The following is a 54,662-nucleotide window of genomic DNA, read 5'->3' on the forward strand; positions in this document are numbered from 1 at the left end:
TCGCGACCCAACCGACTTGTCGTTTTCGGAGTTCCGAAGCCGCCGCCCGGTCACGAGCCCGGCCCCGGTTCTGCGTCCGTGGAGAAACATCGGGATGCCGGTGGACAGGCGCCGCCGGCCGATTCGGCCGTAGACGAATGGTGCCGGACAACGAGCCGCCCGCCGACGAGGCATCGCGCTCCGATAAATGACCTCAGCCGGCCCGAGCGGCGTCCTCGTTCCAACGCCGCGCGTTTTGCCATGGTTACGACGGCGTCGCATGAAGTGGATGGCGGCATTCCTTCCCGCGAAAGTGCATCGTCCACGTGCGGGCGCCAAACTGATCGTTGACGCGGATATCGGACATCAGTATCTTTATTTTCGCCAAGACCGGATAAGGGTGCACTGGGCATACCTCATCCGGCTGCGGGCTTCAGGAGGCTTCATGAAAATCAGGAGCATGGCCGCGGCCGTCGCCGCGACCGGTGCGATCGCCAGCGTCGGCGTGGCCGTCGCGCCCGCCGCGATGGCGGACTCGATCTGCGGATCGGGCTACACCCAGTACTGGTCGAAGAACATCACTGCCGGGGACGGCACACCCGCAGGCACCGTAAAGCTTTTCGACTCGCCGAACAATTCCAAGTGCGTATACTTCACGGTGAGTAGCGGCACAAAAGGCTCCGACGGATGGGGCCACAGCATCAATATCTCGGCTCATAACAGCACGGCCGCACACCACGACAGCGGCAATTACAACAGTTACGCGGGACCGCTGTGGGACTCCGCCCCGACCTGCGTGGACGTCTGGGGAAGCGTATACGGCCCGGCGCCCGACAAAACCTTCGAATACGATAACCTCTGCCATTGATCCTGGCGAGATCTAGCCTAGAGCGTTTGTAAGGTCGGTCGGGTCGCACGGCGACCCGACCGACCTGCGGTTTCCACCACCACCCATCCGCGCCCATGGGGCTTCATGAGGATCAGGAGCTCGGCTGCTGGTCGGCGAGGAATCGGCGCGCAAGGCCCGGATATTTGGCGATCAGGATCTTCAACTGCTGGGTCTCGGCCACCTGAGAGACGCCGGTGAACCGCAGTGCGTCGAGAGTGGCATAAAAGTCCGCCAGCGAACGCTGCAGGCGTTCTTCGGAGGAGCTCATTTGCCGCCCTCCGCTCTTAGATTCGCGCCCATACCCACTTGCCTCCCTGGTCGGGGGTCGGTATGCAGCCCCACGCGATCGCGGCGCTGCGCACCAGGAGGAGACCGCGGCCGCCGTTGTGGTCGAAGTCGTCGTCGTCCAGGTCTGCGAGTGGATCGGGACTGACCTCCGGAAGCTCTGGGGCTGGGTCCCAGACGGAGAGGACGCTCTCTTCGCCGTCTCGCGCGATCATTACTTTGATCAATTTCCCGGGCGCGGCCTTGACGGCATTGGTCGCGAGTTCCGAAATGATCAGCTCGGCGTTGGAACACCGGTCGCGCCGGCCGAACTCACCGACGACGATCGAGACCCATCGGCGAATGGCGGGGACCGTGCTCTCCGCAGCTGTAAAGGACAGCGCTTGGAACATCGGAAGGTGATCCATGGCGACGCCTGTCGTCTCGCGACCAGGCTCTCGCCGGCCGCATGCTCCGTTGACTCTCCAATCGTCGTACCGCATTGTTACTCTCTGCATCAGCTTCAATTCCACACGTAAGCGGCCACCGCTTTGTGGACACCGAATGGATGCGAACAATGCCAAAACCCCCCAAAGTCCTGATGCCGAATCAGAGCCTCACCGCCTACTTCGGCTTCGAGGTGCGCAAGCACCGCGAGGGAGCGAAGCTCTCCCAGACCGAGCTGGCCGACCGCCTGCACTGGGCCAAGTCCACCGTCGGCAACCTGGAGACGGCGTTCCGCTCCCCCACCGTCGACCACGCCACGGACCTCGACCGCTTCTTCACCACCGACCGCTTCGGCTGGCTCCACGGCCTGATCGTCCGCGAGGAGCTCCCCGACTTCTTCCGCCCCTTCGCCCGCAGAGAGCCCAACGCGACGAACATCCGGATGTTCGAGCCTCTGGTCATCCCCGGCCTGCTCCAAATCGAGGAGTACGCCCGCGCAGTGATGGCAGAGGGACGGGCACCGGAGGAGCTTGAGCAAGCCGTGGCGGCCCGCATGGACCGGCAAAAGATCCTTGACAGACGAGAGCCTCCCCCACCGCGCCTCTGGGTCGTTCTAGATCGCGGAGTGATCAGGCGGCAAGTCGGCGGTCCCGAAACGATGCGCAAGCAACTCACGCACCTGATCGAGGCCGCAGAGCGCTACAACGTAACAATCCAGGTCGTACCGGAATCCGTCGGAGGGTACGTTGGCCTTGAGGGCGGTTTCTCGATCCTGAGCTTCGACGAAGGCGCTGACATCGCCTACGCCGGGGCCTCAGGCGGAGGACACATGATCGAACAGCAGAAGGACGTAGCTCGAACTGGCACACGCTTCGAGTTGATCCGAGCGCGAGCCCTCAGCGCGGATGCGAGTGTCCAACTGATCCGGGAGGCACTGTGATCACCCCCCAAACCCGTTCTGCCTGGCAAAGAAGCAGCTACAGCGGGCACTCCGGCGACAATTGCGTTGAAATCGCCATTGTCCGATCCGCAAGCGAAGCCCCGAGATGACTAGCGACTGGCGTAGGAGCAGCCGTAGCGGCAGCTCAGGTGGCAACTGCGTCGAGTTGGTGTTCATGGTCCGCGGTGACATGGAGTCCCACGCCTGGGAGTGACGGCTCGCGGGAGAGGCCCGGGCATCGGCTACGGGTCTTTCTCGTCAGGGAGTGGTGGTTTGGCGCCTGGCTGAGGCGGCTTGGACCTGCTGTGCGCTGAAGCACTCCGGGTGACTCGTGACCAGGGTGTCGTGCTCCTGCTGACGCTGGAGCTCGGTGGCCCCCAATGCTGCGCGCGTGCCGACGTCCATGCCGTCCGCCAGCGAACTGGGGCTCGGGTACACGGAGATCGCCAGGAGCCTCTCGTCCTCCCGGTATGACTGGCAGGCCCGGTCCTGACTCGATGGCCCGTTGTGGAAGAGGCCACTGGCCAGAAGCGCGGCCAGGTAGAGCCCCCAGGCGACACCCCCGACGATGAGCGCTTCCCTGCCGCTGATCCGCCTACGCCGCCACGTCACCGGAGCCGCCCCTTCTTCGATCCCGCCATTCGACGAGACGAAGACCATCGCGGTTCCTCACTTTGCCGCCGTGGTGGACACCTTGCCGCCGGTAGTGACGCCACAACGACCGAATCGCCGAGATCGTCCCGTCAACACCGGCGGCAAAGACCGAGCACGTGGACCGCTGACGCCCGCCACGCTGGCGGGCGCGGGGGCGCTACCGGTCAGGTCGCCCGAGAGGCGTACCGAAGGCTCGGTGGCCACGCCTCGCTGGATGGGATTCGGCGCGGTATGGCCGGATCTGTCACACGGGCCAGGTGACCTTGGCCGAGTGTTTCGCACGTCGCGATACCGATGGTGGCGCCAGGGAGCGGCCCACCGCGACAGCGTAGCCACCGCCCGGTCCGCGACGATCTTGCGCGGCCCGGTCTCCTCGGCCGGATGCCCCGCTCAGTGCGGCGAATGGGCGTCGTGGCGTTCTCGGGCGGCGGCGATGTCCGGGTCGTGCAGGACCGCCCAGTCCGCGAGGGTGGACAGCGGGCCGAGGAACGTACGGCCGAGGGAGGTCAGGTCGTACTCGACCGTCGGCGGGACGCTCGGATGGACGGTCCGGCTCACCAGGCCGTCGCGTTCGAGGCCGCGCAGGGTGCGGGTCAGCATCCGCTGGCTGATCCCCTCGATCGACCGGTGCAGTTCGTTGAACCGGTACGAGCGCTTGCCCAGCAGGATCATGATCAGCACGCTCCACCGGTCGCCGGCGCGGCGCAGGACGTCCGTGACCGGGCAGGCCCGATGCTCCTCCAGCGGTACCGGGATCGGAAGCGGCGCGGTGAGCACCGAGGGCACATCGGTGTGCGTATCAGACATCGAACTGCCTTCTTTCGGCCGTACGAGCGGTTGCTGATGATTGTCGCCGGACGACCGGCGATCGAGGAGCGAGAGCATGTCCAGTGATACGGCGAAGACAGTGGTGATCAGTGGTGGGACCGACGGCATGGGCCGCGCGACGGCGCTGGCGCGCGTCAGCAGGGGCGACACCGTGATCGTCATCGGCAGCAGTGAGGCGAAGGGCCGGGCGCTGGCCAAAGAGGCGGCTCGTACGGGCGCCGGCGGGCGGTTCCGGTTCCTGCGTGCGGACCTCAGCGCCGTCGGTGAGATCCGCAGGGTCGCCCGGGAGATCGCGGATCGGCACCCGGTGGTGGACGCGCTCGTCCTGTGCGCGAACCGGCAGAGCCCGAAGCGGCGGGAGACCGCCGACGGGCTGGAGTCGACCTTCGCGCTGTACTACCTGAGCCGGTACCTGCTCGGCGACCTGCTGCGCCCGGTGATGGACGCCGCACCCGCACCGGTGATCGTGAACGTCGCCGGGGTCGGCAACACGGCCGGTTCAATGCACTGGGACGACCTGCAACTGCGGCACAAGTACAGCGGGATTCGGGCGCAACTCCAGGCGGGCCGGGCCAACGACCTGCTCGGCGTCTCCTTCGCCGAACACGCGGCGGGCAAGGCCCGGTACGTCCTCTACCACCCCGGCTTCACGCGCAGCGGAGACCTGTCACCGCTGAATCCGCTGGTACGCGGCGCGATCAGGCTGCTGGCACGGTTCAAAGCCCGGCCGGTGGAGGCTTCGATCCGCCCCATCGTCGGATGGATCGACGAACCACCGTCCGCCCCGCTCACCGCGGTCGACCGCGGCACCCCGGTCGACCCGTCCCTGCCCACCCTCGGCAAGAACGGCGCCGAACGCCTCGCCGTACTCACCGAGGACCTGCTGCGTTCGCTCCCCCATCGGTAGGCCGTACGAAACACTCGGTGAAGCGAGTCATGGGCAGGGACATTCCACGATGATTCGCCGTCACCGACCACCTTCACCAAGCATTGTGTACGCCGCGCCGACCGACGGCCGTCGGTACGGACCGACCGCGCCAAAGTCACTTCTCCCCAGACAGTTCTCTCTATAAGACGTCCCACAGCTCGTACGGGACCCAAATAAGGAGAAGATCACATGGGCTTCAAGGAGCGCCTCGCGCAGCTGAGCGACGCCATGAAACTGAACTCGGCGATCCGCGCGGCCGAACAGCAGCAGTGCATGGATGGTGGGGCGCACAAGGCGACGGAGGCGAAGGAGAAGCTGACCCGCAGAGGGAAGAAGTCCCGGCGGTCCGGCGGCTGATCCTGCAAGGAACCCCGGCCCGAACTGCGGTGATCACGGACGCCTGACGGCGTCCGGCTACAGCCGTCGAGGGCGGGGCAAAAGCAAACGGTGGCCGGGCATGTCGCCCGGCCACCGCCTTTCGCGGCCAACCCGTAACTCACTCGCAGCGATCGGACAGTTGCGGTACTCGATCGACTGCCATCACGCTCGTGCTGTTACTGGCTAGTTGCGGTTGCCTATCGAGCTGCGGGGGTAGCCCAGGCTCATGCCGCCGGTGAGCTCCTGGAAATCCTGGAAATCCTGGTCGACGCTGTCCTGGTTGCCGCCCTGCTGGCCCTGGTTGCTCTGCTGGCCGTCGTCGCCGTTGGCCGGCGTCGTGTTGGTGTTGTCGGGCATGGAAAGCCCCTCTCCGATTGTTGACGGCCTCCGCTAAGTAGCGGAGCAGCGACCCTCTCTAGGGGCGCTACGAAGAACTGTCCACAGAACGGAAGATGGTCAAGTTCGAACCGCCAACTATCGAAGGCGAAAAAGGGGCCCTGGGCCCTCCCCGTTTCAATCAGGGGAATTGGTCCCGCTCACCCTGCCCGAAGTATGGCGCCTACTCGTCGGCGGCGCGGGTGGTGGTCGGGAAGGCGGGCTCGCGCCAGTGGGGTCCGCGCCGGGGCAATGGTCGGCATGACGACCGAGGCGGTAGGCGCGTCAGCGGTAGACGCCGCGGCGGTGGCAGTCCACCAGGTGGTCGTCGACCAGCCCGCAGGCCTGCATGAGGGCGTAGACGGTGGTCGGGCCGACGTGCCGGAACCCGTGCTTCTTGAGCTTCTTGGCCAGCGCCGTGGAGCCGGGGGTGGTGGCGGGCACGTCGGTGAGCGTCTTGGGGGCCGGGGCGTCCGGATCGGCGTGCGCCCAGGCCAGCGTGGCGAGGCCGTCGGGCAGGTCGAGCGCCGCCCGGGCGTTCGCGATCGTCGCGTCGATCTTCCGGCGGTTGCGGACGATCGAGGCGTCGGCCAGCAGCCGCTCGACGTCGGCCGGGCCGTACGCCGCGACCTTCTCCGGGTCGAAGTCGTCGAACGCCCGCCGGAACCCCTCGCGCTTGCGCAGGATCGTCAGCCATGACAGGCCGGACTGGAAGGCCTCCAGGCACAGCCGTTCGTACAGCCCCCGGTCGTCACGCACCGGGCGGCCCCACTCGTCGTCGTGGTAGGCGATGTAGTCGGGCGTGGAGACGCCCCACGGGCATCGCGCCAACCCGTCCGAGCCGATCACAGTCATTCGAACATCTTAGCGAGACGGCGTAGTGACGTCCGCAGCATCAGATGGGCCAGCGGGCCGACCGCGAACCAGCCCGCCCGGCCGACCGGGCCGAACGGCAGGTCGATCAGCTCCGCCCAGGTCACCCGGCACCGGTCCTCGGGGAGGTCGAGCAGGTCGAACCGGCCCTCGCCCCGCACCAGGGACCCGGTGTGACGCACGCGCACGCGGTGCGGCGGCCGCCACTCGCTGATCACCATGGTGTCGAGGAAACCGACGGGACCGACGCCGGTCCACGCCTCCAGGCTCGCGCCGTCGCCCGCGCCGCCCTCCGCGCGGGTCAGCGGCACCCATTCCGAATGCCGGGGCCAGTCGACGAGAACCTCCCACACGCGCTGTGCCGGAGCCCCGACGTCGGCCGACGCGTGGACCGCGACCCTGCTCATCGCTCGTCCCGCTCCCGTCGCGGAGCGGGCTCGTCCGGTCCGTGGGGCTCGCCCACGTCCTCGTGGCCGGGCGCCGGTTCGTCCTCGGCATCGCGCTCGGCGACGGTCCGCGGGTCGAAGACGACCTTGTCGACGATGGTCTGCGGCGGTTCGATGGCCCGCTCCCGGGGCGGCTCGTCGACGCGGTGGGGCAGGGGCGGCAGGTCGCCCGCGTGCGACGGGGCCGAATCCGGCGGGTCGAAGATGTCCAGCGCATCGGGCGCCGGGGACGCGGACGGGACGGACGGCTGCCAGGACGTCCCGTCCGGCGGCCCGTACATGCGGTGCCGCGCCTCCGCGAGCTCCTGCTCGAGCACGGCGATGCGCGTGTCGCGCTCGGTCAGCTCGTGCGCGAAGCGCTCCAGCGCCTCGTCGGTGATCTGCTTGTGATAGCCCCAGAGCCCCATCGGCAGGCGCAGCAGCGCGGCGTCGGTGCCGCCGGCCGAGCGCCGTCCCGGCAACGCCAGCGGTGGATGGTCGGGGTGCTCGGCGGACAGTTCCCCGCCGCCACCGATGGCCACGACGACGATCCCGGCCAGCACGGCCAGCGCGGCGAGGGCCACGGTCAAAGTGACGAGCATATCCCGATGGTGCCACAACCCTGCCGTACGGTGCGTCAACCTGCTCGGCCGGACGCCGCCCGCGTCGCATATGCCACGATCGGGGCTATGGAGCTGCGCCTCGGGACCCGGATCATCTCCCCCGGGCATTTCGCGATCATGACGGAGGGCCCGGCGGACGGTACCGACATCGCCGTGGTCGCCGCCGACCCGGAGGTGGTCCGCGCGGTGCGGGCGGACCGGTGGGTGATCGCGGTGGCGCCCTCCTCCGAGGAGCAGGCCGCCGCCTGCGTACGGGCGGGGGCCGATCTGCTGGCCGGGGACGCCTTCGCCGGCGTCGCGGCGGCGACCGGCGCCGCGCTGCTCTGCTCCGCGCCGGAGCGCGCGGCGGGGGTGCGACCGGACGGGGTGCTGGTCCACGTCACGGACCCGTACGAGGCCGAGCGCCTCGCGGGGGCCGGGCACGCCGTGCTGGTGGACGAGGCCGAGCCCGCCGTGGTGTCGGTGTTCGCCTGGGCCGGCGCCCGGGTGTTCCGCACGGCCGACGTCGACGCGACCCGGCAGGTGCTCGACATGGTCGCGTCGATCATCGGAACCCGCCCGCCAGCCGTCTCACGCCGCGGCCTCGCCTGACGGCCCGATGATGATCACCGAGAGTGCCGTCACCGCTCGGTGCCGGAGCTCTGGATGATCATGGGCCATCACGGCTCGGATTCGATGTAGTCCTCAGCCGTCGGCTGCATGCGCACCGGCGAGCGCTCCAGGTGGTCGAACGCCTCCGCGACGGTCGTGGTCCAGCCGACGGCGTCGAAGATGCGGGGCCGGGCGAACCCCTCGTCCAGCAGGTGGTTCATCAGGTCGCGCAGCGGCTCGTACAGGCCGTGCGGGTCGAGGATCGCGATCGGCTTCTCGTGCAGGCCCAGGACCCGTGCGGTCCAGATCTCGAAGAGCTCCTCCAGGGTGCCGAGCCCGCCGGGGAGCACGAGGAACGCGTCGGAACGACGGTCCATCTCGCCCTTCCGGGACCGCATGTCCTCGGTCACGACCAGCTCGGCGGAGTCGCCGTCGGCGATCTCGACGTCGACGAGCGCCTTCGGGATGACGCCGACGGTGCGCGCGCCGCCCTCGCGCGCGGCACGGGCGACGGCGCCCATGCAGGACACGGTGGCGCCGCCGCTGACGAGCGCGTGTCCCCGCCGGGCCAGCTCGGCGCCGGCCTCGGCGGCCAGATCGACGTAACGGCCGTCGATGCGGCCGCTGGACGAGCAGAAGACGCAGATCCGCATCAGCTTCCGTTCCCTCCGAGGCGCTCGTCGGCGTCGCGGGCCGCGCGCTCCTCCATCTCGCGTTCCTGCGTCTCGTGGCCGCGCTTGATGCAGTTGACGACCTCGGCCGGGTCGTCGGTGAGGTGGATCAGATCCACGTCCTCGGGGGAGATCTTCCCGGTGGGCAGCATCTGATCCTTGATCCAATGGAGCAGGCCGCCCCAGAACTCCGTGCCGACGAGCACGATCGGGAACCGCGTGATCTTCTTGGTCTGCACGAGGGTGATCGCCTCGAACAGCTCGTCCAGCGTCCCGAACCCGCCGGGGAGGACGACGAATGCCTGGGAATACTTGACGAACATCGTCTTGCGGACGAAGAAGTAGCGGAACTCCAGGCCGATGTCGATGTAGTCGTTCAGCTTCTGCTCGAACGGCAGCTCGATGCCGAGGCCCACTGAGACCCCGCCGGCCTCGTCCGCTCCCTTGTTGCCGGCCTCCATGATGCCCGGCCCGCCGCCGGTGATCACGGCGTAGCCGGCCTCGACGAGCAGCGCGCCGATCCGCTCCGCCAGTTCGTACTCCTCCGAACCCGGTTTCGTACGGGCGGAGCCGAAGATGCTCACCGCGCGCGGCAGCTCCGCCAGCAGGCCGAACCCCTCCACGAACTCCGCCTGGATGCGCAGCACCCGCCAGGGGTCGGCGTGCACCCAGTCGGAGCGGCCGCGGGAGTCGAGCAGTCGCTGGTCGGTGGTCGTGGCGGGGATCGCCTTGCCGCGGAGGGTCACGGGGCCCTGTCGCCTCCTGCGCGGCGTCTCGTCAGGTCGCATGGCCCTTACGTTAACCAGCGCCGCAAGCGGTTTGAGCAATCCGACACCGCATCGATTAGAGGACAACGAACTCATTTGTGGCGTTCGTCGTTTTGTTGGGTTCTAGACTTCCGCCGTGAACCAAGCGACTGAGGAGCTGGAGCCGGACCCCGTTTTCGTCGACCCGACGGGCCGCCGGGCAAAGATCATGCGCCGTGCGGGGATCGCGCTCGGGTGCCTCGTCGCCGCTTATCTCGCGCTCATCACGGTCGGGCTGGCCACCGGGGCGCGGGTGCCGCTCACCCCGTGGCCCCAGACGAAGCACTCGAAGTCCGGCCCCGCCGAGGACGGGCTCATGCCGCGCAGCGGGGCGCGCAACCCGCTCCCGGGCCGGAGCTCCGCCGCCGGCGTGCCGCCGAGCGGCCCCGCGCCGACGACCGCCACGTCCCACGCGCCCACGGGCGGCACCCGCTCGGCCGCGCCGGGCACCACGGCGCCCGCCACTCCGGGCTCCCCCACACCGCCGGTGGTGCCGACGACCGCCACCACCGCCCCCGGCAAGGGGCACGGTTACGGCCGGACCAAGAAGCCCCACCCGGGGACGACCTGATGGCGCGCCGGGACCGCCGCCGTGATCCGCGCGGCCACTGGATCCTGCTCCTCCTCGGCGCCGTCACCCTCGCCTCAGGGCTGCTGCTGAGCGGGTACGCGCACGGCGTGGTCGGGGAGTCGACGCAGCACGAGTACAGCAAGAGCGGCTCGGCGCCGGCCGCGGTGGCGAACGGCGGTCCCGCCGTGAACCTGTCGGGCGGCAGGCCGGAGAGCATCCGGACGCCCCGCCGCACCATCGCGCTCACCTTCGACGACGGGCCCGACCCCCGTTGGACCCCGCAGGTCCTCGACGTGCTGCGACACCACGGCGCCCACGCGACGTTCTTCGTCATCGGGGCGCGCGTCGCCGACAACCCCGGCCTCGTCGACCGGGCGATCCACGAGGGCAACGAGATCGGCTCGCACACCTACACCCACATCGACATGGCGAGTGCCTCGCCCTGGCGCATCCGCTTCGAGCTCGCCCTGACACAGCGGGCGCTCGCGGGCGCGGCCGGCATCCACACCCGGCTCCTCCGGATGCCGTACTCCTCCGTGCCGGAAGGCCTTTCCGCGCCCGAGTACCGGGCGGCCCAGGAGGCCGGGCGGGAGGGCTACGTCGTCGCGCTCACCGACCAGGACACCGAGGACTGGCGGCGTCCGGGCGTGCAGAAGATCATCGAGGCCGCGACGCCCAAGAAGGGCGCCGGCGCCGTCGTGATGATGCACGACTCCGGAGGCGACCGGGCCCAGACCGTCCAGGCCCTCGACGCGCTGCTGACCCGGCTGTCGGCCAAGGGGTACCGGTTCACGACGCTGAGCCAGGCGATGCGGCTGCCGTCCGCCGACGTGCCCGCCTCGACCTTCGACAAGGTGACCGGAACGGCCCTGACCGCCGGGCAGCGCTGGTCCGACCGGCTGACCGGCTGGTTCACGATCCTCTTCGGGATCGCGGGCGCGCTGACCACACTGCGGCTGCTGGCCCTCCCGCTGTTCGCGCACGTCCACGTCCGGCGGGTCCGTCGCCGACCTCGCAGCGGGCCCTCGCCCTGGCTCACCGTCGGGGGCGCCCCGCCACCCGTGTCGGTGATCGTCCCGGCGTACAACGAGGAGGTCGGCCTGGCGGCGACGGCGCGCTCCCTCGTGAACACCGACTACCCGTCGCAGATCGAAATTCTGATCGTCGACGACGGGTCCACCGACGACACCCCCGTCATCGGCGAACGGCTGCAGCGGGAGTTCCGGAACGTCCGGCTCATCTGCCGGCCCAACGGCGGCAAGCCGGCCGCCCTGAACACGGGCATCGCGCAGGCGAGCCACGACGTGCTCGTCCTCGTCGACGGCGACACCGTCTTCCAGCGCGACACGATCAACAACCTCGTACGGCCGCTGGTCGACCCGCGCGTCGGAGCGGTCAGCGGCAACACCAAGGTGGCCAACCGCAAGGGCCTCATCGGCCGCTGGCAGCACCTGGAGTACGTCATCGGGTTCAACCTCGACCGGCGGATGTTCGACGTGCTGGAGTGCATGCCCACCGTGCCCGGCGCGATCGGCGCCTTCCGGCGGACGGCCCTCGCGTCGGTCGGCGGGCTCAGCACCGAGACCCTCGCCGAGGACACCGACCTGACCATGGCGATCTGCCGGGCGGGCTGGCGGGTCGTGTACGAGGAGACCGCCCTCGCGTGGACGGAGGCGCCGTCGTCGCTGCGGCAGCTGTGGCGGCAGCGGTACCGGTGGTGCTACGGCACCCTGCAGTCGATGTGGAAGCACAAGCGGGCGCTGGTCGAGCGCGGCCGGTCCGGCCGGTTCGGCCGCCGTTGCCTGCCGTACCTGGCGATCTTTCAGGTCGCGCTGCCGTGCCTCGCCCCCGTGGTCGACGTCTTCGCCGTGTACGGCGTGTTCGTCCTCAACCCGGTGACCGTCGCGGTGTCCTGGGTGGCGTTCACGGTGGCGCAGGCGGCGGCCGCGATGTACGCGCTGCGGCTCGACGGCGAGCGCCTCACCACCCTGTGGGTGATGCCGCTCCAGCAGATCGTCTATCGGCAGCTGATGTATCTGGTGGTCATCCAGTCGCTGGTCACCGCGGTGCTGGGCGCCCGGCTGCGCTGGCACGTCATCCGCCGGACCGGCACGTTCTCGGAGGGAGACCCCCTGCCGTCCCGGGTCGGCGTCTGAGGCCCGTGCGAGGCCGTCCGGCACCCGTACAGGGGCGCCGGACGTCTCTCGACGGCATACGCGGTCACCGCCCGAAGCGGGTGCGCTCGATCTCCTCGTAAACGTTGATCTTGTGGTCGATGATCTCGAGGTCCTCCTGCAGCTCGTCGATGCGCGCCGCGACCTGGGCACGGTGCGCGACGAGCAGCGCCTTGCGGTCGGCGGCCGTTCCGTTGCCCTCGCGGGCCAGCTCGGCGTAGCGCAGGACGGTCGCGATGGGCATCCCGGTCGCGCGCAGCCGGGTGAGCAGGGTGATCCAGGACAGGTCGCGCTCGGTGTAGCGGCGGTGCCCGCTGGAGTCGCGCTCCGGAGGCTCGCGGAACGCGCCGATGCGCTCGTAGTAGCGCAGGGTGTGCGCGGAGACGCCGGTGCGCTCGGCCGCCTCCGCGATCGTCAGTCCGTCAGCAAGAACCTGGGCCATGAGGCCACCCTCCCGCGTCGATGCCGCTCCGAGTCACAGGGCCGGGCGCCGCTCACGTCGTGAGCCAGGCCCGCATTCGCTCCTCGCTCGCGAAGATACGCGGTATCTCCACGTACTCGCCACGCGTATGCGACAGGCTCGGCTCGCCGGGACCGTAGTTGACGGCCGGGATGCCCAGCTCGGAGAACCTCGCCACGTCGGTCCAGCCGAGCTTGGCGCGCGCCTCGCCGCCGGTGGCCTCGGCGAACGCCGCCGCGACCGGATGCGTCAGGCCCGGACGCGCGCCGGGAGCGCCGTCGACCACGGTGACCTCGTACCCGTCGAACAGCTCGCGCAGGTGCTTCTCCGCGTCGGTCAGGGACTTGTCGGGCGCGAAGCGGTAGTTGATCGTGACGACGCACTCGTCGGGGATGACGTTGCCCGCGACGCCGCCCCGGATGAACACCGCGTTGAGCCCCTCGTGGAACTCCAGGCCGTCCACGACGGGACGCCTCGGCTCGTACGCGCGCAGGACGTCGAGCACCGCGCCGGCGTGGTGGATGGCGTTCGACCCCATCCACGACCGCGCGCTGTGGGCCCGCTCACCGGGGACCTTCACCTCGACCCGGATGGTGCCCTGGCAGCCGCCCTCGACGATGCCGCCGGACGGCTCCATCAGGACCGCGAAGTCGGCCCGCAGCAGCTCGGGGCGGGTCCCGCCGATGCGCTTGAGGCCGTTCCGGGCCTCCTCGACCTCTTCGCACTCGTAGAAGAAGTACGTGACGTCCCGCGTGGTCTCCGGGATGGTGGCCAGCTTGAGCTGCACGGCCACGCCGGCCTTCATGTCGCCGGTGCCGCAGCCGTACAGGCGGTCCCCCTCCACACGCGAGGGGAGGTTGTGGTTGATCGGGACGGTGTCGAGGTGCCCGGCGATCACCACCCGCTCGCTCCGGCCCTGCGAGGTGCGGGCGATGACCGTGTCGCCGTCCCTCTCGACGGCGAGGTGGGGCAGGGCGCGCAGCGCCTCCTCGACCGCGTCGGCGAGCGCCTTCTCGTTGCCGCTCACCGATTCGATGTCGACGATCGCCGCGGTGAGGGAGGCGACGTCCTGGGTGAGATCAAGCCGCATGGCGGATGAGCCTACGCCAGCGGCCGCCGGATCCGGCCCGCCGCCCTGTCCCCGGTGCCTCGGCCGTACCCACGTGAGCTGCGCGGATGTGGCGACCTGCCAACGAAGCCGCCGATATTAGGGGAATTTTCCACCTATTCGACACCGAGCCCGTTGGATATTTACGTATCAGGGAGCGGATCACCCTTCACCCCCCGCCGGAAGGAGCTCCCCGCCATGCACGACACCCCCGCCCGCCCCAGCAGACAGAAGGACACCCCGCCCGAGAGTCCCCTTCACCTCACCCCCCGGACGCCGGCCTCCCCGGCCCTCGGCCGCCGCGACCTGATCACGCGGGCGGCCGCCATCGCGGGCGGCGCCGCCCTCATCGGCGCCGCCGACCTCGCCCGCCCCCGCCCCGCGCGCGCCGTCACCGCGCCCCGCGTCTACACGCGTGCCGAGTGGGACGCCCGGCCCCCGACGTCACCGGCCACGATCATCAAGGCGCCCGACCACCTGATCGTGCACCACATGGCCTTCCCCAACTCCACCGACTACTCCCTCGCCCACGCATTCCAGCTGTCCCGTGACTGCCAGGACCTGCATATGGACGACAACGGCTGGAGCGACACGGGACAGCAGCTGACCATCAGCCGCGGCGGCTTCGTCATGGAGGGCCGCAACCGCACGCTCGAGGCCATCGGGCAGCGCAAGAACGTCTTCGGCGCCCAGTGCGCCAACGAGAACGGCCACACCCTCGGCGTCGAGAACGAGGGCACCTACACCACCGAGCTTCCGCCCGCCGCCCTCTGGGACTCCCTCGTCCAGACCCTCGCCTGGCTCTGCGACCTGTACGGGCTCTCCGCGTCCACCGCGATCGTCGGCCACCGCGACTACAACAGCACGACCCAGTGCCCCGGCGACGCGCTCTACGCCCAGCTGCCCCGGCTCCGGTCCGAGGTCGCCGCCCAGCTCGGCGCGGCCGCGCCGGCCGCGCGCACCGCGGCCGTCAGGCGGTCCGGCCTGCCCGGCCCCAGAACCCTCGGCGACCACGGCCCCGCCGTCGGCGCCGCCGACCCACGGCCCTGACGGCCACCCCGCCGTCTCCCGGCCGACCCGCACGTGGCATGCCCCCGCCCCAGGGGCCGCCACCCGTCCACCCTCCCGTCCCGCCACACACCCCAGGAGGAACCCGTGGCCCCGTCCCCCCGCAACCGCGTCATCCGCAGGCTGAGCACGGCCTTCGCCGCGCTCACTCTCGCCGGAGGCGTCCTGGCCGCAGGCCCCGCGGCCGGCGCGTCGCCCAACCCGATCACCCACCCCGACAAGGACCACGCCGGCTACAGCCTGGCCGGACAGAGCACCGCGACCCCGCTCGTGTCCGGCACGCTCGGCCTCGACGTCTCCAGCCACCAGGGCAACGTCGGCTGGAGCACGGTGCAGAGCAACGGCGCGCAGTTCGCCTACGTCAAGGCCACCGAGGGCACGTCGTACCAGAACCCGTACTTCTCCCAGCAGTACGTCGGCTCGTACGACGTGGGCCTCATCCGCGGCGCCTACCACTTCGCGCTGCCGGACAACTCGAGCGGCGCCGCGCAGGCCGACTACTTCGCCGCCCACGGCGGCGGCTGGTCCGCCGACCACCACACGCTGCCCGGCGCGGTGGACATGGAGTACAACCCGTACGGGGCCACGTGCTACGGCCTCAGCCAGTCCGCGATGCGCAGCTGGATCCACGCGTTCATCAACGAGTACCACGCCAAGACCGGCCGCTGGGCGGTCATCTACACCAGCCTGAGCTGGTGGACCAGCTGCACCGGTAACACCGACACCACGTTCGCCACGAACAGCCCGCTGTGGATCGCGAAGTACTCCACTTCCGCGGGCACGCTGCCGGCGGGCTGGAGCGTCTACACCATCTGGCAGTACGCCGACAGCGGGACGTTCCCCGGCGACCAGGACGTCTTCAACGGAAGCTCGTCGCGCCTGCTCGCCCTCGCCGACAACACCTGATCACGCCTGATCACGCCTGACCGAGGCGCCGGGGCGGTGGGTCCCGGCGCCTCACGCGTTCGTGCGCCGGATCGTCAGGCGCTCAGACCGTGGTCGCGCAGGACGTCGTTGAGCTGCGACTTGTCATGCCGCACCCCCGGCTCGAGGCGCTTGATGACGAGGACGGCGGGCATCCCGAACGTGCCGCCGGAGAACTCCTTCAGCCGCGTGCCGCCGACGGCGACGCACCAGTCGGGAATGCGGCCGCGGCCGAGCTGCTCGCCCGTCTCCACGTCGATGACGGGCATCGAGGCGGACAGGTTCGTGCCGGAGCCGACGACCGCGCCCGTGCCCACACGCGCGCCCTCGACGATCATCGACCGGCTGCCGATCATGGCCTCGTCCCCGATGATGACGGGCTTGGCGTTCGGCGGCTCCAGCACGCCGCCGATGCCCACACCGCCCGACAGGTGGACGTTCTTGCCGATCTGCGCGCAGGAACCGACCGTCGCCCAGGTGTCGACCATGGTGCCCGAGTCGACGTAGGCGCCGATGTTCGTGAACGACGGCATCAGGACCACGCCCGGCGCGAGGTGGGACCCCCATCGGGCGATGGCACCGGGCACCACGCGCACGCCGTCCAGGCGGGTCTTCAGCGGGATCCGGTCGTGGTAGTGGAAGTCGCCCACCTGCGCGCGGACCATGCCCAGCACCTTGAAGCTCAGCAGGATGGCCCGCTTGGCACGCTCGTCCACGATGACCTCGTCGGTGGCCTCGTCGACGAACGCCACACGCGCCTGCCCGCCGTCGAGCAGATCGACGGCCGCCACGACGGCGGAACGGGCGTCGGTGTCCTCGGGGCTCAGGTCCGCCCGGCGCTCCCACAACTCATCGATGACGCTTGAGATCGGGCTGGTGAACGTGTCGGTCATGCCGGTGAGAATAGCGGCGGCGCCACCGGCGGATGTCCGGTAGGGGGTACGGAGCGGGTACCTTCGTGCCGTGATTCGGACGAGAGCGCGGCGGCTGCGGCTCGCCATCATCGCGTTGGTCACCACGCTGGTCATCGTCGGCGGCGCGGTCGCGCTGTACGTCCACTTCCGCCCCTACCTCCACGGCACCAACTGCGAGGCCCGTACGAGCACCGGGGTCATGCCGCTCGACCTCGACCAGGCCGGCAACGCCGCGACCATCGCCGCCGTCGCGCTGCGCAAGAAGCTCCCCGAAGAGGCCGTGATCATCGCGTACGCGACGGCGCTCCAGGAGTCGCACCTGCGCAACCTCGAAAGCGGCGACCGCGACTCCGTCGGCCTCTTCCAGCAGCGCCCGTCACAGGGCTGGGGGACGGTCACTCAGCTGAAGGACCCGGTGTACGCCGCGAACCGGTTCTTCAGCGCCCTCGTAAAGGTCAAGGACTACAGCGGCCTTCCCGTCCACGAGGCGGCCCAGAAGGTCCAGCGCAGCGCGGACGGCAAGGCGTACGCCCGGCACGAGGAGGACGCGCGGATCATGGCCGCGGCCTACACCGGGCGCGTTCCCGGCGCCGTACGCTGCTGGTACCCGCCGAACAGGCGCAAGGAGCAGGCGCAGGCGCAGCAGGCCCTCGACACGCTGCGCAAGACGCTGAAGCGGAAGGACACCGGCGACGGGATCAGTGCGGCGAACTCCCGCACCGGGTGGACCATGGCGACCTGGATGGTCGCGCACGCCCAGCCCTACGGCCTCCGCGAGGTGCGCTACGCGGGCCGCCACTGGCGGTCGGCGCAGGGCCACGACGGCTGGACCACGGACGCCCAGGCCCCCGCGGACCGCGTCGTCATCCGCTGAGCCCGAGGTCCAGAACCCCGTATCAACCGCGCCAGGACCCGACCACGTCCTCAGGGCCCCACAGCAGGTCGATGGACCGGTCGTCGACGTCCTCTCCGAGGCCGCTGAGGGAGGCGACGACCAGGCCGGTCCTCGCGGGGTCGTATCCGGGAACCTGCGCGACCGCGCGCCGCACGGAGACAAGATCATGACCGTCGAAGCCGCTCGCGAGCCACTTGATCGACCCCGCGAAGGAGATCGTGTCGGCGACCGGCGCGCGATCGGCTCCGATCAGGTCGATCTCCGGGTCGAACCGGCGGTTCCACCAGCCACCGACCGCCTCCACATCCGGCCAGGGCAGCGCCCCCGACAGCGCGGCGAGCTCGAGGGACTGCCGGACCAGCGGCGGGGCGGCGCGACCGCGCCATCCTGTCCAACGGCGTTCGACCAGGCGGACCCCTGCTTCCGGGCGTCCCCGACGGGCCTGCTCCTGCACGACTCGCAGAATGCCCAGATAGAGCCGCAGGTTGCTGTCGGCCACCCGATACAACGCCGGCTTGCCGGGCGTCGTCGACACCGGCTCATCGACGGCCAGAATCTGCTTCTCCACCGCGAGCCGGCGCAACAACGGAGAGAGTGTCCCCGACGGCAAAGCCCCCTCTCGGCTTCCCGCCGTAGCGGCGATATTGGCGTGAGTACGGTCTCCCGCCCCGACCGCCTCCAGCACCCGCCGCGAGGCGTCCGGGCTCGGGAACTCCGCCATCAGCGCCGCCTCCGGGACGCTGAACACCGCAGCCGCGGGGTCGGCGGCCTCCTGCCGCAGGAACTCCAATGCGGGCATGCCCTCCGGCCAGGACCGTACGATGCCCGGTAGGCCACCCGATACCAGGTGCGCGTCGATCGCATCAGCCGCTCGCAACCCCAGGGCCTGTCCCACGTCGGCGGGGTTCAGCGGCCCGAGCACCAGGTTGTCGGCCCGTCCGAAGAACGGCCGGTCATAGGCGGTCAGCCGCTCCATCATGTGCAGGTCACTACCGAGCAGCAACAACAGCACCGGCTTCGATGACAACAACCGATCCCATGCGGTCTGCAACGCCCCGTCGAAGAGACGGTCCTGCTCGGCGAGCCAGGGCAACTCGTCGAGGACGACGATGCAGGGCCTCTCTGGCACTACCGAGGCGAGTACCCGGAAGGCATCGGGCCAGCTTCCGGTACCGAGCTCCGGAATCAGATCCCGCTCCGCGGGCAACGCCGATTCCCGCAGATCGTTCAGGAACGAGGCGACCGCTTCGACCGGCGAAGCGCCCTTGGTCGCGGCCGAGAAGACGTAGGGCACACGAGACTGATCACAGAACTCCTGCACCAGCCGCGATTTCCCCACCTGCCGCCGCCCCCGTACGGCCAGCGCGATCCCGGCTCCCGAAGCCGTCACGCGGTCCAGCCGCTTACCGAGTATGGCCAGCTCGGTCTTCCTCCCGATGAAACGCGCAACCATGACGCCCCCGAATGTAGATCCCATCTACATAGATTGATTCTACATAGATACGCCCTACATCACGCGGAAGAGCTGATCCGGCTTCGGCGCCCATTGGACTCACTCCCAGAGCGCGGGGATCTACACGCCGAGGCCGCGGCCGATGATCTCCTTCATGATCTCGGTGGTGCCGCCGAAGATCGTCTGGATCCGGGAGTCGAGGTACGCCTTGGCGATCGGGTACTCGGTCATGTAGCCGTAACCGCCGTGCAGCTGCAGGCAGCGGTCGATGACCCGGTTGCACAGCTCGGTGTTCCACCACTTCAGCATGGAGGCCTCATCCGTGCCGAGGCGGTCCGCGACGTGCTCGGTGATGCACCGGTCGGTGAAGGCGCGGGCCACCGTCAGCTCGGTCTTCATCTCGGCCAGCGTGAAGCGGTTGTGCTGGAACCGGCCGATCGGCCGGCCGAACGCCTCGCGGGACTTGCAGTACTCCAGGGTCTGCTCGAACGCCTTCTCGGCGCCCGCCAGGGCCGTGACCCCGATCGACACCCGCTCCCTCGGGAGGTTCTGCATCAGGTGGACGAAGCCCTGCCCCTCCTCGCCGAGGAGGTTCTCCCGGGGCACACGGACGTCCTCGAAGTAGAGCTCGGCGGTGTCCTGGGCGTGCATGCCGATCTTGTCGAGGTTACGGCCGCGCTCGAAGCCCTTCATGCCGCGCTCGACGACGAGGAGGCTGATGCCCTGGTGCCCGGCGTCCGGGTCGGTCCGTGCGACGACGATGACCAGATCGGACAGGATGCCGTTGGAGATGAACGTCTTCTGCCCGTTGAGGACGTAGTCGCCGCCGTCCCGCACGGCGGTGGTGCGAATGCCCTGCAGATCCGAGCCCGCGGCCGGCTCGGTCATGGCGATCGCGGTGATGATCTCCCCGGAGCAGTAGCCGGGGAGCCACCGCCGCTTCTGCTCGTCGGTGGCGAGCCGGCCCAGGTACGCGCCGTTGATGTCGTTGTGCACCGCGAAGCCGGGGCCGTGGATTCCGGCGCGCGCGAGCTCCTCGTTCAGGACGACGTAGTAGCGGTAGTCGGGGTCGCCTCCGCCGCCGTACTCGTCGGCGATGTCGATGCCGAGCAGGCCCTGCCGCCCGGCGGCCAGCCACACGTCGCGGGAGACGACGCCGTCCTTCTCCCACTGCTCGTGGAACGGCTTGATCTCCTTCGCGATGAACGATCGCACCATGTCGCGGAAGGCCTCGTGCTCATCGGTGAAGATCTCGCGCCGCACCCTCGGCCTCCCTCAGGTTGAACAACCGACGCCGAGTAATTTATCACTTACATGCCGGTCGCTCCGCTCACGGCCGGCCGGCGTCGTGCCGGTCCCCGGCGTCCCGATCGAGCCAGGACTGCAGGCCATCGAGGAGCCGCTCCACCCCGAAGGCGAAGTTGTCGTCCTGCATGGCGTCGACGTTGATCGCGTTGTTCTCCCGCCACCACGCGCCATAGTTCGGGTAGCGGGAGGCGAGCTCGTCGATGTAGGGCCGCATCTCATCGACCACCTCATCCGCGGTCTTGCCCGAGGGGGCGATCGACCTCCTCCACGCCGCCTCCGTCGTGGCCGAGCCGATCGCATGGGACATCAGCAGCGAGCTCGCGTAGGCGACCTGCATGCCCGAGAACCCGGCGGCCGTCAGCACCCCGACCACTCGATCGCTCATCCGCATCGCGTTGGGACCCACGGCGGGACGGACGCCGAACAGGCCCGTGACCCAGGGATGGCGCAGGATCATCGCGCGCAGTCCATGCGCCAAGGCGGCGGCAGCGGTCCGCCAGTCCGCCGCCCCGGCCTCCGGGACCTCGATCTCCCCCATGACCTCGTCGAGAGCCAGCTCGAGCAGCTCGTCCTTGGTCGCGACGTGCCAGTAGGCCGAGGTGGCCCCGGCGGCGAGCCTGCTGCCGAGCCGGCGCATGCTCAGGCCGTCGAGCCCCTTCTCGTCGAGCAGCTCGATGGCGGCGCGCACGATCTGCCCACGGCTCAGCGCCGGCTGGCCACCACGTGAGCGCGGCGGCCTGGTCCAGACCGAGTTCGCGAGGGAATCCGCGTTCGACGACATTCGACGTCCTTCACCAGGGGCGGCTTGTCCTTCCAGCCTACCGTCGCTCGTACAGTGTTCGAGCAACGCAGTACAGCGTTCGAGACGGCTGATACGGTGTTCGAGAACATCGCACACCGTACGAACGGACGGTCATGTCGACCCCTCACCCCCGCCGCTGGTGGATCCTCGGCGTCTTGTGCCTGAGCCTGCTGGTTCTGGTCATCGACAACACGGTGCTCAACGTCGCCATCCCGTCGCTGATCCGCGACATCCACGCGAGCAGCTCCGACATCCAGTGGATCATCGACGCGTACATCCTGGTCTTCGCCGGTCTCCTGCTCACTGCGGGCAGCCTGTCCGACCGGCACGGCCGGCGCCGCGGCCTGATCATCGGCCTGGTCCTGTTCGGCGGGGCGTCCATCGTCGCCTCATTCGCCGGCAGCCCCGGTCAGCTCATCGCCGCCCGGGCGGCCATGGGAGTCGGCGGCGCCTTCCTCATGCCGGGGACGCTGTCCATCCTCACCACCGTCTTCGACGACGCGGAGCGCAAGAAGGCCATCGCCATCTGGAGCTCGGTCCTCATGCTCGGCGCGGTCGGCGGGCCCACCCTCGGCGGCTTCCTGCTGCAGCACTTCTGGTGGGGCTCGGTCTTCCTGCTGAACGTGCCGATCGCCGCCCTCGGCATCATCGCCGCGCTGCTGATCATCCCCGAGTCGCGCGGGCCCGCGGTCCGCCCGGACCTCGTCGGCGCCCTCCTGTCCATGGCCGGCATCACCGCCCTGGTGTGGGGAGTCATCAACTCGGCCAAGGACGACTCCTCCGCCGTCCAGACGTTCGGCGGGTTTGCCGTCGCCGTCGTCGCGCTCGCCGCCTTCGCCCTGTGGGAACGGCGCTGCCCGGAGCCCATGCTGCCGCTCGCCCTGTTCCGCGACCGGAACTTCAGCGGCGCGAGCCTGTCGATCGTCCTGCTGTCGTTCTCCGCCGGCGGCGTGCTGCTGGCGCTCACGCAGTACCTGCAGTTCGTGCTGGGGTACGGACCGATGAAGGCGGGGACCGCGCTCATCCCCCTCGTCATCGCCGCGATGGCCTTCAACGGCATCGGAGTGGTCGTCGACAAGAGGTTCGGCGCCCGGGTCGCGCTCGCCGCCGGGCTCGTCCTGCTGGCCGCAGGCTTCGCGGTGCTCCACACGATCGCTCCGGGCGACGGCTACCTGAAGCTCTCGATCGCCCTCGTGGTCATCGGAGCGGGCAGCGGAACGGCCGGGCCCGCCGCCTACGGCACGCTGCTGGCCGCCCTGCCCCCCGAGCGTGCCGGGGTCGGCTCGGCCGTCAACGACACCGTTCAGCAGGTCGGCCAGGCGCTCAGCGTGGCCGTCCTCGGCAGCGTCCTGACGGCGGCCTACACCTCCGCCATGCCGAAGGGCGTCACCGGCCCGGCCCGGCACTCGATCGGCGAGGCCCTGGCGATCGCGGCGGCACGCGACGACGCGGCTCTGGCCCGGACCGCGAAGGACGCGTTCGTCCACGCCATGGCGACCACGTCCATCGTCGGGGTGTTCGGCGGCATCGCCGCCGCCGTCCTCGCCTTCTCAGCGCTCCGCCCGAAACCTCCTGCGGAACCGGAGAAGACCCCGGAACCGGCCGAGAGCAGCGCGTGATCGCGCCGGTCCGACCTCGCCCCCGCGCGTGATGCTCGCCGAGTGCCGCCCCCGGCGGAGGCGGGGCGGCACCGGGAGCACGCGCGGGATGGATCAGGCGGTCAACCAGGCGACGGCATCCACACCACCCGGGAACACGCGCGCGATGGATCAGGCGGTCAGCCGGGCGACGGCGGCGTCGACGCGCTCGTCGGTGGCGGTCAGTGCGACGCGCACGTGGCGGGCGCCCGCCTCGCCGTAGAACTCGCCGGGCGCGACGAGGACGCCCAGCTCCGCCAGAGCCTTCACGGTGTCCCAGCAGGGCTCGTCACGGGTCGCCCAGAGGTACAGGCCGGCCTCGGAGTGGTCGATGCGGAAGCCGTACGCCGCGAGGGCCTCGCGGAGGGCGGAGCGTCTGCGGGAGTAGCGCTCGCGCTGCTCCTCGACGTGCGCGTCGTCACCGTAGGCGGCCGTCATGGCGGCCTGCACCGGCGCAGGAACGATCATCCCCGCGTGCTTGCGGACCTCGAGGAGCGCGGCGACCAGGGTCGGGTCCCCGGTGATGAACCCGGCGCGATACCCGGCCAGGTTGGAACGCTTGGACAGCGAGTGCAGGGCGAGCAGGCCGCTGTGGTCTCCGTCGCACACGTCGGGGCGCAGGACCGACACCGGCTCGGCGTCCCAGCCGAGCTCGACGTAGCACTCGTCGCTGATGACGATGGTGCCACGCGTCCGCGCCCAGGCGACGACCTTGCGCAGGTGCTCGGCCGGCAGCACCTTGCCGGTGGGGTTGGACGGCGAGTTGATCCAGACGATCTTCGGCGTCGCTTTTCCACCCCCGTGGCTGCGCCCCGCCACCCCCCAGGGGCCCAGCGAGAACAGGCCGTCGACGGCCCGGGGCGTCGCGCCGGCCAGCCGCGCGCCGACGTCATAGGTCGGGTAGGCCAGTTCGGGGAAGACGACGGTGTCGTCCGGTCCCGTGCCCAGCAGCGTGGGCAACCAGGCGACGGCCTCCTTGGTGCCGATGACCGGCAGGACCGCGGCCGGGTCGGCTGCGACGCCGAGCCTGCGGGTGAGCCAGCCCGCCACGGCGTCGCGCAGCGCGGGGGTGCCGTACGTCGCGGGATAGCCGGGCGCGTCGGCGGCGTCGATCAGTGCCCGCCGGACTACCTCGGGCGTCGGGTCGACCGGCGTGCCGACCGACAGGTCGACGATGCCGCCGGCATGCTGCCGCGCCTGCTCCTTGTACGGGGCGAGCAGGTCCCAGGGAAAGTCCGGCAGCGTCTTGATCATCTGTCCCCCAACGTTCGCGCGCCGCCTGCCGTTGACCGGCAGACGGCGCGCCTCAGCCTGTGCTGGACTCACGCGTCCGGGTACACCGGGCGCGGTGGGCTCAGGCGTCCTCAGCCTGCGGCGGCAGCGCCGCCACGATCGGGTGGTCCTTGTCGATCTTGCCGACCTTGGACGCACCACCCGGCGAACCCAGATCGTCGAAGAATTCCACGTTGGCCTTGTAGAAGTCCTTCCACTGATCCGGCGTGTCGTCTTCGTAGAAGATCGCCTCAACCGGGCACACCGGCTCGCACGCGCCGCAGTCGACGCACTCGTCCGGGTGAATGTAGAGCATGCGCTTGCCCTCGTAGATGCAGTCGACGGGGCATTCCTCGATGCATGCCTTGTCGAGCACGTCCACGCAGGGCTGCGCGATGACGTAGGTCACGTCCTACTCCTCAACGTCTGTGGCCATCGCCACGCTCGCAGCGGTGTCATTGCCTAGTATTGCCGCTGTCAGTCCACGCTTTCACCATGGGGGGCGTCACATCGCACCGCGTTTCTCCGCCCGGTATGTCATCGCGATAGCTCCCTCCGACATCGGACGTCGCGTGTCGATACGACGCCGTCTTCCCAGCGGAGGGTACAGCGACGTGGTCGGTGAGCTACAGGGCTGGGCTGACGGCCGGCTTACCGTGCGCCGCCGCGACGGCTCCGTGGCCGAGGTGGCCGAGGCGGAGCTGGTGGCGGGCAAGGTCGTCCCGCCGCCGCCCCCACGCCGGCCCGCCCGATCCTGACCCGCGGTCAGTAGCCTCCGACCGTTCAGTGCCACGCCGGCCCGCCCGATCCTGACCCCGCCGTCGGTAACCTCCAGCGGTTCAGCACCATGCCGGGCCGCCCGGTCCTGACCCGACGCTCAGCGGCCTCCGCGTTCCGCTCCCACCGGGCCGCCCGATCCTGACCCCCCGAGGTCAACCTCCCGCCGGGCCGCACGGCCCTGACCCCCGCCGCCCGCGACCTCCGGCCGTTCAGGCACCGTCGCGTCGCGCGGTCGTCAGGGCGTGGGCCAGTCCGGGACCTCCGTGGGCAGGTCCCGGCTGACCTTCATGGGGAATTCGGCCGGACGCTTCTCCAGGAACGACGTCACGCCCTCGGCGGCGTCCGGAGCGGAACCGAGCGCGTACATCAGGTGGGAGTCGGCCCGGTGCGCGTCCCACGGCGAGGGCGCGCCCAGGCCCGACCACATCAGCCGCCGCACGGCCGCGACGGCCACCGCCGAGGTGTTCGCGGCGATCTCCCCCGCGAGCGCGTAGGCCTCGTCCAGGAGCTCGTCCGCCGGGTGGACATGGGACACCAGGCGCCCGCGCAGCGCCTCGCCGGCATCGAAGATCCGGCCCGTCGCCGCCCACTCCATGGCCTGGGCAATGCCGACGAGGCGTGGCAGGAACCAGCTCGACGCGGCCTCGGTGACGATGCCACGCCGGGTGAACACGAAGCCGAACCTCGCGCTGTCGGCGGCGAGCCGGACGTCCATCGGGAGGGTCATCGTGACGCCCACGCCGACCGCCGGGCCGTTGATCGCCCCGATGACCGGCTTGAGGGACCGGGCGATCCGCAGTGCGACGGTGCCGCCGCCGTCGCGGGGAGTCCCGTCCTCGAAGGTGTCCTCGCCGCCGAACATGTCCCTCGCGGCCTTGTAGTCGAACGTCGAGCCGCCGCGCTCCAGGTCGGCCCCCGCGCAGAACGCCCGTCCTCGACCGGTGACCACGACCACCCGCACGTCGTCGTCCGCGTCGGCGCGGTCGAAGGCGTCGATCAGCTCGCCGCGCATCACGAGCGTGAAGGCGTTGAGCCGCTCGGGGCGGTCCAGCGTGATGGTGGCGATCCCGTCTGCGACGGTGTAGTCGATCTCGGTGTACGTCACTGCTGCTCCTCGCGCCCGCGGACGGTTACAGAATGGGATTCTAGAGACGCGTCACACCCCGCCTCCGGCGGACCGCGCATGGGCCGAGTCCTCATCGGCGGGGCAGCCGACGAGCGGCGGCAGTGCCGGAGCCAGCACCTCCCGGCTCCAGTCGGCCACGGTGCCGGCGTAGCCGTCGGGCGGAGCCACCTGCAGGATCGCGGCCGAGGCCGCCGTCAGCCGCGTGACGACCGGGCTGCCGTCCAGGAAGGGGGTGGCGCCCCAGAAGGCCCAGAAGTCGTCCGGCTCGATCTTGGGGTGGTCGTCGAGGCTGCGCGTGGGCCGTGCCGGGCGCTCCCTGCACCACCGCCACTGGTCGGTGAGCAACCGGGACGCGACCGCGCGCAGGAGGTTGAGCGCGGGCAGGTCCTGGGTGCAGGCGACCTTGTCGATCACGAGGTCCGGCAGGCCGAACCGCCGCAGTCCGAGCAGCGTGATGCGCAGGCAGGCGCAGGCGGTGACGTCACCACCGCCTGCCGTGCCGGGGCGGCGCGCCGCCTCGTCGACCTCGTAGCGCGTGCCGAACCACTGGTCGCCCATGCGGAACCAGCCGCGCTCGGCGCGCGCCAGCCCGTCGCGCAGGAGGACCTGCCGGGCCTGCGGGTCGATGAGGACGCCGCCCGTGGCGTCGGCGAGGGCCCGCGCCACGGCGCGTGCGACCTGCTCGCGGTGCGGCTGCTCGACGGTCAGCGCCTGGTGCACGAGCAGGATCTGGTGGGAGGACTCCCGGATGCGCCGCTGGTCCTCGTCGGAGGCCAGGACGTCGTCGAGGCGCCAGGTCGCCTCGCCTGCGTCGACGGTGAAGACGCCGAGCCGCGGGGTCTTGAGCGCCTCGATGGCCGGCTTGCGGAAGGGCTCGGGCACCCGCCACGGGACGACCGCGTAGGGGTCGGCCGGTGGCTCGCTGGTCGCGATCACATAGTGGGAGGTGACGACCTCGGGTACGGACAGCACGACGGGGGACATGACCGCCTCCTTGACGTTCGTGACGGATGGGCGCGCCGCGGCTCAGGCGGCCGTGCGACGGGGGGCCTCGGGGACGTAGGGCATGGCCAGGTCGACGATGTCGTTCCACCACAGGGCGGCGGGGGCGTCGAAGCCGGCGGGCGGTCCGGCGACGAGGTAGGGCAGGGCGTCGGCCCCCTCGGGCGGGGCGGGACTCAGGCGGACGCGCACGGGCGCACCGGCCACGCCGGCCGGCTCGGCCGCCCAGTAGCGCCACACGTCGGCGCCCTCCACCCACGTTTCGGGCGGGATGCGGCGCAGCCGCGCGCCGGGATGGCAGGCCAGCCAGGCCCAGTGCTCGTCGATGAGGCCCACGGCCAGGCAGCGCAGCAACGTGACGGCCGCGAACAGATTGCCGCCCGGGACGCCGGCGGCCTCCAACTCGGGGAACCCGAAGCGGTGCAGCCCGGCGGTCACCAGATGCAGCTCGCCCTCGTCCTCGCCGGTGACGAACGTCGCGAGCCAGTCGTCGGCCAGGCAGAACTCCGGGTGCTCGGCGCCGAACCGGAAGGCGTGCGGCAGCACCTGGTGGGACCACGCGTCGTAGACGACGCCGTCGCAGGCCTCGGCGACGACCCGGGCGATCTCGCGGGCGGCCTGGGCGTGCTCGGGCTGTGAGACGGGCGGGGCGTGCCCGGTGACGACGATGTGGTGGCGCGCCTTGCCGAGAAGGTGCGCCTCCTCCGGCCGCGCCCAGGCGGCGCCACCGATCAGGTCGGCGTATCCGGACTCGGCCGCGGGGCGGGCGCGGAACCTCAGGAGCGACGAGCCCAGCAGCTCGGCCGCTAACGGGAGCCGCACCCGGCCGCGTGCGACGGCCGCCGGGTCGTCGAGGGGATGAGCGGTGGCCACCACGAAGGGCGCCGCGACGGACTCGGGAACGGTCAGGTCGATCATCGAATGCCTCCGGGAATCGCTCTCCCGGCAAGCCTCGCCCGCCGTGCTCTCCCGGCGTAAGCCCCGTACACAGGTCTGTGGATAACCGCCGCCGGCGACGGCCGGCCCGTGACACGCACGTGACGCGAGTCACTACTAACGATCCAGGATTCGAGACGTTACGGCACATGAGAGTTTTGTCCTATATGTTTCGGCTCATGCAATGGGCCGTGGCGACGTACGACACCGCGTTCGGGTACGTCTCCGCGCACGGGGCGCCGCTGCTCGACCTGCTCGATCCTCAGCCCGACGAGCGCGTCATCGACCTGGGCTGCGGAACGGGCGTGATGACCATCGAGATCGCCGCGCGGGGCGCGGAGGTCCTCGGACTCGACGGATCGCTCGAGATGGTCAACGCGGCGCGATCGGAGCACCCTCACCTGTCCTTCGCCGTCGGCGACGCGCACACCTTCACGACCAGTGAGCGGTACGACGCCGTCTTCTCCAACTCGGCGTTGCACTGGATGGCCCGTGACCCCTCCGCGGTCATCTCACGGGTGCACGCCGCGCTGCGCCCGGGCGGGCGGTTCGTCGCGGAGATGGGCGGGGCGGGCAACTGCGCGGAGCTGATCGCGGCCGTGCAGACGGCATGGCGCGTCTTCGGGCTGCCCGAGCCGGAGCTGCCCTGGTACTTCCCCACCCCCGCCGAGTACGCCACCCGGCTGGAGGAGGCCGGCTTCGTCGTGCGGCTCATGGAGTACTTCGACCGGCCGACGCGCCTCGCCGACGGCCCGGACGGCGCCGCCGACTGGGTCCGGCTCTTCGCGCCGGAGCTGATCGCCGAGGTTCCCCCGGAGATCGCCGGTCCGCTCCTCGACCGGGTGAACGAGCTGGCCGCGCCCGCGCTCCGCCGTGAGTCCGGCTGGATGGCCGACTACGTACGCCTCCGGTTCGCGGCCGTGCGCAAGCCGGGCGGTGACGAGCTCGTCCAGCCGCCCGCCCCGCATGCGCCTCCCACCCCGAACGTGCCTCCGGCCCCGCACGCACCGCCCCCTCCGCACGTGCCTCCGGCCCCGCACGCACCGCCCCCTCCGCACGTGCCTCCGGCCCCGCACGCACCGCCCCCTCCGCACGTGCCTCCGGCCCCGGACTCGCCGCAAGTGCACCATCACGCGCCGCACGTGCCCTCGGATCTGCAGGCCTGAACGTCCCGCCCGCTCGCCCGTCCGGAGCTCTCCGGCCGCTCCTCCGGCCCATCCCCTCCGTGGAGAGCGGTCGGCTCGCCACGGTATGGGTAGGGTCGTTCGCATGCTGCGCCTGTACGACCCGGGAACCGCGCGCCTCGCGGAAGTTCTGCCGGTCCGCCCCGGAGTCATCCGGGTGGCCTGCGCCGAGGAGCTGCGGGCCCAGGTGGTCGGCGACCTGATCCGCCGTCTCGCCGGACGCCACCGGCTACGCGCGCTGGGGATCTGGAACCCCGTGCCCGAAGCGGCGGACCTGGGCGTACGCCCCGCCGAGATGTCCTCGGGAACGGCCGACGTGCACGTCGGGGAGACCGTCGGCCGCTGGTCCCCGGTGCCCTGGGACGGCCTCGACCCGCTCGCCGTGCGCCTGGCGCTCCTGGAGACCCACTACCGGGCGGACCTCTCCCATACCCGGGCGGACCTGACCTCGGCGGACGCCTCGCTCACCGCGTGGCGGCGTCGCGTGGCCGGCTGGGCCGAGTCCCCGGGGCGGCCCTCCGACCGCTCCTACGTGGCGGAGGCGGTCGCCCACCTGGACTCGGACCTGGACACCCCGGCGGCGCTGTCGTCGCTGTCCCGGCTCGCCGAGGACGACTCGGTCCCGCCCGGAGCGAAGTTCGAGACGGCGATCGAGCTCGACATGGTTCTCGGCCTCGATCTCGTCCGACTGGTCGGTCGTCTCTAATCGGCGATAAGGCCGCGGCCGATTCACCGGTTCTTGGGAACCTCTTTTCTTGCCTCTACCGTCTCAGTAAGCTCATGAGGTAATTTGCCCCGATGCCCGGGAATTGACGATGCGATTCCGCATGTGCGTCGGCCCACTGATCCTGGTGGGCCTGCTCACAGCCTGTGGAGGCCGTGCGGCCGGCGGCTTTCACCCCAGCGGGCAGGTTCAGGGGGACGACACGCCCACGACGTCCTCATCCCCCGATACGGAACCGCGGTCCGACGGCACGGCGGGTGCCACTGGTGTTCCGGTGAGCGGCGGTCCGGTCCCCCGGTCGCCGAGCTCCGCCCTCGCCGCCTACCGCGAGTATCAGCGGATGTACGAGCAGGCGTACGAGAGCAATGACACCAGCCGGCTCGACACGGTCGCCATGGACCCCCTCTTGTCGATCATCGACAAGGACGTGGAAAAGATCCAGCATCAGGGCGTCTTCTGGCGATTCCACAATGTCCTGAATCCCCGCGTTCAGGGCCGTACCAACGATGATTCGGTCGTCGTGATCCTCGACTGCGTTCGGACCCTCGGGGCGTACCGCTTCTCCGCCAGGACCGGAAAGCGGCTCGGCTCCTGGCGCGACGGCAGCCACCTGTACCAGGCGGTCATGCGCTACAGCGACGGCACCTACAAGATCTCCGATGCGACGGAGGGCAGAAAATGCTGACCAGACGATCCGGCCTCGCCGTTCTGCTGACCCTCCTTCCGGGCGCGGCCGTCGGCCTGGCGTCCGGCACGGCGTCCGCGGCCCCGATGTGCCTGCCGAACGCCTGCGCCCACAGCCACGTCACCCTCCCCGGCGGCGGAGGCGGCACGGGTGGCGGGGGCGGAGGCGGTGGAGGTGGCGGCGGCGACACGGGCCCCGGCCTCGGCTGCCCGACCGTGGGCGGCCAGCTGGTCTGCGCCCCGGGCGGCGCGGCTCCGGCGCCCGCCCCCCACGTCCCCACGATCGACGTCGCGTACGACGCCCGGAACAGGCTCGTTCTGCCCAGCCCCACCATCGGCACGGCGCCCAGCCCGCGCTCGTACATCAGGATCAGGACGGGGCTGTGGGTCACCGGGGCCGACATCGCGAACAAGACCGCGGACGCCCAGGTGCCGGAGCAGCACGTGGTGGTCACCGCCTCCGATCCCGTCGTGACGTGGGCCATGGGCGACGACGGGACGCCGGTCACCTGCGCCGGGGCGACGGCGGCCACCCCGGGCGACACCGACTGCGGCTACACGTACGAGAGGTCCTCGGCGAGCCGGCCAGGCGGAAAGTACACGATCACGGCCACCATCAGCTGGAACGTCACCTGGACCTGTGAGGGCGCGCAGTGCGACACACCCGGCGGGGTCTTCGGACGGATGAACGGCGTTCCCGGCGACCTCGCCCTCGCGGTCGGTGAGGTTCAGACCCAGTCTCAGCCCGGCTGACCGACGCCGCCTCCGGAGGTGCGACCGGTGTTCCCACGCGCACGCGTCCCTCTCGTCCTGCTCGCCGCCGGACTCGTCCTCGCCGGGTGCGGGGGCGGAGGCCACAAGACGGCGAAATCCGCCTCGCCCCCCGCCCGTACGACGTCGGTGAGCCCGTCGGCGGCGCCGAGCTACGCGCCGCCCCGCGTGGCGTCGGCGCTGCTGTCGGGCCGGGACGTCGACCCGCACGTCACGGAGCAGCCGCTGAGCACTCCGGCCCTGAAGGACCACGCCGTCCCGTCCTGCTCACTGTCGGCGATCAAGCCGTCGGGGAGCCCGGACGTGAAGGTGCGCGAGTTCAACACCAGCCGGTACTCCGGGGCGAACTTCGGGCAGATCTCACTGACCTACCCCGACGCCGCCGCCGCGACGGCCATGTTCGCGACCATCCGGGCCAAGGTCACGGCGTGCCCGGCGAAGAAGCACGTCCCGCAGAAGACCCTCCCCGGTCGCCGCATCGCCCTGGCCCACGACGACACCTGGCGCGCCTCGGACGAGACGACGCCCGGCTGGTCGCGCGTACGCGGCCTGGAGAAGTCGGTGTTCTCTCCGTCGTCCAGCGTCATCAACCTGATCTACCGGGTGTACGACTACGTGACCCGCGGCAACGTCGTCCTGGTGTCGATGTACTGGGAGCGCGTGGGACCGAAGGCCTCGGGGAACCCGGTCGAGAAGAAGGCGACGTCGCTGCTGACCAAGCAGCTGGGACGGCTGTCGTAGGCCCGTCCGCCGATCGCGTTCCCGGCGCCCTCAGTCGTCCGCCGGGAGCAGGCTGCGGGCCGCCACCACGATCCCGTCCTCATCGGCGTACAGCCACGCCCCGGGCCGGAACTCGGCGCCGCCGAAGACCACCGGCACGTCGACCTCGCCGACGCCGTCCTTGGCGCTCTTGCGCGGGTTCGACCCCAGCGCCCTGATCCCCAGGTCCAGCGCGCGCAGAGCCACGACGTCGCGGACCGCGCCGTTGATCACGACTCCGGCCCAGCCATGGGCGACCGCCGACCCGGCGATCATGTCGCCCATCAGCGCGGCGCGCAGCGAGCCGCCGCCGTCGACGACGAGCACCCGGCCCGCCCCCGGCGTCGCGAGCACCTTCTTGACCAGCGCGTTGTCCTCGCGGCAGCGGACGGTCGCCAGCGGCCCGGCGAACCGCGCCCGTGCCCCGTACGAGCGGAACTGCGTCTCGCAGGTGGTGAGCTCGGGACCGTACTCGTCGAAGAGATCAGCCGTCGTGAAGCTCATCCACCGAATGGTAATCAGCGGCGGATCAGGTGTCCGGCCCATCGGTCGGCCGGCCGAGCAGACGGGACAGGACGATCGAGGTCTTGGTCTGCACGATGTTCGGTTCGTTGCGCAGCCGCTGCAGGGCCTCTTCGAGGGCCTGGATGTCGTGGGCCCGCAGGTGGACCAGCGCGTTGGCCTCCCCCGTGATCGTGTACGCCGCCACCACCTCGGGATGCCGGCGAATGCTCGCGAAGATCTCGTCGGGGGACGTGCGGCCCGCGCAGAACAGCTCCACGAACGCCTCCGTGGTCCAGCCCAGGGCCGAGGGGTCGACGACAGCGGCATACCCCGTGATCACGCCGTCGTGCCGGAGCCGGTCCACCCGGCGTTTCACCGCGGGAGCCGAGAGCCCGACCTGGTCACCGATCTGGGCGAACGACGCGCGGGCGTTCTCCAGAAGGCACGCAACGATTCGCCGATCTATGTCGTCAAGACGCAATGATCAGACCCTTCAACGCGCATATCCGTTATTGGTGTTGCAGACACACCGACCTTACGCTGCGGGTGGTGTCTCACTTACCACTGGGCGCGACATCGGGCCCGCATTGCCAGGAGCACAACATCGATGACGATGCAGACCCTTGCCCGCGACGGAGCGGGCGTCTCGGCGGGGCAGCCGGCACGGACCTACCTGATGTGCCCGCCGACCTACTTCGACGTCCAATACGCGATCAACGCGTGGATGGACCCGAACACCCCGGTCGACCGTGACCGGGCCCTCCACGAGTGGGAGCGCCTGCGCGCGACGTACGTCTCACTCGGCCACACCGTGCACGTGCTGCCGCCCGTCCCGGGCCTGCCGGACATGGTCTTCGCCGCGAACGGCGCGACCGTCGTGGGCGGCATGGTGCTCGGCGCGAAATTCCGCCATCCCGAGCGCGCCGCCGAGGCCGACGCGCACCGGGCGTGGTTCGTCGGGCACGGCTACCGCCGCGTCCGGACGGCCGGCCACGTCAACGAGGGTGAGGGCGACTACGCCTTCGCCTACCGCGCGATCGTGGCGGGACACGGCTTCCGTACGGACCCGGCCGCGCACAACGAACTGCACGACGCCTTCGGGCTGCCGGTCGTCAGCGTGCGGCTGGTCGACCCGCGCTTCTACCACCTCGACACGGCGCTGTGCGTGATCGACCCGTTCACGGCGGCGTACTACCCCGGGGCCTTCGACGAGGACGGCCTGATCAAGCTCAAGACGCTGTTCCCGGAGCTGATCGAGGCGACCGAGGAGGACGCCCTGGCGTTCGGGTTGAACTCGGTCAGCGACGGACGCCACGTCATCGTCCCCGAGGACGCCACGACGCTGATCGCGCGACTCACCGAGCACGGCCATCAGGTCATCCCGATCGAGATGACCGAGCTGCGCAAGGCGGGGGGCGGCCCGAAGTGCTGCACCCTCGAACTACGCCCGTAGCTGGGACAATGGGACTCGGGAGATCCCGCGGGTCCGAAGAAGGAGCACTGTTGAACACGCAGGAGCTGCGGGCGCTGTCGGAGGAGCACAGCGCGCACAACTACCACCCGCTGCCGATCGTGATCGCCGACGCCGAGGGCGCCTGGGTGAAGGACATCGAGGGCAGGCGTTACCTCGACATGCTGTCGGCCTACTCGGCGGTCAACTTCGGGCACCGCCACCCGCGGCTGGTCGAGGCCGCGCGCCGGCAGCTGGACCGCGTCACGCTGGTCAGCCGGGCCTTCGACCACGACCAGTTCGGGCCGTTCGTCGCGGAGCTGGCCGAGCTGGCCGGCAAGGACATGGTCCTGCCGATGAACAGCGGCGCGGAGGCCGTCGAGACGGCGCTGAAGACCGCCCGCAAGTGGGGGTACGAGGTCAAGGGCGTGCCCGCCGAGCAGGCGAACATCGTCACGTTCGAGGGCAACTTCCACGGCCGGACGACGACGATCGTCAGCTTCTCCACCGACCCGGACGCCCGCAACTCCTACGGCCCGTTCACGCCCGGCTTCCGCACCGTCCCGTACGGCGACATCGAGGCGCTGCGCGCCGCCGTCGACGACAACACGGTCGGCGTGCTGATCGAGCCGATCCAGGGCGAGGCCGGCGTGAACGTCCCGCCGAGCGGGTTCCTCACGGCGGTGCGCGAGATCTGCACGGCCGGTGGCGCGCTGATGATCGCCGACGAGATCCAGTCGGGGCTGGGCCGCACCGGCACGACCTTCGCGGTCGAGCACGAGAACGTCGTCCCCGACGTCTACGTCCTCGGCAAGGCGCTCGGCGGCGGCATCCTGCCGGTCTCGGCCGTCGTCGCGGACCGCGACGTCCTTGGCGTCTTCAAGCCCGGCCAGCACGGCTCGACCTTCGGCGGCAACCCGCTCGCCTGCGCGGTGGCGCGCGAGGTCATCGCCATGTTGCGGACCGGGGAGTTCCAGGAGCGGTCCCGCACGCTCGGGGCGCACCTGCACGCCCGGCTCGGCGCGCTGCCGTCCGACCAGGTCCGCGAGGTGCGCGGGCGTGGCCTGTGGGCCGGCGTGGAGCTGAACGGCAAGGCGCGCCCGGTCAGCGAGAGGCTGATGGAGCGCGGCGTGCTGGCGAAGGAGACGCACGAGACGACCCTCCGGCTGGCACCGCCGCTGGTGGTGAGCCAGGAGGACCTCGACTGGGCCCTGGACCAGCTGGAGGCCGTGCTCGCGGAGGTGTGACGGTCCTTCCGGCCGACCGTCGGCGGAGGCCCGGGCCCTCAGGGTCCGGGCCTCCGCTTTGCCTCTTTGTAGCCCTAAATCGGATTGCAGCCGTCAGATCAGGGGCTTATAGTCCATCTGGATTATTCGGGACGGACGAGGAACGGGGCCCATGTCACGACCGCTCACGCCTCTCGGGCTCGCGGTGCTCAGCCTGCTCGGCAAGGAACCGATGCACCCGTACGAGATGCAGCAGCGCATCCGGGACTACTCCATCGATCACGTGGTCAAGGTCGCACACGGGTCGCTGTACCACGCGGTGGAGCGGCTGGCCCGCCAGGGCCTGATCGAGCCCGTCGAGACCACGCGGGAGGGCCGCCGCCCGGAGCGCACCGTCTACGCGATCACCGAACAGGGCCGCGACGAGGCCGATTCGCGCCTCCGGGAGTTCCTGCGTTACCCCCTGGAGGAGTACCCGATCTTCGACATGGCGCTGTCGTTCCTCGGGTGGCTGCCGCCGGAGGAGGCCGCCCAGCTGCTCGACCGCCGGGCCGTCCGGCTCGAGGCGAAGCTGGCGGCGCACGACACGGTCATCGCCAACCTGATGAAGCAGGGCCTCGAACGCGTACAGCTGATCGAGCTCGAGTTCTGCAACGCCCGGCTGCGCTCCGAGCTGGAGTTCGTCCGTGCGCTGAGCGATGACATCAAGAACGGCCGGATGACGTGGCGGCCCCCTGGCCGCACCAACGGGGAGAACAACGACACATGAGAAAATGGCACGGCAACCCCTGGGCGATCCTGGTGACGCTCAGTCTCGGGTTCTTCATGACACTGCTGGACCTCACGATCGTGAACATCGCGATGCCCAGCATGATCGACAAACTGCACGCGTCGCTGGACGCGGTCCTGTGGGTGATCAACGCCTACGTCCTCGTCCTCGCCGTCCTGCTCATCACCGCGGGCCGGCTGGGCGACCTGCGCGGCCAGCGGAACCTGTTCATCGCCGGGGTAGCGATCTTCACCCTCGCCAGCCTGCTCTGCGGAATCTCGCAGAACGCCGCCGAGCTCATCGCCGCCCGCGCGGTCCAGGGCCTGGGCGCGGCCCTGCTGATGCCGCAGACGATGGCGATCATCATCGCCACCTTCCCGGCCGAACGCCGGGGAACCGCGCTCGGCGTCTGGGGCGCGGTCGCGGGCATCGCGACCATCGCGGGGCCGACGCTCGGCGGCTTCCTGGTCACCGCGTTCGACTGGCGGTGGATCTTCTTCGTCAACCTCCCCATCGGCGTCGTCGTCCTCGTGCTGGCGTTCGCCGTGATCCCCGGCGTACGCCTGGAGCGCACCCACCGGCTGGACATCCTCGGCGTACTGATCGCCACGGCCGCTCTGTTCTGCCTCGTCTTCGCCCTCACCGAGGGCCAGCGGTACGACTGGAACGGCGTCATCTGGGGCCTGTTCGCGGCGGCGGCCGTCCTCTTCGCCGTCTTCCTCGTGCAGCAGCGGACCCGCCAGGACCGCGAGCCGCTGGTGCCGTTCGTGCTGTTCCGGGACCGCAACTTCACGATCATGAACCTCGTCGGCGCGATCGTGTCGATCGGAATGATCGGCGTGTTCCTGCCGCTGACCATCTACCTGCAGTCGGTGCTCGGCTTCAGCGCCCTCAAGGCGGGCCTGGTCCTGGCGCCGTCCTCGGTCGTGTCGATGTTCCTCGCGCCGGTCGCCGGCCGGCTGTCCGACAAGATCGGCGGCAAGTACATCCTCATGGCCGGGCTCACGCTGTACGGGGTGGGCATGGGCTGGATCGTGTTGATCGCCGGCGCCGACACGCACTGGCCGGCGTTCATCCCCGGGTTGATCGTCGCCGGGCTCGGCATCGGGGGCGTGTTCGCCCCGATGGCCACCGAGGCGATGCGCGGGGTCGACCCCCGGATGGCCGGTGCGGCCTCCGGCGTCAACAACACCACCCGGCAGATCGGTTCGGTGGTCGGCAGCGCCGCCGCGGGCGCGATCCTGCAGAACCAGCTCGCCTCCCACCTCCGCGACGAGGCCGTGAAACGCGCCGGACAACTCCCCGCCCAGGCGCGCGCCCCGTTCGTCGACGGGTTCAAGAAGGCCGCCAAGGGCGGCCTGGAGGTGGGCGCCGGGCAGACCGGCGCGGCGCAGCACCTGCCGCGCAACCTCCCCCAGCAGGTCGTCGACCAGATCACCCGGGCCGCCCAGAGCGTGTTCACGCACGGCTACGTCGACGCGATGAAGCCGACGATGCTCCTGCCGATCGTCATCGTGTTCATCGGAGCGGCCTCGTGCCTCGCGGTGCGGGGCCTCCGGGGCAGCACCGCCGAGCGCTCCCCCGAGACGGTGGAGGCGACCACCGGCTGACCCGGGGCGGCGGGAGCGCGCGCGTCCGCCGGGCGTGCGCGCTTCCGCGCCGCGGAGCTTGGAGCTCGCGCGGAACGGGCGTCGGATCAGGAAGCGGCGCGAGCCCGGCGGTCCATTCCGCGCGAGCTCTCAGTCCCTCGGCGCCGGAGCGGACGGGACGCCGCGCAGCATCCAGGGCCGGGACGAACGGGTGGCCGCGATCGCGGCGACGGCGGCGATCGACCCGCCGAAGATGAAGATGTACCCGGCGGCGGTTCCGGTGACGACGAGGTCGCCCTCCGGGCGCCGGCTCGACAACAGGACGACGACGATCAGCCAGGGCACGGCCACCGTGGCCACGCCGAGCCTGCTCTCCATCGCCCACCCGGCGAAACGGAACGCCGCGAAGTCGGCGGCGGCCAGGAGGATGGCGGCCACCGGGACGCTCCCGGCCGTCCAGGAGAACTCGAACGATCCCACCAGGCCGAGGAGCACGCCCAGCACGACGAACAGGCCGTACGCGACGCCGGTCACCAGACCCGGCTCGCGCGGCGGCTCCTGAGGGGCGTCAGGGCCCGTCCATTCCTCCACAGCCGGTCAGGCTACCGGGTCGCCGAGACCGGACTCACGGCCGTCCTCACCGGGCGGCCCCGGCTCCCCGGCGAGCAGCGTGTAGTACTCCACGCCCGGCAGCGGCTGCCCGACGTCGTTCGACAGCGCGAAGTACGGCGGATCGACGGTGATCTGCGTGCGGTGCGCCCGCATCGCGGCCACCTTGGCCGGCAGGTGGTCGCGGGCGTCGACGCGCGTGGTCACCTGCTCGTCCGGCACCCCGAAGCCGAAGTCGGCGACCGACCGGACCCGCTTGAACGGCCCCCGGCCCGCCGCCTCCTCGAGCTCGGACAGGGGGACCGCGGTGGCGTAGAAGCGCGAGGGCCGCCACGGCGCGCCGACGCCGAAGGACGGGTCCGCGGCCCGCTCGAACGCCCGCCACGCGACCCGGTGCGCCTGAATGTGGTCCGGATGGCCGTAGAAGCCGTTCGCGTCGTAGGTGACGACGACCTGCGGGCGCACCTCGCGCATGATCGCGACGAGCTCGGCGGCGGCCTCGTCGACGTCGGCGCGCCAGAAGCATCGCGGATGGTCGTTGGACGCCACGCCCATCATCCCGGAGTCGCGCCAGCGCCCCGCGCCGCCGAGGAACCGATGGTCGCTCACGCCGAGCGCCGCGCACGCCCGTTCGAGCTCACCGACGCGGTACGCCCCCAGCGCGTCACCCTCCAGGTGCCGCAGCTCCTCGGGGATGACCTCGCCCTCCTCACCGCGCGTGCACGTGACCAGGCAGACGTGGGCACCCTCCGCGGCGTACTTGGCCATGGTCGCCCCGGTCCCGATCGACTCGTCGTCCGGATGGGCGTGCACGAACAGGATGCGCAGGTCGGCCATGAGCGGACACGCTATCCGGCGGGCCTGGACGCCTGGCCACCCGGTGTCTTACCACCGCCACCGCCATCGCCGCCGTCGCCGGTTCCGCCGGTGCTGCCTCCGGTGGGCTTCGTGCCGCCCGTCGGCCCGCCGGTCGGGGTCGAGCCGCCGCTCGGCTCGCTCGAGGGCTCGCTCGTCGCCGTCCGCGTGTGGGTGGGGGTGTGCGTCGGTCGCGGCCGGGTGTAGGTCGGCTCGGGCCGCGAGGTGTCCGGAGCGGGCTGTTCCGGCTGCCCGGTGTCCGACGGCTCGTTGGAGCTCTCGACGCTCGGCACCGGTCCGTGGTTGCCGGAGGTGTCGGCGCGGTGCCCGGCCGCCCAGACGATCATGGCGACGATCCCGACCGTCAGCACGAGACCGGCCACCGCCGCCAGCAGCATCCGGGAGGACACGCCCTGGCGGGAGGCGCCGCCCGGATGCGTCACCGCGGCGTAGTGCGGCATGGTCGGCGCACCGGCGCCCGCACCCATCGCCCCCGCACCCGCCGCGCCCGCGCCCATGGTGCCCATCGCCCCGATGCCACCGGCGCCCGCGACCGTCGGCGCCGCCGGGGTGACCGGTGAGGTCGGGGCGGCGCCGGCGAACCTCGTCTCGGCGAACGCGGCGCCCTGGTCGAGGATCGCGGTCTGCGGACCCCCGGCGGCGACCGGACCCGCCGGGGTGACGCTCTCCTCGCCGAGCAGCCGCATCAGCAGCTGCTGGGCGGTCGGCCGGGCGGCCGGGTCCTTGGCCAGGCAGCCGGCGACGATGCCGCGCAGCGGCTCCTGCATCGAGCCGAGGTCCGGCGGCTCGCTCAGGATGCGGTTGATCACCGCCATCACGGTGTCCTGCCCGAACGCCGCGGTGCCGGTGGCGGCGTACACCATCGTCGAGCCCCAGGCGAAGATGTCCGCCGCCGGGGTGATCTCCCGGCCGGCGAGCTGCTCGGGCGCCATGTAGGCGGGGGTCCCGATGGCGGAGTTGGTCATCGTCGCGGCCGTGTCGAGAGCCTTGGCGATGCCGAAGTCGATGACCCGCGGCCCGTCGGGACCGATCAGGACGTTCTGCGGCTTGAAATCGCGGTGGACGATGCCCGCCTGGTGGATGGCGACGAGCGCCGTGACCGTGCCGATCGCCAGCCGCTCCAGCTCGGCGCCGGAACGCGGGGACTCCCCGGTGACGAGCTGCTGCAGCGACGGCCCGGGGACGTACTCGCTGACGATGTAGGGCCGGTCCCCGTCGACGTCGGCCTCCAGGACCTGCGCGGTGCAGAAACGGGCGACCCGCTTGACGGCGGCCAGCTCCCGCAGGAACCGGCCACGTGCGGTGTCGTCCTGGGCGAGGTCGCCGCGGAGCAGCTTGATCGCCACCGGGTCCCCGGAGGCGGAACGGCCGAGGTAGACGGTCCCCTGGCCGCCCTCACCCAGGCGACCCGTTATCTCATACGACCCCAGCCGGTCCGGGTCGCCGGGCTGCAGGGGACGGGCGTCGGGCATCAACACTCCTGGGGGAACGGCTCATGGACATGAACAGTCTTCCGCATGACCGGCGGGCTTGCACGGAGCATTCACGTCCTGCTGGCAGGATCGAGGCATGACGACGAGCTTTCCCCGGCAGAGCGCGCGTACACGGCGATTCACCCTCGGAGCACCGCGCGGTTTCCAGGTCTCCCCTGACGGTTCACGTGTCGTGTTCCTCCGCACACGAGGCGGTACCGACCCCGTCACGTGCCTGTGGACGCTCGACGTCCCCCGCGACGGCGGGGAGGCGAAGGAACGCCTCATCGTCGACCCGCGCGGCCTCGACCTGCCCGGCGAGGAGGACCTGCCGGCCGAAGAGCGGGCCCGCCGCGAGCGCGCCCGCGAGCAGGCGGGCGGGGTCGTCACGTACGCCACCGACGACCGGCTGACGCTCGCGGCGTTCGCGCTGTCCGGGCGGCTGTTCGTCACCGACCTCGACGCGACCGTCCGTCCGCTGGACGCCGCCGCCGTCCCGTCCTTCGACCCGCGCCCCGACCCCTCCGGGACGCGCGTCGCGTACGTCTCCGGCGGTGCCCTGCGCGTCATCGAGGTGGCGACCGGAACGGACCGGGCGCTGGCCGAACCGGACGGCGAGCAGGTGTCGTACGGCCTCGCGGAGTTCATCGCCGCCGAGGAGATGCAGCGCATGCGCGGGTACTGGTGGGCGCCCGACGGCCGCGCGATCCTGGCCGCCCGCGTCGACGAGTCGCCGGTACGCCGCTGGCACATCGCCGACCCCGCCGACCCGGCGGCGCCGCCCCGTGAGGTCGCCTACCCGGCCGCCGGCACGCCCAACGCGGACGTCTCCCTCGTCATCCTCGGGCTAGACGGCGGCCGGCAGGCGGTCGAATGGGACCGTGAGGCGTTCCCGTACCTCGTCACCGCCCGCTGGGACTCCCGCGCCGTCCTGCTCGTCGTCCAGACGCGCGACCAGAAGACGATGCGGATCCTGGAAGCCGACCCGTCGACCGGCCGGACCACGCTCGTCCGCGAGGACACCGACCCGGTCTGGCTGGACATCGTGCCCGGCGTGCCCACCCGCACCGGGAACGGCGACCTGGTGTGGGTCTCCGAGGACGGGCACGAGGCGCGCGGGCTCATCGTCGGGGACGAGCGGGTCACCCCCGACGACCTCCACGTGCGCTCGGTGCTCGACGTGGACGGCGACACGGTCCTGTTCACCGCCTCCGACGAGCCCACCGAGGTCCACGTCTGGGCGTACGGTCCCGGCGGGCCGCGCCGGCTGAGCGACGGCGCGGGCGTCTTCGGCGCCCGGCGACGCGGCGGCACCACCGTCATCGCCGGCAGCCGGCTCGACCGGTTCGACGCGGAGACGACGGTGCTGCGCGACGACGCGCCCGTCGCGCGGATCGCCTCCCACGCCGAGCAGCCGTCCCTCGACGTCGGCGTCACCCTGATCCGCGCCGGCGAGCGCGAGCTGCGCACCGCGGTGCTGCTGCCGACCGGGTACACGGGGGACGACCCGCTCCCGGTGCTGATGGACCCCTACGGGGGGCCGCACGCCCAGCGCGTCCTGGCCGCACGCCGCGCCTTCGCCGAGCCGCAGTGGCTCGCCGACCAGGGGTTCGCGGTGGTCGTCGCGGACGGGCGCGGCACGCCGGGCCGGGGACGTGCCTGGGAGCGCGCCGTCCACCGCGACCTCGCCGAGCCTGTCCTGGACGACCAGATCGTCGCCCTGCGCGCGGCCGCCGAGCGGTTCCCCCTCGACCTGTCGCGGGTCGGCATCCGGGGCTGGTCGTTCGGCGGATACCTCGCCGCACTGGCCGTGCTGCGCCGGCCGGACGTCTTCCACGCGGCGATCGCCGGGGCACCGGTCACCGACTGGGCCCTGTACGACACGCACTACACCGAGCGTTATCTCGGGCATCCCGGCGAGGACCCGGAGCCGTACGAGCGGTGCGGCCTGATCGGCGCCGTGTCCGGTGGGGAGCCGCCCACGGATGTGACACGGCCGCTGCTGCTCATCCATGGGCTGGCCGACGACAACGTCGTCGCCGCGCACACCCTGCGCCTGTCCTCGGCCCTCCTGGCCGCGGGCCGGCCGCACTCCGTCCTGCCGCTGTCCGGCGTCACGCACATGACGCCGCAGGAGGTCGTCGCCGAGAACCTTCTGCTCCTTCAGATCCGGTTCCTGAAGGAGGCGCTCGTGTGACCGTTGCCCCGACGGCCCGTAAAGGGCACCATTCTTCCGACGGTGCGACCGGCACCCCGACCCCCGACGAGACGTGAGCGCGATAATCGAGCACTCCACCTCGGTCGTTCCCGGCGACGGCAAGCTAGAGATCCTGCTGATCGAGGACGACCCGGGCGACGCCTTTCTCTTCGAGGAACTCCTCGACGAGGAACTCCCTGACGCCCATATCCTCCAGGCGCGCACGCTCCGGGAGGCCCGCGAGCGGCTCCACCCGGGCGTCCACTGCGTCGTGGCCGACCTGTCGCTGCCCGACGCCGACGGGCTGGACCTCTTGCGCCAGGTGCTCGACATGGCCCCGCGCTCGGCGGTCCTGGTCCTCACCGGCCGCAGCGACGCGGCGATCGGCGTCGCCGCGGTGGCCGCCGGAGCCGAGGACTACCTGGTCAAGCACGAGGTCGACGGGCCGCTGCTGGCCCGCGCCATCCGCTACGCCCTGGAACGCAAGCGCGCCGAGGACTCCGAGCGCCAGCTCATGGAGGCCGAGCTGCGCAGCGAGGAGAACGCCCGGCTCGAGCTCGGGCTGCTCCCCGTGCCGCTGATCGACGACCCGGGGCTGGACCACCACACGCGCTACCGCCCGGGCCGGGAGCGCGCCCTCCTCGGCGGCGACTTCTACGACACGGTGCAGACCTCCGACGGGTCGGTCCACCTCGTCATCGGCGACGTCTGCGGGCACGGCCCGGATGAGGCGTCGCTCGGCGTCCGGCTGCGGATGGCCTGGCGCACCCTCGTCCTGGCCGGGCACACCGGGATGGACCTGCTGAACACGCTCGACACGGTCCTGTGCCACGAGCGCTGGTCCGAGGAGATCTTCACGACGCTCAGCATGGTCACGATCGCGCCGGACCGGCAGAGCGCGCGCTTCCGCATGGCGGGTCATCCCGCGCCGCTGCTGTTCGGCGACAGCGCGGCCGTGGCCCTGCCCGACGACGCGTACGGCCCGGCCCTCGGCCTGTTCCCCGGCTCCGAGTGGCCGGCCGCGGAGATCCGGCTGACCGGCCCTTGGGCGCTCATGCTCTACACGGACGGGCTGATCGAGGGCCGCATCGGCGGCGGACCGGACCGTCTCGGCACCGAAGGGCTGGTCGAGCTGGCGTCCGGGGCACGCGCCCAGGGGCTCAGCGGAGACCTGCTCATCGACCACCTCGTCGCCGAGGTCGAGTCGCTCAACGGCGAGGCGCTCACCGACGACCTCGCCGTCGTGTTGCTCTCCGGAAAGGTCCCCCGGTGACCACCCCTCAGGTACGCCGCCCGCGCCACGCACCGACCCTCCACGTCGACGCGGAGGGCGTACCCAGGTTCGGCATCGGCCACTGGTACGGCCTCGGCATCGTGCTTCTGCTGCTCGCGGTCGTCGCCGTCGGCGCCACCATCGGGATGGCGGTTCAGGACGGTTCCAAGGCCCGTTCCGCGCTGCTCCGGAACGTCGACCCGGCCGTGCTGGAATCCGGCCGGCTCAGCACCTCCATCTCGGCGGAGGTCGGCGCGGTCCGCGCGTACACCCTGACCGGGGACGCCACCGGTCCCGCCGACTACCGGCGCGCCCAGACCGAGACCACCGCCGCGGTCGCCGAGATGACGCGACTGCTGCGGGACACTCCCGACGCCGCGCCCGCCCGTGCCGCGCTCACCGAGGTCGGCTCGCGGCTGGCCGCCTGGCGGCACGACTACGCCGATCCGGTCGTCACCAAGACGGGCCAGCCGTCCGCCGCCTCCGGTGAGCAGCGGTTCAGCGCGGTCCGCGACGCGATCGCGACCGAGCGCGCCCGCCTCGCCGAACTGCAGCGCCGGTCCGCCGACCGGTTGAACGACCAGGTGGAGCGGCTCTACGAAACGCTGATCGGCGGCGCGATCGTGCTGGTCGTGGGCGCCCTCGGGCTGACCCTGCTGATCCGGCGCACCGTGCTACGCCCGGTCTCCGCGCTGACCGGCCAGATCCGCCGCGTCTCCCAGGGCGACCTGACGCATCCGCTGCAGGTCTCCGGGCCGGCCGAGATCGCCGAGCTCGCCGCGCACGTCGACGCGATGCGCAACCACATCCTGGAGGAGTGGCGGAAGGCGGCCGAGGCCCGCGCCAAGCTCGACGAGCAGACCCAGGAGCTGCGCCGCTCCAACGCGGAGCTGGAGCAGTTCGCCTACGTCGCCAGTCACGACCTGCAGGAGCCGCTGCGCAAGGTGGCCAGCTTCTGCCAGATGCTCGAACGCCGCTACTCCGACGTTCTCGACGACCGGGGCCGGCAGTACATCGACTTCGCGGTCGACGGCGCCAAGCGCATGCAGTCGCTCATCAACGACCTGCTGAACTTCTCCCGGATCGGCCGGGTGAACCGCGACATGACGGTCGTGAAATGCGAGACGGCGCTCGAGGGCGCCCTGGACAACCTGGGACTGGCCCGCTCGGAGGCGGACGCGGGCATCACCTGGGACCCGCTGCCCGACGTGATGGGCGACGCGACGCTGCTCACCCAGCTGTTCCAGAACCTCATCGGCAACGCGATCAAGTTCCGCAGCGATGACCCGCCCCGGGTGAACATCACGGCCCGCCGCGACGGCGACTTCTGGGAGTTCGCCTGCAGCGACAACGGCATCGGCATCGACGCCGTGTACGCCGACCGGATCTTCCTCATCTTCCAGCGCCTGCACCCGAAGGACGAATACACCGGGACCGGCATCGGTCTGTCCCTCTGCAAGAAAATCGTCGAATACCACGGCGGGCGGATCTGGTTGGACATCGAGCCGGAGCAGCAGGGGACGACGATCCGGTGGACGCTGCCCGCCATCGACGACGACAGCGACGACAGCACGGAGACCGCCGAAGAATGAACGACGTGATCGCGCGCCCCATCGAAGTGCTCCTCGTCGAGGACGACCCCGGTGACGTCGTGCTGACCAAAGAGGCGTTCGCCGACAACAAGGTCAGCAACAAGCTGTCGATCGTCGGCGACGGCGAGGAGGCGATGCGCTTCCTGCGGCGCGAGGCCGACTTCGCCGACGCGCCCCGCCCCGACCTCGTCCTCCTCGACCTGAACCTGCCCCGCAAGGACGGCTGGCAGGTGCTGGAGGAGATCAAGGCCGACGAGAGCCTGCGCACCATCCCGGTGGTCGTCCTCACCACCTCCGAAGCCGAGGAGGACATCCTCCGCAGCTACCGGCTGCACGCCAACGTCTACGTCACCAAGCCGGTCGACTTCGACCAGTTCATCAAGGTCGTCCGCCAGATCGACGACTTCTTCATGAGCGTCGTCAAGCTCCCCCGCTCCTGACGAGGGCGGCCCCGGCCCCGGCCGGTCAGCCGTGGCCGTGCCAGGAGCGCCACAGCGCGGCGTACGAGCCGTCCCGGGCGATCAGCTCGTGGTGACCGCCGAGCTCGATGATCCGGCCGTCCTCCACGACGGCGACCCGGTCGGCGTCGTGGGCGGTGTGCAGCCGATGCGCGATGGCCACGACCGTACGTCCGTCGAGGACCGCCGAGAGGCTGCGTTCGAGGTGCCGGGCGGCGCGCGGGTCCAGCAGCGACGTCGCCTCGTCGAGCACCAGCGTGTGCGGATCGGCCAGGACGAGACGGGCGAGCGCGAGCTGCTGCGCACGGGCGGGTGACAACACCGCGTTGCCGGTGCCGACCGCGGTGTCCAGCATCGCGAGGGCCCAGGACGCGTCGACCGCGTCCAGTGCCCGCGCCAGCTCCTCGTCGGACGCGTCCGGCCGGGCGAGCACCAGGTTGTCGCGTACCGTGCCCCGGAACACGTGGTGCTCCTGGGTGACCAGCGCGACGTTGCGGCGCAGGTCCTCCAGCGGCAGGTCCACCAGCGGCACCCCGCCGACGGTCACCGCTCCGGTGCGCGGCCGCAGCACGCCGGCGAGCAGGCGGCCGAGGGTGGACTTGCCCGCGCCGCTGGGCCCGACCATGGCGAGCCGTTCTCCCGGTCGCAGGTGGAGGTCGATCCCGTGCAGCACGTCCTGGCCGTCCCGGTAGGAGTACCGCACCGTGTCGACCGCCATCCGCTCGCCGTCGGGCCGTTCGTCGCTCGGGGCGCGGTCCGCGGGCACCTCGGCGACGCCCAGCAGCCGGGCCAGGGACGCGCCGCCGACCTGCAGCTCGTCGACCCAGGACAGGAACCGGTCGAGCGGGTCGATGAGCTGCTGGACGTACAGCGTGGCGGCGGTGACCTGGGCGAGCGACGCCAGGCCGTGGAGGTAGAAGAGCCCGCCGATCAGCAGCGTCGCCGCCACCGGGAGCACGTAACCGATCTCCACCAGCGGGAACCACACCATGCGCAGCCCGAGGGTGTACCGCTCGGCCTCCCACGCGCCGGCGAGGTCGGCGTCGGTCCGCGCGACGCGGCGGCGCTCCAGCCGCAATGCCTCGATGGTGCGCGCGCCGTCGACCGTCTCGGTGAGCCCGGCGGTCACGCCGCCCCACGCCTCGTTCTCCCGGAGGTACCCGTCGCGAGCGCGCTTGAGGTACCACCGGGTGCCGCACCACAGCAGCGGCACCCCGACGAGGCACGGCAGGGCCAGCAGCGGCCCGACGAGGACCAGCGCGCCAATCGCGAAGGCGCCGGTGACCATCGCGATCAGCGTCTCGGGCACCGCGTGCCGCACCGTACGAGCGAGGGCGTCGACGTCGCGCGCCGTGCGGGTGACCAGGTCGCCGGTGCCCGCCCGCTCGACCGTGGACAGCGGCAGCTCCAGGACCCGGTCGACGAACTCCTCGCGCAGCCGCGCCAGGACCTTCTCGCCGAGCCGCGCGGACATGTACACGGCGTACCGCAGCAGCACGCCCTGGGCGATGACGAAGACCAGGAGGGCGATCGCGATCCGGTCGACCGTCACGTGCGAGGACCCGGCGCGCACCTCCTGGACGACCTCGCCGAGGAGGCGCGGGGCGACCAGCCCCGCGATCGCGGCGAGGCCGTGCAGGCCGAGCACGACGGCGAGCTCACGCGGATAGGCGAGCGTCAGCCGCCGCGCGTACGCCCGCACCTGGGCGGGCGAGGCGACCGGCAGGATCCGTGTGGCGGCCCCTGACACGTCGTGCCCCTCCCCCGGACGCCGGGTCCCCTCATCGGTCCGGTCGCCGCGCTCTTCGGCCGTGACGTCGCGCCCCTCCGGCCGGCGGGTTCCCTCATCGGTCCGTTCGCCGCGCTCTTCGGCCGTGACGTCGCGCCCCTCCGGCCGGCGGGTCTCCTCGTCGATCCGGTCGTCGCGCTCTTCGGTCGTCACATCGCGCCCCTCCGGCACGCTCATTGCTCCTCTCGGGTCACGGTGGTGGCGTAGGCGGGCTCGGCGGTGAGCAGCTCGTGGTGGCGGCCGGTCGCCGCGGCCTTGCCGCCCTGGACGAAGATCACCTCGTCCGCGTGGTCGAGCACGAGCGGGCTGGTCGTGCACACGACCGTCGTGCGCCCCTCACGGTGCGTCCCGAGACGGCCCGCGATCCGGGCCTCGGTGTGGGCGTCGACCGCCGACGTCGGCTCGACGAGGACGAGGACGTCCGGGTCGGCGACGAGGGCACGGGCGAGCCGGAGCCGCTGCTGCTGGCCGCCGGAGAACTCCCGGCCGCCCTCGGCGACCGTGGAGCGCAGGCCGTCCGGCAACTCGTCGACCACGTCCTCCGCGCACGCCGTGCGCAGTGCCGCCCGGACGGCCGGCTCGGGTGCCCCGCCGGGGCCGCCGAGCTCGTCCAGCAGCCGCCCGGAGAACAGCCGCGCCTCGTTGTCGGCGACCAGGATCGCCTCGCGTACGGACGGCAGGGACAGCTCGTGCAGGGGGACACCGCCCCACGTGACCGCCCCGCCGGCGAAGCGGCCGAGCCGGTCCGCGATGACCTGGGCGTCCTCCGGCGTGGTCGCGGCGATCGCGGTGAGGCGGCCGGGCCGTACGACGACGCCGGACTCCCCGTCGACCAGGTCGCCGCCGGCCGGGGACCGGGTTCCGAGGTCGGGCGGCTCGGGGGTCATGCGGAGGATCCGCACGACCCGGCGGGCCGCGACGTGCGCCTTGGTGAGCTTGTCCGCCGCCTCGGTGAGGGTCCGCAGCGGGTCGACGAGGAAGACCGCGTATCCGTAGAAGGCGACCAGCTCGCCGGTCGTGATCTCGCCGTTCAGGGCGAACCGCGCCCCCGCCCAGGTGACCAGCGCGACCAGCAGGCCGGGCAGCAGCACCTGCGCGCCGTCCAGGAGAGACTCGGTGCGCGCGACGCGGACGCCGGCCGCGCGGACGGTCTGGGACTCCTCGCGGTAGCGCGCGGCGAACACCTGCTCGCCGCCGATCCCGCGCAGCACGCGCAGCCCCGCGACGATGTCGCCGGCCCGGGTGGCCAGCTCGCCCTGCAGCTCGCGCTGGTGCTGCTGGTACCGGTGCAGCGGGCGCAGCAGCGGGCCCACTACGAAGGCCAGCAACGGCACCCCGGCCAGCACGATCAGGCCGAGCCGCCAGGAGGTCGTCAACAGGACCGCGCCCGCCACGCCGATCGAGACGACCGCGCCGCTGCCGCGCCCGAAGATGTCCATCGCCGCGCCGATGTGGGAGATGTCGGCGATCCCGACGCTGACGACCTCGCCGCTCGCGAGCCGCTTCGGCAGCGTCGCGCCGAGCCGGGCGGCCTGGCGGGTCGTCACCTGGACCGTGCGGAACGCCGCGCCCAGCCAGTTGACCGTGGAGTAGCGGTGCCGCAGCACCCCGGTGGTCGCCTGGATCACGCCGAGGACCAGCAGCGCTCCGGACCAGGCCAGCAGGGCCCCGGCGTCGCGAGCGGTCAGGCCCGCGTCGATCGCCCGGCCGATCACGAAGGGCATCAGCGCCTGGCTCGCCATCCACACCACGCCACTGCCGGCCGCGGCGGCCATCGTGCCGGCCTGGGCGCGCGCCGCCCACAGCAGGTAGCGCCCGGCCGACCGGTCGTCGGGCGTGCCGGGGTCCGGCACGGGAAATGAGCGCATGGAGAGACCCTGATCGAGAGACGGCAGGTCTCTCGACGTTACCCAGCCCTCATGATCAGGCGCGAGCGATTTTCTCGTCGGCGAAGTGGCAGGCGCTCGGGTGGAGCGAGCCCGTCGTGCCCTCCTCTGAGCCGCGAACGGCCGCTCTGATCTCCAGGAGGGGCTCCTCGGCGGCGCAGACGTCCTCGGCCTTCCAGCAGCGCGTACGGAACCGGCAGCCGGACGGCGGGTCGGTCGGGCTCGGGACGTCGCCCTCGAGCACGATCGGGGTCCCCCGACGCGTCGGGTCGGGCACCGGCACGGCGGACAGGAGCGCCTGCGTGTACGGATGCGTCGGATGGTCGTAGATCTGCTCCTCGTCGCCGATCTCGACGATCTTCCCGAGGTACATCACCGCGACCCGGTCGGAGATGTGGCGGACGACGGCCAGGTCGTGCGCGATGAAGACGTACGACAGGCCGAACTCCTTCTGCAGGTCGACCAGGAGGTTCATGACCTGCGCCTGGACCGAGACGTCCAGCGCGGAGACGGGCTCGTCGCAGATGATGACGTCGGGCCGCAGGGCGAGCGCGCGGGCGATACCGATCCGCTGCCGCTGCCCGCCGGAGAACTGGTGCGGGTAGCGGTTCACGTGGTCGGGGTCCAGGCCGACGATCTCCAGCAGCTCCCGTACGCGGCGACGCCGCCCGCCCTCCGGGTCCCCGTGGATCGCGAACGGCTCGCCGACGATGTCGCCGACGGTCATGCGCGGGTTCAGCGACGTGTAGGGGTCCTGCAGGACCATCTGCACCCGGCGCCGCAGACGCCGCAGCTCCCCGCGGGACAGCGCGAACACGTCCCGGTCCTCGAAGCGCACGCTGCCGGACGTGGGGCGTTCGAGGGCCATGAGGAGCCTGGCGAGCGTGCTCTTGCCGCAGCCGGACTCCCCCACCAGACCGAGCGTCTCGCCCTTGCGCAGCCCGAAGGAGACCCCGTCGACCGCCTTGACCCGCCCCACCTGGTGCTTGAACACGATCCCCTGGGTGAGCGGGAAGTGCTTGACCAGGTTCTCGACCTGAAGGATCTCCTCAGCCACCGAGCACCTCCTCCGCGTAGTGACAGGCGCTCCAGTGCCCGGTCCCGGTGACGTCGCGCAGCGCGGGCACCTCGCCGGCGCAGCGCTCCTCCCGCGCCCTCGGGCAGCGCGGGTGGAACGGGCATCCGGAGGGGATCGCCGCCAGGTTCGGCGGCGCCCCCTTGATCGGGCTCAGCGCCCGGTCCCGTACGTCGACGCGCGGCACCGACGCCAGCAGTCCCTCGGTGTACGGGTGCGCGGGCCGGGCGTACAGGTCCTTGACGGCGGCCTCCTCGACGGCGCGCCCGGCGTACATCACCACGATGCGGTCCGCGACGTCGGCCACCACGCCGAGGTCGTGCGTGATGAGGATCAGGCCCATCGCCATCTCCTCCTGCAGGTCCGACAGGAGCTTCATGATCTGCGCCTGCACGGTGACGTCGAGCGCGGTGGTGGGCTCGTCGGCGATCAGCACGTCCGGTTCGAGGGCCAGCGCCATCGCGATCATCACGCGCTGGCGCATGCCGCCGGAGAACTGGTGCGGATGGTCGCCGGCCCGGGAGGCGGCCGACGGGATCCGCACGTGGTCCATCAGCTCGATCGCCCGCTTGCGGGCGTCGCGGCGAGACATCCCCCGGTGGACGATCAGCATCTCGGCGATCTGGTCGCCCACCCGGTGCACCGGGTTCAGCGCCGACAGGGCGTCCTGGAAGATCATCGCGATCTTCGCGCCCCGGTAGGTCCGGCGCCTCTTCTCGGGCAGGCCGAGCAGCTCGGTGCCGCGGAAGCGCACGGCGCCCTTGGTGACGCGCGCGGGCGGGGTGTCGAGGATGCCCATCACGGCCTGCGCGCTGACGCTCTTGCCGGACCCGGACTCCCCCAGGATCGCGACGGTCTCGCCCTCCTCCAGACGGTAGGAGAGCCCGTTGACGGCGCCCACCGTCGAGCCGCGCATGCGGAACTCGACGTGCAGGTCATCGACCTGGAGCAGCGGTGTCCCCGGAGCGGGGTCGGGTGTGTTCATCAGCGCAGTTTCGGGTCCAGGGCGTCGCGTACGGCGTCGCCGAGCAGCAGGAAGCTCAGCACGGTCGCCGTCAGGAGTATCGCGGGATAGATGAGGAGGTAGGGATAATCGACGAAGAGCTCCTGGGCCTGGCTCAGCTGCAGCCCCCACGAGACCGTGGGGTACTGCAGGCCGACGCCGAGGTAGTCGAGCGTCGCCTCGTACCCGATCACCACTCCCACGTTGAGCATGGCGTAGACGAAGACCGGCGCGATGGCGTTCGGCAGGATGTGCCGCGCCATGATCCGTACGTCGCCGGCGCCGAGCATCCGCGCCGCCTGGACGTAGTCGGCGTCGCGGACCGACAGCACCTGGCCGCGCATCAGGCGGGTCATCGTCGGCCACCACAGCACGCCCAGCACCAGCGACATCGTCCACACGCCGTGGTCGGGGAACGCGGTGAGGATCACCAGTGCGCCGAGGACCAGCGGCAGCCCGAACAGGATGTCGGTGAGACGGGAGATGATCGTGTCGAGCCAGCGCCCGAAGTAGCCGGACAGTGAGCCGAGCACGATCGCCAGGCTCAGGGCGATCCCCGTCACCACGAACCCGACGATCATCGGTGCCCGTGCGCCGTGCACGATCTGGGCCCAGTAGTCGCAGCCGTGCGTGTCGTACCCGAACGGATGTCCGCGCGCCGCGAAGGGGTTCCACGACGGCGGCCGGTGCTTGGCCAGTTTGACGTCGCAGCGGTCGTTGGACCCCCGGTCGGTGAACAGTGCCGGGAACGCCGCCATCAGGCCCATCGCCAGGAGGATCGCGACCGACACCCAGAACATCACGCGCCGCCGCAGCTCGCGCCACGCGTCGCTCCACAGGGAGGCGGAGGCGCCGACGACCTCGGAGCCGGTCTGCGCGACCGCGAGCGTGTCCGCTGTCTCACTCATACCGGATCCTCGGGTCGAGAGCGCCGTACACGATGTCGACGACCAGGTTGGCCGCCAGGTAGATCAGGACGAGGAACGTCGAGATCCCGACGACCGTCGGCCCGTCCTTGACCTGGATCGCCAGGAAGACCTGCTGGCCGATACCGGGCAGGTTGAAGATGCCCTCGATGATGATCGCGCCGGCCAGCAGGTTCCCCAGGTCGATCCCGAGGTAGGTCACCACCGGGATCAGTGAGTTGCGCAGGGTGTGCCGGACGACGATCCGCCGGCGCGGCAGCCCCTTGGCGAGCGCCGTCCGCACGTAGTCGGCCCGCATGTTCTCGACCAGGCTGGTGCGGGTGAGCCGGGCGATGTACGCCAGGCTCAGGGAGCCGAGGATCATGCCGGGCAGCAGATAGCTGTACGGCCAGCCGTCGTCGGTGCCCACGGTCGGGAACAGGCCGAGTTTCAGCCCGAACACCAGCTGCGCGGAGTAGCCCAGCACGAACTGCGGGACGGCGATGACGAACGTCGTGCCGCTCAGCACCAGGGAGTCGACGATCCCGCCCTTGCGCAGCCCCGCCCACACGCCGAGCGCGATCCCCATGCCCAGCTCGAAGATCCAGGCGGTGAGGGCGAGCTGCGCGGTGACCGTCCAGCTCGAGGCCATGAGACTCGAGACGGACTGGCCGTTGAGCGTCTCCCCGAAGTCGCCGCGGAACAGGCCGAGCAGGTACCTGCCGTACTGCACGACCAGCGGCTCGTCGAGGTGATAGTGATGCCGGAGCGCCTCGTACACGGACGGCGGCATGGGCTTGTCGCCGCCCAGGACCCGGATCGGGTCACCGGGCAGCGCGAACACCAGCACGTAGATCAGGAAGGTCGTGCCCAGCACGACCGGCACCATCTGCAGCAGGCGCCGGAGGACGAAGCGCCACACGCTACTTGACCGTCACCGTCTCAAGCCGCAGATGCGCCGTGGTGTACGGGTCGATCTTGACGTCCCCGATCCGCTTGGAAAAGCCGATCTGGTCCCGCCAGTTCCACAGCGGGGTCAGCGGCAGGTCCTTCAGCACGACGTCCTCGGCCTGCTGGTACAGCTGCTGGGCCTGCTGCGGGTCGCCGGCGGCGTTGGCCTTCTTGATCAGGTCGAGGCAGGCGACGCCGTCGTAGCCGGAGCGGATCGGCGGCGTGCAGCGCGGGGTGAGATAGTCCTCGGCGCTCGGATAGTCCATCGTCCAGTTGCTGCGGTACGGGCCGGTGGCCTTGTGGTCGCTCAGCTTGGTCAGGTAGTCCGACACCTGGACCTTGTCGAAGACGATGTCCTTGATGCCGAGATTCTGCTTGAGCTGGTTGGCGATGTCGGTCATCCACTGCTCGTACGTCGCGTCGGCGTTGGAGAACATCAGGTGCAGCGTGCCGTTGAAGCCGCCCGCCTTGTCGAACAGCTGCTTGGCCGCCTGCGGGTTGTACGTGCACGCCTCGGCGCAGGCGCCCTCCCGGTAACCGGGGACGATCGGCGCCAGGAGGGAGCCGACCGGCTTGAACGCGCCGTTGTAGACGGAGTTCACGATCGACTGCCGGTCGATGGCCATCGAGACGGCCTTGCGCAGGTCCGGATTGGCGTACGCCTTGTCGTACAGCGGGAACTCGAGGAAGTCCATCGTGCCGCTCGGCTCGCTCACGAAACGGTCTCCGAGCAGCCGCTTGGCCTGCGGGACCTTGGCCGCCGGGATCTGGTCGTCGTAGTCGACCTTGCCGGCCTGCAGGTCGGTGTACGCCGC

Annotated in this window: 60 protein-coding genes (1 of these 60 running past the window's edge); 27 read left to right on the plus strand and 33 right to left on the minus strand. The window is 71.1% G+C overall.

Going from position 1 to position 54,662, the window contains the following annotated elements:
• Positions 1 to 259: 259 nt before the first annotated feature.
• Positions 260 to 847, plus strand: a complete 588-nt coding sequence (locus NE236_RS16285) for a hypothetical protein (RefSeq protein ID WP_252842826.1) — start codon at positions 260 to 262, stop codon at positions 845 to 847.
• Positions 848 to 959: 112 nt separating this feature from the next.
• Here the strand turns inward: NE236_RS16285 and NE236_RS16290 are convergent, their stop codons facing one another.
• On the minus strand, positions 960 to 1,136 hold the full coding sequence (locus NE236_RS16290) for a hypothetical protein (protein WP_252842827.1): 177 nt from the start codon (positions 1,134 to 1,136) through the stop codon (positions 960 to 962).
• Positions 1,137 to 1,152: 16 nt separating this feature from the next.
• Positions 1,153 to 1,560, minus strand: coding sequence for an ATP-binding protein (locus NE236_RS16295; RefSeq protein ID WP_252842828.1), 408 nt, complete (start codon positions 1,558 to 1,560; stop codon positions 1,153 to 1,155).
• A gap of 125 nt (positions 1,561 to 1,685) precedes the next feature.
• On the opposite strand from NE236_RS16295, the gene NE236_RS16300 reads away from it, so the two are divergent.
• Genes NE236_RS16300 through NE236_RS45065 form a run of 3 tightly spaced genes read left to right on the plus strand, consistent with a single transcriptional unit; the run spans position 1,686 to position 2,733 of the window.
• Complete coding sequence (locus NE236_RS16300) at positions 1,686 to 2,519, plus strand: helix-turn-helix domain-containing protein (protein WP_252842829.1); 834 nt, start codon at positions 1,686 to 1,688, stop codon at positions 2,517 to 2,519.
• Positions 2,516 to 2,629, plus strand: coding sequence for a DUF397 domain-containing protein (locus NE236_RS45060; protein WP_372494357.1), 114 nt, complete (start codon positions 2,516 to 2,518; stop codon positions 2,627 to 2,629). Before NE236_RS16300 ends, NE236_RS45060 begins: the two co-directional genes overlap by 4 nt.
• On the plus strand, positions 2,626 to 2,733 hold the full coding sequence (locus NE236_RS45065; protein ID WP_372494358.1) for a DUF397 domain-containing protein: 108 nt from the start codon (positions 2,626 to 2,628) through the stop codon (positions 2,731 to 2,733). The genes NE236_RS45060 and NE236_RS45065 overlap by 4 nt, the downstream gene beginning before the upstream one ends.
• Positions 2,734 to 2,777: 44 nt before the next feature.
• Here NE236_RS45065 and NE236_RS16305 read toward each other — a convergent pair whose 3' ends face one another.
• A complete protein-coding gene (locus NE236_RS16305) occupies positions 2,778 to 3,179 on the minus strand; it encodes a hypothetical protein (protein WP_252842830.1) in 402 nt (133 codons plus the stop codon).
• Positions 3,180 to 3,563: 384 nt separating this feature from the next.
• Positions 3,564 to 3,980 (minus strand): winged helix-turn-helix transcriptional regulator, encoded by a 417-nt coding sequence (locus tag NE236_RS16310; protein ID WP_252842831.1) that lies wholly within the window; start codon positions 3,978 to 3,980, stop codon positions 3,564 to 3,566.
• 76 nt (positions 3,981 to 4,056) lie between these two features.
• On the opposite strand from NE236_RS16310, the gene NE236_RS16315 reads away from it, so the two are divergent.
• Positions 4,057 to 4,908 (plus strand): SDR family NAD(P)-dependent oxidoreductase, encoded by an 852-nt coding sequence (locus NE236_RS16315; protein WP_252842832.1) that lies wholly within the window; start codon positions 4,057 to 4,059, stop codon positions 4,906 to 4,908.
• 210 nt (positions 4,909 to 5,118) lie between these two features.
• Complete coding sequence (locus NE236_RS16320; protein ID WP_252842833.1) at positions 5,119 to 5,286, plus strand: hypothetical protein; 168 nt, start codon at positions 5,119 to 5,121, stop codon at positions 5,284 to 5,286.
• Positions 5,287 to 5,490: 204 nt separating this feature from the next.
• Here the strand turns inward: NE236_RS16320 and NE236_RS16325 are convergent, their stop codons facing one another.
• The 4 genes from NE236_RS16325 to NE236_RS16340 form a co-directional block, all read right to left on the minus strand.
• Positions 5,491 to 5,664 carry a hypothetical protein gene (locus tag NE236_RS16325; protein ID WP_252842834.1) on the minus strand — a complete coding sequence of 58 codons (174 nt, stop codon included), beginning with the start codon at positions 5,662 to 5,664 and terminating at the stop codon, positions 5,491 to 5,493.
• 303 nt (positions 5,665 to 5,967) lie between these two features.
• On the minus strand, positions 5,968 to 6,537 hold the full coding sequence (locus NE236_RS16330) for a DNA-3-methyladenine glycosylase I (protein ID WP_252842835.1): 570 nt from the start codon (positions 6,535 to 6,537) through the stop codon (positions 5,968 to 5,970).
• Positions 6,534 to 6,962, minus strand: a complete 429-nt coding sequence (locus NE236_RS16335; RefSeq protein ID WP_252842836.1) for an SRPBCC family protein — start codon at positions 6,960 to 6,962, stop codon at positions 6,534 to 6,536. Before NE236_RS16335 ends, NE236_RS16330 begins: the two co-directional genes overlap by 4 nt.
• Positions 6,959 to 7,582, minus strand: a complete 624-nt coding sequence (locus NE236_RS16340) for a hypothetical protein (RefSeq protein WP_252842837.1) — start codon at positions 7,580 to 7,582, stop codon at positions 6,959 to 6,961. Before NE236_RS16340 ends, NE236_RS16335 begins: the two co-directional genes overlap by 4 nt.
• Positions 7,583 to 7,669: 87 nt before the next feature.
• Between NE236_RS16340 and NE236_RS16345 the strand changes: the two genes are divergently transcribed.
• Positions 7,670 to 8,194: a hypothetical protein gene (locus tag NE236_RS16345; RefSeq protein WP_252842838.1), complete on the plus strand. Its 525-nt coding sequence runs from the start codon at positions 7,670 to 7,672 to the stop codon at positions 8,192 to 8,194.
• 68 nt (positions 8,195 to 8,262) lie between these two features.
• On the opposite strand, the gene NE236_RS16350 is transcribed toward NE236_RS16345, so the two are convergent.
• A complete protein-coding gene (locus NE236_RS16350; protein ID WP_252842839.1) occupies positions 8,263 to 8,847 on the minus strand; it encodes an LOG family protein in 585 nt (194 codons plus the stop codon).
• The gene (locus NE236_RS16355; protein WP_252842840.1) at positions 8,847 to 9,653 is read right to left on the minus strand and encodes an LOG family protein; all 807 of its coding nucleotides are present in this window, start codon (positions 9,651 to 9,653) and stop codon (positions 8,847 to 8,849) included. The genes NE236_RS16350 and NE236_RS16355 overlap by 1 nt, the downstream gene beginning before the upstream one ends.
• 115 nt (positions 9,654 to 9,768) lie before the next feature.
• Between NE236_RS16355 and NE236_RS16360 the strand changes: the two genes are divergently transcribed.
• The gene (locus NE236_RS16360; protein ID WP_252842841.1) at positions 9,769 to 10,242 is read left to right on the plus strand and encodes a hypothetical protein; all 474 of its coding nucleotides are present in this window, start codon (positions 9,769 to 9,771) and stop codon (positions 10,240 to 10,242) included.
• The gene (locus NE236_RS16365) at positions 10,242 to 12,398 is read left to right on the plus strand and encodes a bifunctional polysaccharide deacetylase/glycosyltransferase family 2 protein (RefSeq protein ID WP_252842842.1); all 2,157 of its coding nucleotides are present in this window, start codon (positions 10,242 to 10,244) and stop codon (positions 12,396 to 12,398) included. Before NE236_RS16360 ends, NE236_RS16365 begins: the two co-directional genes overlap by 1 nt.
• A gap of 64 nt (positions 12,399 to 12,462) precedes the next feature.
• Here the strand turns inward: NE236_RS16365 and NE236_RS16370 are convergent, their stop codons facing one another.
• Positions 12,463 to 12,858: a MerR family transcriptional regulator gene (locus tag NE236_RS16370; RefSeq protein ID WP_252842843.1), complete on the minus strand. Its 396-nt coding sequence runs from the start codon at positions 12,856 to 12,858 to the stop codon at positions 12,463 to 12,465.
• A 52-nt stretch (positions 12,859 to 12,910) separates the two neighbouring features.
• A complete protein-coding gene (gene dapE / locus NE236_RS16375) occupies positions 12,911 to 13,966 on the minus strand; it encodes a succinyl-diaminopimelate desuccinylase (protein WP_252842844.1) in 1,056 nt (351 codons plus the stop codon).
• A gap of 216 nt (positions 13,967 to 14,182) precedes the next feature.
• Between dapE and NE236_RS16380 the strand changes: the two genes are divergently transcribed.
• Complete coding sequence (locus NE236_RS16380; protein WP_252842845.1) at positions 14,183 to 15,034, plus strand: peptidoglycan recognition protein family protein; 852 nt, start codon at positions 14,183 to 14,185, stop codon at positions 15,032 to 15,034.
• Between the two features lie 105 nt (positions 15,035 to 15,139).
• The gene (locus NE236_RS16385) at positions 15,140 to 15,958 is read left to right on the plus strand and encodes a lysozyme (protein WP_252842846.1); all 819 of its coding nucleotides are present in this window, start codon (positions 15,140 to 15,142) and stop codon (positions 15,956 to 15,958) included.
• Between the two features lie 74 nt (positions 15,959 to 16,032).
• On the opposite strand, the gene NE236_RS16390 is transcribed toward NE236_RS16385, so the two are convergent.
• A complete protein-coding gene (locus NE236_RS16390) occupies positions 16,033 to 16,869 on the minus strand; it encodes a 2,3,4,5-tetrahydropyridine-2,6-dicarboxylate N-succinyltransferase (RefSeq protein ID WP_252842847.1) in 837 nt (278 codons plus the stop codon).
• A gap of 70 nt (positions 16,870 to 16,939) precedes the next feature.
• Here NE236_RS16390 and NE236_RS16395 point away from each other — a divergent pair, with 70 nt between their 5' ends.
• Positions 16,940 to 17,764 carry a hypothetical protein gene (locus NE236_RS16395; protein WP_252842848.1) on the plus strand — a complete coding sequence of 275 codons (825 nt, stop codon included), beginning with the start codon at positions 16,940 to 16,942 and terminating at the stop codon, positions 17,762 to 17,764.
• Positions 17,765 to 17,786: 22 nt separating this feature from the next.
• Here the strand turns inward: NE236_RS16395 and NE236_RS16400 are convergent, their stop codons facing one another.
• The 3 genes from NE236_RS16400 to NE236_RS16410 form a co-directional block, all read right to left on the minus strand.
• On the minus strand, positions 17,787 to 19,238 hold the full coding sequence (locus NE236_RS16400; RefSeq protein WP_252842849.1) for an AAA family ATPase: 1,452 nt from the start codon (positions 19,236 to 19,238) through the stop codon (positions 17,787 to 17,789).
• 120 nt (positions 19,239 to 19,358) lie between these two features.
• Positions 19,359 to 20,501, minus strand: a complete 1,143-nt coding sequence (locus NE236_RS16405; protein WP_252842850.1) for an acyl-CoA dehydrogenase family protein — start codon at positions 20,499 to 20,501, stop codon at positions 19,359 to 19,361.
• A gap of 67 nt (positions 20,502 to 20,568) precedes the next feature.
• A complete protein-coding gene (locus NE236_RS16410; protein WP_252842851.1) occupies positions 20,569 to 21,327 on the minus strand; it encodes a TetR/AcrR family transcriptional regulator in 759 nt (252 codons plus the stop codon).
• A 134-nt stretch (positions 21,328 to 21,461) separates the two neighbouring features.
• Between NE236_RS16410 and NE236_RS16415 the strand changes: the two genes are divergently transcribed.
• Positions 21,462 to 22,967 carry an MFS transporter gene (locus NE236_RS16415; protein WP_252842852.1) on the plus strand — a complete coding sequence of 502 codons (1,506 nt, stop codon included), beginning with the start codon at positions 21,462 to 21,464 and terminating at the stop codon, positions 22,965 to 22,967.
• Positions 22,968 to 23,117: 150 nt separating this feature from the next.
• Here NE236_RS16415 and dapC read toward each other — a convergent pair whose 3' ends face one another.
• Both dapC and fdxA read right to left on the minus strand, forming a co-directional pair.
• Positions 23,118 to 24,239 (minus strand): succinyldiaminopimelate transaminase, encoded by a 1,122-nt coding sequence (dapC, locus tag NE236_RS16420; RefSeq protein WP_289850493.1) that lies wholly within the window; start codon positions 24,237 to 24,239, stop codon positions 23,118 to 23,120.
• A 100-nt stretch (positions 24,240 to 24,339) separates the two neighbouring features.
• Positions 24,340 to 24,666: a ferredoxin gene (gene fdxA / locus NE236_RS16425; protein ID WP_252842853.1), complete on the minus strand. Its 327-nt coding sequence runs from the start codon at positions 24,664 to 24,666 to the stop codon at positions 24,340 to 24,342.
• Between the two features lie 43 nt (positions 24,667 to 24,709).
• Between fdxA and NE236_RS45490 the strand changes: the two genes are divergently transcribed.
• Entirely contained in the window at positions 24,710 to 25,015 is a 306-nt protein-coding gene (locus NE236_RS45490; protein ID WP_443612859.1) for a putative acetyltransferase, read from the plus strand.
• Positions 25,016 to 25,272: 257 nt separating this feature from the next.
• On the opposite strand, the gene NE236_RS16435 is transcribed toward NE236_RS45490, so the two are convergent.
• The 3 genes from NE236_RS16435 to NE236_RS16445 are packed head-to-tail and all read right to left on the minus strand — an operon-like array spanning position 25,273 to position 28,083.
• On the minus strand, positions 25,273 to 26,142 hold the full coding sequence (locus NE236_RS16435; RefSeq protein ID WP_252842854.1) for an enoyl-CoA hydratase-related protein: 870 nt from the start codon (positions 26,140 to 26,142) through the stop codon (positions 25,273 to 25,275).
• Between the two features lie 51 nt (positions 26,143 to 26,193).
• Positions 26,194 to 27,147: a hypothetical protein gene (locus NE236_RS16440; protein WP_252842855.1), complete on the minus strand. Its 954-nt coding sequence runs from the start codon at positions 27,145 to 27,147 to the stop codon at positions 26,194 to 26,196.
• A 42-nt stretch (positions 27,148 to 27,189) separates the two neighbouring features.
• Positions 27,190 to 28,083, minus strand: coding sequence for a hypothetical protein (locus tag NE236_RS16445; RefSeq protein WP_252842856.1), 894 nt, complete (start codon positions 28,081 to 28,083; stop codon positions 27,190 to 27,192).
• A gap of 197 nt (positions 28,084 to 28,280) precedes the next feature.
• On the opposite strand from NE236_RS16445, the gene NE236_RS16450 reads away from it, so the two are divergent.
• From NE236_RS16450 to NE236_RS16470, 5 genes are all read left to right on the plus strand, one after another.
• Complete coding sequence (locus NE236_RS16450; RefSeq protein WP_252842857.1) at positions 28,281 to 29,267, plus strand: class I SAM-dependent methyltransferase; 987 nt, start codon at positions 28,281 to 28,283, stop codon at positions 29,265 to 29,267.
• A gap of 103 nt (positions 29,268 to 29,370) precedes the next feature.
• On the plus strand, positions 29,371 to 29,991 hold the full coding sequence (locus tag NE236_RS16455) for a hypothetical protein (RefSeq protein ID WP_252842858.1): 621 nt from the start codon (positions 29,371 to 29,373) through the stop codon (positions 29,989 to 29,991).
• A 292-nt stretch (positions 29,992 to 30,283) separates the two neighbouring features.
• Positions 30,284 to 30,694, plus strand: coding sequence for a hypothetical protein (locus tag NE236_RS16460; protein WP_252842859.1), 411 nt, complete (start codon positions 30,284 to 30,286; stop codon positions 30,692 to 30,694).
• A complete protein-coding gene (locus tag NE236_RS16465; RefSeq protein WP_252842860.1) occupies positions 30,688 to 31,446 on the plus strand; it encodes a hypothetical protein in 759 nt (252 codons plus the stop codon). The genes NE236_RS16460 and NE236_RS16465 overlap by 7 nt, the downstream gene beginning before the upstream one ends.
• A 27-nt stretch (positions 31,447 to 31,473) precedes the next feature.
• On the plus strand, positions 31,474 to 32,205 hold the full coding sequence (locus tag NE236_RS16470; RefSeq protein ID WP_252842861.1) for a hypothetical protein: 732 nt from the start codon (positions 31,474 to 31,476) through the stop codon (positions 32,203 to 32,205).
• A 30-nt stretch (positions 32,206 to 32,235) separates the two neighbouring features.
• Here NE236_RS16470 and rraA read toward each other — a convergent pair whose 3' ends face one another.
• Both rraA and NE236_RS16480 read right to left on the minus strand, forming a co-directional pair.
• Positions 32,236 to 32,727, minus strand: coding sequence for a ribonuclease E activity regulator RraA (gene rraA / locus NE236_RS16475; protein ID WP_252842862.1), 492 nt, complete (start codon positions 32,725 to 32,727; stop codon positions 32,236 to 32,238).
• 25 nt (positions 32,728 to 32,752) lie between these two features.
• A complete protein-coding gene (locus tag NE236_RS16480; protein ID WP_252842863.1) occupies positions 32,753 to 33,208 on the minus strand; it encodes an Lrp/AsnC family transcriptional regulator in 456 nt (151 codons plus the stop codon).
• A gap of 126 nt (positions 33,209 to 33,334) precedes the next feature.
• Here NE236_RS16480 and ddaH point away from each other — a divergent pair, with 126 nt between their 5' ends.
• From ddaH to NE236_RS16500, 4 genes are all read left to right on the plus strand, one after another.
• A complete protein-coding gene (gene ddaH / locus NE236_RS16485; protein WP_252842864.1) occupies positions 33,335 to 34,180 on the plus strand; it encodes a dimethylargininase in 846 nt (281 codons plus the stop codon).
• Between the two features lie 8 nt (positions 34,181 to 34,188).
• A complete protein-coding gene (gene rocD / locus NE236_RS16490) occupies positions 34,189 to 35,424 on the plus strand; it encodes an ornithine--oxo-acid transaminase (RefSeq protein WP_252842865.1) in 1,236 nt (411 codons plus the stop codon).
• 151 nt (positions 35,425 to 35,575) lie between these two features.
• Positions 35,576 to 36,172, plus strand: a complete 597-nt coding sequence (locus NE236_RS16495; RefSeq protein WP_252842866.1) for a PadR family transcriptional regulator — start codon at positions 35,576 to 35,578, stop codon at positions 36,170 to 36,172.
• On the plus strand, positions 36,169 to 37,782 hold the full coding sequence (locus NE236_RS16500) for an MFS transporter (protein WP_252842867.1): 1,614 nt from the start codon (positions 36,169 to 36,171) through the stop codon (positions 37,780 to 37,782). The genes NE236_RS16495 and NE236_RS16500 overlap by 4 nt, the downstream gene beginning before the upstream one ends.
• A gap of 129 nt (positions 37,783 to 37,911) precedes the next feature.
• Here the strand turns inward: NE236_RS16500 and NE236_RS16505 are convergent, their stop codons facing one another.
• Genes NE236_RS16505 through NE236_RS16515 form a run of 3 tightly spaced genes read right to left on the minus strand, consistent with a single transcriptional unit; the run spans position 37,912 to position 40,718 of the window.
• Positions 37,912 to 38,352: a DUF6113 family protein gene (locus NE236_RS16505; RefSeq protein WP_252842868.1), complete on the minus strand. Its 441-nt coding sequence runs from the start codon at positions 38,350 to 38,352 to the stop codon at positions 37,912 to 37,914.
• Between the two features lie 6 nt (positions 38,353 to 38,358).
• Positions 38,359 to 39,207 carry an N-acetyl-1-D-myo-inositol-2-amino-2-deoxy-alpha-D-glucopyranoside deacetylase gene (gene mshB / locus NE236_RS16510; RefSeq protein ID WP_252842869.1) on the minus strand — a complete coding sequence of 283 codons (849 nt, stop codon included), beginning with the start codon at positions 39,205 to 39,207 and terminating at the stop codon, positions 38,359 to 38,361.
• An 11-nt stretch (positions 39,208 to 39,218) separates the two neighbouring features.
• On the minus strand, positions 39,219 to 40,718 hold the full coding sequence (locus tag NE236_RS16515; RefSeq protein ID WP_252842870.1) for a serine/threonine-protein kinase: 1,500 nt from the start codon (positions 40,716 to 40,718) through the stop codon (positions 39,219 to 39,221).
• Positions 40,719 to 40,815: 97 nt separating this feature from the next.
• Here NE236_RS16515 and NE236_RS16520 point away from each other — a divergent pair, with 97 nt between their 5' ends.
• From NE236_RS16520 to NE236_RS16535, 4 genes are all read left to right on the plus strand, one after another.
• Entirely contained in the window at positions 40,816 to 42,915 is a 2,100-nt protein-coding gene (locus tag NE236_RS16520; protein WP_252842871.1) for a S9 family peptidase, read from the plus strand.
• Between the two features lie 73 nt (positions 42,916 to 42,988).
• Positions 42,989 to 44,188, plus strand: coding sequence for a PP2C family protein-serine/threonine phosphatase (locus tag NE236_RS16525; protein WP_252842872.1), 1,200 nt, complete (start codon positions 42,989 to 42,991; stop codon positions 44,186 to 44,188).
• On the plus strand, positions 44,185 to 45,780 hold the full coding sequence (locus tag NE236_RS16530; RefSeq protein WP_252842873.1) for a sensor histidine kinase: 1,596 nt from the start codon (positions 44,185 to 44,187) through the stop codon (positions 45,778 to 45,780). The genes NE236_RS16525 and NE236_RS16530 overlap by 4 nt, the downstream gene beginning before the upstream one ends.
• Entirely contained in the window at positions 45,777 to 46,220 is a 444-nt protein-coding gene (locus tag NE236_RS16535; RefSeq protein WP_252842874.1) for a response regulator, read from the plus strand. The genes NE236_RS16530 and NE236_RS16535 overlap by 4 nt, the downstream gene beginning before the upstream one ends.
• A gap of 25 nt (positions 46,221 to 46,245) precedes the next feature.
• Here NE236_RS16535 and NE236_RS16540 read toward each other — a convergent pair whose 3' ends face one another.
• The 7 genes in view from NE236_RS16540 to NE236_RS16570 are tightly spaced (at most 55 nt apart) and all read right to left on the minus strand, a layout consistent with a single transcriptional unit that may run on beyond the window.
• On the minus strand, positions 46,246 to 48,204 hold the full coding sequence (locus NE236_RS16540; protein ID WP_252842875.1) for an ABC transporter ATP-binding protein: 1,959 nt from the start codon (positions 48,202 to 48,204) through the stop codon (positions 46,246 to 46,248).
• Complete coding sequence (locus NE236_RS16545; protein WP_252842876.1) at positions 48,201 to 49,895, minus strand: ABC transporter ATP-binding protein; 1,695 nt, start codon at positions 49,893 to 49,895, stop codon at positions 48,201 to 48,203. The genes NE236_RS16540 and NE236_RS16545 overlap by 4 nt, the downstream gene beginning before the upstream one ends.
• 55 nt (positions 49,896 to 49,950) lie before the next feature.
• A complete protein-coding gene (locus NE236_RS16550) occupies positions 49,951 to 50,970 on the minus strand; it encodes an ABC transporter ATP-binding protein (RefSeq protein WP_252842877.1) in 1,020 nt (339 codons plus the stop codon).
• Positions 50,963 to 51,973 carry an ABC transporter ATP-binding protein gene (locus NE236_RS16555; protein WP_252842878.1) on the minus strand — a complete coding sequence of 337 codons (1,011 nt, stop codon included), beginning with the start codon at positions 51,971 to 51,973 and terminating at the stop codon, positions 50,963 to 50,965. The genes NE236_RS16550 and NE236_RS16555 overlap by 8 nt, the downstream gene beginning before the upstream one ends.
• Positions 51,973 to 52,899 (minus strand): ABC transporter permease, encoded by a 927-nt coding sequence (locus NE236_RS16560; RefSeq protein ID WP_252842879.1) that lies wholly within the window; start codon positions 52,897 to 52,899, stop codon positions 51,973 to 51,975. Before NE236_RS16560 ends, NE236_RS16555 begins: the two co-directional genes overlap by 1 nt.
• A complete protein-coding gene (locus NE236_RS44505) occupies positions 52,892 to 53,818 on the minus strand; it encodes an ABC transporter permease (protein ID WP_252842880.1) in 927 nt (308 codons plus the stop codon). The genes NE236_RS16560 and NE236_RS44505 overlap by 8 nt, the downstream gene beginning before the upstream one ends.
• A gap of 1 nt (position 53,819) precedes the next feature.
• Positions 53,820 to 54,662, minus strand: the 3' portion of a protein-coding gene (locus NE236_RS16570; RefSeq protein WP_252842881.1) for a peptide ABC transporter substrate-binding protein. 753 nt of this gene lie beyond the right edge of the window; 843 of the gene's 1,596 nt are visible here — the last part of the coding sequence; the start codon falls outside the window, past its right edge — the gene reads right to left on this strand; its stop codon occupies positions 53,820 to 53,822.

The organism is Actinoallomurus purpureus, assembly GCF_024055795.1.
GTDB lineage: Bacteria > Actinomycetota > Actinomycetes > Streptosporangiales > Streptosporangiaceae > Actinoallomurus > Actinoallomurus purpureus.

Coding starts and splice junctions, on each gene's coding strand:
- NE236_RS16285 (WP_252842826.1), top strand. CDS start 260: ATGAAGTGGATGGCGGCATTCCTTCCCGCGAAAGTGCATCGTCCACGT.
- NE236_RS16290 (WP_252842827.1), bottom strand. CDS start 1,136: ATGAGCTCCTCCGAAGAACGCCTGCAGCGTTCGCTGGCGGACTTTTAT.
- NE236_RS16295 (WP_252842828.1), bottom strand. CDS start 1,560: ATGGATCACCTTCCGATGTTCCAAGCGCTGTCCTTTACAGCTGCGGAG.
- NE236_RS45065 (WP_372494358.1), top strand. CDS start 2,626: ATGACTAGCGACTGGCGTAGGAGCAGCCGTAGCGGCAGCTCAGGTGGC.
- NE236_RS16305 (WP_252842830.1), bottom strand. CDS start 3,179: ATGGTCTTCGTCTCGTCGAATGGCGGGATCGAAGAAGGGGCGGCTCCG.
- NE236_RS16310 (WP_252842831.1), bottom strand. CDS start 3,980: ATGTCTGATACGCACACCGATGTGCCCTCGGTGCTCACCGCGCCGCTT.
- NE236_RS16315 (WP_252842832.1), top strand. CDS start 4,057: ATGTCCAGTGATACGGCGAAGACAGTGGTGATCAGTGGTGGGACCGAC.
- NE236_RS16320 (WP_252842833.1), top strand. CDS start 5,119: ATGGGCTTCAAGGAGCGCCTCGCGCAGCTGAGCGACGCCATGAAACTG.
- NE236_RS16325 (WP_252842834.1), bottom strand. CDS start 5,664: ATGCCCGACAACACCAACACGACGCCGGCCAACGGCGACGACGGCCAG.
- NE236_RS16330 (WP_252842835.1), bottom strand. CDS start 6,537: ATGACTGTGATCGGCTCGGACGGGTTGGCGCGATGCCCGTGGGGCGTC.
- NE236_RS16335 (WP_252842836.1), bottom strand. CDS start 6,962: ATGAGCAGGGTCGCGGTCCACGCGTCGGCCGACGTCGGGGCTCCGGCA.
- NE236_RS16340 (WP_252842837.1), bottom strand. CDS start 7,582: ATGCTCGTCACTTTGACCGTGGCCCTCGCCGCGCTGGCCGTGCTGGCC.
- NE236_RS16345 (WP_252842838.1), top strand. CDS start 7,670: ATGGAGCTGCGCCTCGGGACCCGGATCATCTCCCCCGGGCATTTCGCG.
- NE236_RS16350 (WP_252842839.1), bottom strand. CDS start 8,847: ATGCGGATCTGCGTCTTCTGCTCGTCCAGCGGCCGCATCGACGGCCGT.
- NE236_RS16355 (WP_252842840.1), bottom strand. CDS start 9,653: ATGCGACCTGACGAGACGCCGCGCAGGAGGCGACAGGGCCCCGTGACC.
- NE236_RS16365 (WP_252842842.1), top strand. CDS start 10,242: ATGGCGCGCCGGGACCGCCGCCGTGATCCGCGCGGCCACTGGATCCTG.
- NE236_RS16370 (WP_252842843.1), bottom strand. CDS start 12,858: ATGGCCCAGGTTCTTGCTGACGGACTGACGATCGCGGAGGCGGCCGAG.
- dapE (WP_252842844.1), bottom strand. CDS start 13,966: ATGCGGCTTGATCTCACCCAGGACGTCGCCTCCCTCACCGCGGCGATC.
- NE236_RS16380 (WP_252842845.1), top strand. CDS start 14,183: ATGCACGACACCCCCGCCCGCCCCAGCAGACAGAAGGACACCCCGCCC.
- NE236_RS16390 (WP_252842847.1), bottom strand. CDS start 16,869: ATGACCGACACGTTCACCAGCCCGATCTCAAGCGTCATCGATGAGTTG.
- NE236_RS16400 (WP_252842849.1), bottom strand. CDS start 19,238: ATGGTTGCGCGTTTCATCGGGAGGAAGACCGAGCTGGCCATACTCGGT.
- NE236_RS16410 (WP_252842851.1), bottom strand. CDS start 21,327: ATGTCGTCGAACGCGGATTCCCTCGCGAACTCGGTCTGGACCAGGCCG.
- NE236_RS16415 (WP_252842852.1), top strand. CDS start 21,462: ATGTCGACCCCTCACCCCCGCCGCTGGTGGATCCTCGGCGTCTTGTGC.
- dapC (WP_289850493.1), bottom strand. CDS start 24,239: ATGATCAAGACGCTGCCGGACTTTCCCTGGGACCTGCTCGCCCCGTAC.
- NE236_RS16440 (WP_252842855.1), bottom strand. CDS start 27,147: ATGTCCCCCGTCGTGCTGTCCGTACCCGAGGTCGTCACCTCCCACTAT.
- NE236_RS16445 (WP_252842856.1), bottom strand. CDS start 28,083: ATGATCGACCTGACCGTTCCCGAGTCCGTCGCGGCGCCCTTCGTGGTG.
- NE236_RS16450 (WP_252842857.1), top strand. CDS start 28,281: ATGCAATGGGCCGTGGCGACGTACGACACCGCGTTCGGGTACGTCTCC.
- NE236_RS16455 (WP_252842858.1), top strand. CDS start 29,371: ATGCTGCGCCTGTACGACCCGGGAACCGCGCGCCTCGCGGAAGTTCTG.
- NE236_RS16465 (WP_252842860.1), top strand. CDS start 30,688: ATGCTGACCAGACGATCCGGCCTCGCCGTTCTGCTGACCCTCCTTCCG.
- rraA (WP_252842862.1), bottom strand. CDS start 32,727: ATGAGCTTCACGACGGCTGATCTCTTCGACGAGTACGGTCCCGAGCTC.
- ddaH (WP_252842864.1), top strand. CDS start 33,335: ATGACGATGCAGACCCTTGCCCGCGACGGAGCGGGCGTCTCGGCGGGG.
- rocD (WP_252842865.1), top strand. CDS start 34,189: ATGGGACTCGGGAGATCCCGCGGGTCCGAAGAAGGAGCACTGTTGAAC.
- NE236_RS16495 (WP_252842866.1), top strand. CDS start 35,576: ATGTCACGACCGCTCACGCCTCTCGGGCTCGCGGTGCTCAGCCTGCTC.
- NE236_RS16500 (WP_252842867.1), top strand. CDS start 36,169: ATGAGAAAATGGCACGGCAACCCCTGGGCGATCCTGGTGACGCTCAGT.
- mshB (WP_252842869.1), bottom strand. CDS start 39,207: ATGGCCGACCTGCGCATCCTGTTCGTGCACGCCCATCCGGACGACGAG.
- NE236_RS16515 (WP_252842870.1), bottom strand. CDS start 40,718: ATGCCCGACGCCCGTCCCCTGCAGCCCGGCGACCCGGACCGGCTGGGG.
- NE236_RS16520 (WP_252842871.1), top strand. CDS start 40,816: ATGACGACGAGCTTTCCCCGGCAGAGCGCGCGTACACGGCGATTCACC.
- NE236_RS16535 (WP_252842874.1), top strand. CDS start 45,777: ATGAACGACGTGATCGCGCGCCCCATCGAAGTGCTCCTCGTCGAGGAC.
- NE236_RS16540 (WP_252842875.1), bottom strand. CDS start 48,204: ATGAGCGTGCCGGAGGGGCGCGATGTGACGACCGAAGAGCGCGACGAC.
- NE236_RS16545 (WP_252842876.1), bottom strand. CDS start 49,895: ATGCGCTCATTTCCCGTGCCGGACCCCGGCACGCCCGACGACCGGTCG.
- NE236_RS16555 (WP_252842878.1), bottom strand. CDS start 51,973: ATGAACACACCCGACCCCGCTCCGGGGACACCGCTGCTCCAGGTCGAT.
- NE236_RS16560 (WP_252842879.1), bottom strand. CDS start 52,899: ATGAGTGAGACAGCGGACACGCTCGCGGTCGCGCAGACCGGCTCCGAG.